The sequence below is a fragment of the Caballeronia sordidicola genome, assembly GCF_001544455.2.
Lineage (GTDB): Bacteria > Pseudomonadota > Gammaproteobacteria > Burkholderiales > Burkholderiaceae > Caballeronia > Caballeronia sordidicola.
The window spans coordinates 57,158-112,667 of sequence record NZ_FCOC02000019.1 but is presented as its reverse complement, the minus strand read 5'-3'; the positions used below and the strand labels follow the sequence as shown (position 1 = coordinate 112,667).

Annotated in this window: 45 protein-coding genes, 3 pseudogenes and 1 riboswitch (1 of these 49 only partly in view); of the genes and pseudogenes, 15 read left to right on the top strand and 33 right to left on the bottom strand. The window is 58.8% G+C overall.

Annotated elements, in window-relative coordinates; genetic code table 11:
• Positions 1-590: 590 nt before the first annotated feature.
• The 9 genes from AWB64_RS24195 to AWB64_RS24155 all read right to left on the bottom strand — a co-directional run bounded on the left by AWB64_RS24195 (position 591) and on the right by AWB64_RS24155 (position 9,907).
• Positions 591-1,385, bottom strand: a complete 795-nt coding sequence (locus AWB64_RS24195; RefSeq protein ID WP_208603312.1) for an SDR family oxidoreductase — start codon at positions 1,383-1,385, stop codon at positions 591-593.
• A gap of 26 nt (positions 1,386-1,411) precedes the next feature.
• On the bottom strand, positions 1,412-2,881 hold the full coding sequence (locus AWB64_RS24190) for an FGGY-family carbohydrate kinase (protein ID WP_060857960.1): 1,470 nt from the start codon (positions 2,879-2,881) through the stop codon (positions 1,412-1,414).
• Positions 2,882-2,901: 20 nt separating this feature from the next.
• Entirely contained in the window at positions 2,902-3,984 is a 1,083-nt protein-coding gene (locus AWB64_RS24185; protein ID WP_082850619.1) for an ABC transporter permease, read from the bottom strand.
• A gap of 19 nt (positions 3,985-4,003) precedes the next feature.
• Positions 4,004-5,530, bottom strand: coding sequence for a sugar ABC transporter ATP-binding protein (locus tag AWB64_RS24180; RefSeq protein ID WP_060857959.1), 1,527 nt, complete (start codon positions 5,528-5,530; stop codon positions 4,004-4,006).
• Positions 5,527-6,165, bottom strand: a complete 639-nt coding sequence (locus AWB64_RS24175; protein WP_060857958.1) for a DUF2291 family protein — start codon at positions 6,163-6,165, stop codon at positions 5,527-5,529. The genes AWB64_RS24180 and AWB64_RS24175 overlap by 4 nt, the downstream gene beginning before the upstream one ends.
• A 74-nt stretch (positions 6,166-6,239) precedes the next feature.
• Positions 6,240-7,187: a D-ribose ABC transporter substrate-binding protein gene (locus AWB64_RS24170; protein ID WP_062876908.1), complete on the bottom strand. Its 948-nt coding sequence runs from the start codon at positions 7,185-7,187 to the stop codon at positions 6,240-6,242.
• A 104-nt stretch (positions 7,188-7,291) separates the two neighbouring features.
• Positions 7,292-8,089 carry a GolD/DthD family dehydrogenase gene (locus tag AWB64_RS24165; protein WP_060857957.1) on the bottom strand — a complete coding sequence of 266 codons (798 nt, stop codon included), beginning with the start codon at positions 8,087-8,089 and terminating at the stop codon, positions 7,292-7,294.
• A 26-nt stretch (positions 8,090-8,115) separates the two neighbouring features.
• A complete protein-coding gene (locus AWB64_RS24160) occupies positions 8,116-9,060 on the bottom strand; it encodes a transketolase family protein (protein WP_060857956.1) in 945 nt (314 codons plus the stop codon).
• Positions 9,053-9,907: a transketolase gene (locus AWB64_RS24155; RefSeq protein WP_060857955.1), complete on the bottom strand. Its 855-nt coding sequence runs from the start codon at positions 9,905-9,907 to the stop codon at positions 9,053-9,055. The genes AWB64_RS24160 and AWB64_RS24155 overlap by 8 nt, the downstream gene beginning before the upstream one ends.
• A 180-nt stretch (positions 9,908-10,087) precedes the next feature.
• On the opposite strand from AWB64_RS24155, the gene AWB64_RS24150 reads away from it, so the two are divergent.
• On the top strand, positions 10,088-10,855 hold the full coding sequence (locus AWB64_RS24150) for a DeoR/GlpR family DNA-binding transcription regulator (protein ID WP_060857954.1): 768 nt from the start codon (positions 10,088-10,090) through the stop codon (positions 10,853-10,855).
• A 750-nt stretch (positions 10,856-11,605) separates the two neighbouring features.
• Here the strand turns inward: AWB64_RS24150 and AWB64_RS24145 are convergent.
• The 16 genes from AWB64_RS24145 to AWB64_RS24070 form a co-directional block, all read right to left on the bottom strand.
• A complete protein-coding gene (locus tag AWB64_RS24145; protein WP_341845249.1) occupies positions 11,606-12,820 on the bottom strand; it encodes an MFS transporter in 1,215 nt (404 codons plus the stop codon).
• A 203-nt stretch (positions 12,821-13,023) separates the two neighbouring features.
• Positions 13,024-13,962 carry a substrate-binding domain-containing protein gene (locus AWB64_RS24140; protein ID WP_060857953.1) on the bottom strand — a complete coding sequence of 313 codons (939 nt, stop codon included), beginning with the start codon at positions 13,960-13,962 and terminating at the stop codon, positions 13,024-13,026.
• A 27-nt stretch (positions 13,963-13,989) separates the two neighbouring features.
• Entirely contained in the window at positions 13,990-14,982 is a 993-nt protein-coding gene (locus AWB64_RS24135; RefSeq protein ID WP_208603311.1) for an ABC transporter permease, read from the bottom strand.
• 3 nt (positions 14,983-14,985) lie between these two features.
• The gene (locus tag AWB64_RS24130) at positions 14,986-16,473 is read right to left on the bottom strand and encodes a sugar ABC transporter ATP-binding protein (protein WP_060857951.1); all 1,488 of its coding nucleotides are present in this window, start codon (positions 16,471-16,473) and stop codon (positions 14,986-14,988) included.
• A 70-nt stretch (positions 16,474-16,543) separates the two neighbouring features.
• A complete protein-coding gene (locus AWB64_RS24125; protein ID WP_060857973.1) occupies positions 16,544-17,566 on the bottom strand; it encodes a zinc-dependent alcohol dehydrogenase in 1,023 nt (340 codons plus the stop codon).
• Between the two features lie 128 nt (positions 17,567-17,694).
• A complete protein-coding gene (locus tag AWB64_RS24120; RefSeq protein ID WP_060857950.1) occupies positions 17,695-18,711 on the bottom strand; it encodes an aldo/keto reductase in 1,017 nt (338 codons plus the stop codon).
• Between the two features lie 184 nt (positions 18,712-18,895).
• The gene (locus AWB64_RS24115) at positions 18,896-19,747 is read right to left on the bottom strand and encodes a shikimate dehydrogenase family protein (protein ID WP_060857949.1); all 852 of its coding nucleotides are present in this window, start codon (positions 19,745-19,747) and stop codon (positions 18,896-18,898) included.
• Complete coding sequence (locus AWB64_RS24110; protein ID WP_060857948.1) at positions 19,744-20,751, bottom strand: Gfo/Idh/MocA family protein; 1,008 nt, start codon at positions 20,749-20,751, stop codon at positions 19,744-19,746. The genes AWB64_RS24115 and AWB64_RS24110 overlap by 4 nt, the downstream gene beginning before the upstream one ends.
• A 24-nt stretch (positions 20,752-20,775) precedes the next feature.
• A complete protein-coding gene (locus tag AWB64_RS24105; RefSeq protein ID WP_060857947.1) occupies positions 20,776-21,708 on the bottom strand; it encodes an electron transfer flavoprotein subunit alpha/FixB family protein in 933 nt (310 codons plus the stop codon).
• Between the two features lie 11 nt (positions 21,709-21,719).
• Complete coding sequence (locus tag AWB64_RS24100; protein ID WP_060857946.1) at positions 21,720-22,469, bottom strand: electron transfer flavoprotein subunit beta/FixA family protein; 750 nt, start codon at positions 22,467-22,469, stop codon at positions 21,720-21,722.
• Between the two features lie 52 nt (positions 22,470-22,521).
• The gene (locus tag AWB64_RS24095; protein ID WP_060857945.1) at positions 22,522-23,481 is read right to left on the bottom strand and encodes an ABC transporter permease; all 960 of its coding nucleotides are present in this window, start codon (positions 23,479-23,481) and stop codon (positions 22,522-22,524) included.
• 7 nt (positions 23,482-23,488) lie between these two features.
• Complete coding sequence (locus AWB64_RS24090; RefSeq protein WP_060857944.1) at positions 23,489-24,988, bottom strand: sugar ABC transporter ATP-binding protein; 1,500 nt, start codon at positions 24,986-24,988, stop codon at positions 23,489-23,491.
• Positions 24,989-25,005: 17 nt separating this feature from the next.
• Positions 25,006-26,025, bottom strand: coding sequence for an ABC transporter permease (locus tag AWB64_RS24085; RefSeq protein ID WP_082850618.1), 1,020 nt, complete (start codon positions 26,023-26,025; stop codon positions 25,006-25,008).
• Complete coding sequence (locus AWB64_RS24080; protein WP_060857943.1) at positions 26,022-27,101, bottom strand: sugar ABC transporter substrate-binding protein; 1,080 nt, start codon at positions 27,099-27,101, stop codon at positions 26,022-26,024. The genes AWB64_RS24085 and AWB64_RS24080 overlap by 4 nt, the downstream gene beginning before the upstream one ends.
• 90 nt (positions 27,102-27,191) lie before the next feature.
• A complete protein-coding gene (locus AWB64_RS24075; RefSeq protein ID WP_060857942.1) occupies positions 27,192-28,865 on the bottom strand; it encodes a GMC family oxidoreductase in 1,674 nt (557 codons plus the stop codon).
• A 95-nt stretch (positions 28,866-28,960) separates the two neighbouring features.
• Complete coding sequence (locus AWB64_RS24070; RefSeq protein WP_060857941.1) at positions 28,961-30,469, bottom strand: aldehyde dehydrogenase family protein; 1,509 nt, start codon at positions 30,467-30,469, stop codon at positions 28,961-28,963.
• 212 nt (positions 30,470-30,681) lie between these two features.
• On the opposite strand from AWB64_RS24070, the gene AWB64_RS24065 reads away from it, so the two are divergent.
• The gene (locus AWB64_RS24065) at positions 30,682-31,365 is read left to right on the top strand and encodes a TetR/AcrR family transcriptional regulator (RefSeq protein ID WP_060857940.1); all 684 of its coding nucleotides are present in this window, start codon (positions 30,682-30,684) and stop codon (positions 31,363-31,365) included.
• A gap of 47 nt (positions 31,366-31,412) precedes the next feature.
• Here the strand turns inward: AWB64_RS24065 and AWB64_RS24060 are convergent, their stop codons facing one another.
• Positions 31,413-32,957, bottom strand: a complete 1,545-nt coding sequence (locus AWB64_RS24060) for an acyl CoA:acetate/3-ketoacid CoA transferase (RefSeq protein WP_060857939.1) — start codon at positions 32,955-32,957, stop codon at positions 31,413-31,415.
• Between the two features lie 202 nt (positions 32,958-33,159).
• Between AWB64_RS24060 and AWB64_RS24055 the strand changes: the two genes are divergently transcribed.
• From AWB64_RS24055 to AWB64_RS24025, 7 genes are read left to right on the top strand one after another with little or no spacing between them, the layout of a single operon-like run.
• Positions 33,160-34,305: an acyl-CoA dehydrogenase family protein gene (locus AWB64_RS24055; protein ID WP_060857938.1), complete on the top strand. Its 1,146-nt coding sequence runs from the start codon at positions 33,160-33,162 to the stop codon at positions 34,303-34,305.
• Entirely contained in the window at positions 34,302-35,081 is a 780-nt protein-coding gene (locus AWB64_RS24050; protein ID WP_060857937.1) for a 3-ketoacyl-ACP reductase, read from the top strand. Before AWB64_RS24055 ends, AWB64_RS24050 begins: the two co-directional genes overlap by 4 nt.
• A 7-nt stretch (positions 35,082-35,088) precedes the next feature.
• Complete coding sequence (locus AWB64_RS24045) at positions 35,089-36,258, top strand: dihydrodipicolinate synthase family protein (RefSeq protein ID WP_060857936.1); 1,170 nt, start codon at positions 35,089-35,091, stop codon at positions 36,256-36,258.
• A 2-nt stretch (positions 36,259-36,260) separates the two neighbouring features.
• The gene (locus AWB64_RS32765) at positions 36,261-36,680 is read left to right on the top strand and encodes a Dabb family protein (protein WP_075643341.1); all 420 of its coding nucleotides are present in this window, start codon (positions 36,261-36,263) and stop codon (positions 36,678-36,680) included.
• Positions 36,595-37,446: a sugar phosphate isomerase/epimerase family protein gene (locus tag AWB64_RS24035; protein ID WP_060857934.1), complete on the top strand. Its 852-nt coding sequence runs from the start codon at positions 36,595-36,597 to the stop codon at positions 37,444-37,446. Before AWB64_RS32765 ends, AWB64_RS24035 begins: the two co-directional genes overlap by 86 nt.
• 31 nt (positions 37,447-37,477) lie before the next feature.
• The gene (locus AWB64_RS24030; protein WP_060857933.1) at positions 37,478-38,458 is read left to right on the top strand and encodes a Gfo/Idh/MocA family protein; all 981 of its coding nucleotides are present in this window, start codon (positions 37,478-37,480) and stop codon (positions 38,456-38,458) included.
• A 9-nt stretch (positions 38,459-38,467) separates the two neighbouring features.
• The gene (locus AWB64_RS24025) at positions 38,468-38,722 is read left to right on the top strand and encodes a hypothetical protein (protein WP_244164190.1); all 255 of its coding nucleotides are present in this window, start codon (positions 38,468-38,470) and stop codon (positions 38,720-38,722) included.
• Between the two features lie 713 nt (positions 38,723-39,435).
• Here AWB64_RS24025 and AWB64_RS24020 read toward each other — a convergent pair.
• Positions 39,436-39,660: pseudogene (locus AWB64_RS24020) on the bottom strand (tyrosine-type recombinase/integrase); the annotation flags it as partial.
• Positions 39,661-40,077: 417 nt separating this feature from the next.
• On the opposite strand from AWB64_RS24020, the gene AWB64_RS24015 reads away from it, so the two are divergent.
• Together AWB64_RS24015 and AWB64_RS24010 are read left to right on the top strand one after the other, a co-directional pair.
• A complete protein-coding gene (locus AWB64_RS24015; RefSeq protein ID WP_060857932.1) occupies positions 40,078-40,578 on the top strand; it encodes a transposase in 501 nt (166 codons plus the stop codon).
• On the top strand, positions 40,575-41,402 hold the full coding sequence (locus AWB64_RS24010; RefSeq protein WP_060857931.1) for an IS110 family transposase: 828 nt from the start codon (positions 40,575-40,577) through the stop codon (positions 41,400-41,402). The genes AWB64_RS24015 and AWB64_RS24010 overlap by 4 nt, the downstream gene beginning before the upstream one ends.
• Before the next feature lie 340 nt (positions 41,403-41,742).
• On the opposite strand, the gene AWB64_RS24005 is transcribed toward AWB64_RS24010, so the two are convergent.
• Positions 41,743-42,222: a hypothetical protein gene (locus tag AWB64_RS24005; RefSeq protein ID WP_063493275.1), complete on the bottom strand. Its 480-nt coding sequence runs from the start codon at positions 42,220-42,222 to the stop codon at positions 41,743-41,745.
• A 267-nt stretch (positions 42,223-42,489) separates the two neighbouring features.
• On the opposite strand from AWB64_RS24005, the gene AWB64_RS24000 reads away from it, so the two are divergent.
• Positions 42,490-43,167: an MgtC/SapB family protein gene (locus AWB64_RS24000; protein ID WP_060857970.1), complete on the top strand. Its 678-nt coding sequence runs from the start codon at positions 42,490-42,492 to the stop codon at positions 43,165-43,167.
• Positions 43,101-43,595 carry an NUDIX hydrolase gene (locus tag AWB64_RS32760; RefSeq protein WP_082850617.1) on the top strand — a complete coding sequence of 165 codons (495 nt, stop codon included), beginning with the start codon at positions 43,101-43,103 and terminating at the stop codon, positions 43,593-43,595. Before AWB64_RS24000 ends, AWB64_RS32760 begins: the two co-directional genes overlap by 67 nt.
• A 34-nt stretch (positions 43,596-43,629) precedes the next feature.
• Here AWB64_RS32760 and AWB64_RS23990 read toward each other — a convergent pair whose 3' ends face one another.
• Entirely contained in the window at positions 43,630-44,985 is a 1,356-nt protein-coding gene (locus AWB64_RS23990; protein WP_060857928.1) for a phosphatase PAP2 family protein, read from the bottom strand.
• A 773-nt stretch (positions 44,986-45,758) separates the two neighbouring features.
• Here AWB64_RS23990 and AWB64_RS23985 point away from each other — a divergent pair.
• A pseudogene (locus AWB64_RS23985) lies at positions 45,759-46,775 on the top strand (NAD(P)/FAD-dependent oxidoreductase); the annotation flags it as partial.
• A gap of 939 nt (positions 46,776-47,714) precedes the next feature.
• On the opposite strand, the gene AWB64_RS23980 reads toward AWB64_RS23985, so the two are convergent.
• Together AWB64_RS23980 and AWB64_RS23975 are read right to left on the bottom strand one after the other, a co-directional pair.
• Positions 47,715-48,914 (bottom strand): D-amino acid dehydrogenase, encoded by a 1,200-nt coding sequence (locus tag AWB64_RS23980; RefSeq protein ID WP_060857927.1) that lies wholly within the window; start codon positions 48,912-48,914, stop codon positions 47,715-47,717.
• Positions 48,915-49,081: 167 nt separating this feature from the next.
• Positions 49,082-49,170, bottom strand: a riboswitch (glycine riboswitch).
• A 308-nt stretch (positions 49,171-49,478) separates the two neighbouring features.
• A complete protein-coding gene (locus AWB64_RS23975; RefSeq protein ID WP_060857926.1) occupies positions 49,479-50,399 on the bottom strand; it encodes a LysR family transcriptional regulator in 921 nt (306 codons plus the stop codon).
• Positions 50,400-50,653: 254 nt separating this feature from the next.
• On the opposite strand from AWB64_RS23975, the gene AWB64_RS23970 reads away from it, so the two are divergent.
• Positions 50,654-52,390, top strand: a complete 1,737-nt coding sequence (locus tag AWB64_RS23970) for a gamma-glutamyltransferase family protein (RefSeq protein ID WP_060857925.1) — start codon at positions 50,654-50,656, stop codon at positions 52,388-52,390.
• A gap of 77 nt (positions 52,391-52,467) precedes the next feature.
• Here AWB64_RS23970 and AWB64_RS23965 read toward each other — a convergent pair whose 3' ends face one another.
• The gene (locus tag AWB64_RS23965; protein WP_060857924.1) at positions 52,468-53,886 is read right to left on the bottom strand and encodes an aldehyde dehydrogenase family protein; all 1,419 of its coding nucleotides are present in this window, start codon (positions 53,884-53,886) and stop codon (positions 52,468-52,470) included.
• Positions 53,887-53,965: 79 nt separating this feature from the next.
• A pseudogene (locus tag AWB64_RS23960) lies at positions 53,966-55,510 on the bottom strand (gamma-glutamyltransferase family protein) (it continues 110 nt past the right edge of the window).

Below are 55,510 nucleotides of genomic sequence, written 5' to 3'. Positions count from 1 at the left end.
CAATTTGGACGCGACAACCTCGATTCCCTTACGTCCCATGATCTTCTCCAGCACACTATGAGTCGATGATAGAACATGTGGGATTTACGTAAAGTTACTTTTGGGACGGAACACTAGACGTCCAATCCTCGCTTTTCCCGCCAGCGTTTTCAACAACGCTTCGGCAATAGGTGCGATACCTCGGAGCGTATCTAAATCGGTCATCGCCGTAGTCGGATAGGTAATATTCCTCGGGGGACACCGCTAACATCGTCTTTTGCGGTGAGACTGCAAATCAATCGGACTCGGATTTATAGTTGGCTTGCGATCGGCGCCATGCCTGACGTTTCGTCCCGCCCCCTCAGGGGCAAGACGATGGCGCAACCGCGGATCCCGACTTATCTCCTCTCTCACGGGGCGGACGCGGCCGTGGCTTGAAACCTAACTTGGTACGATGTGCGACCAGATAGTGGCGTCGCTTCACGACGTGCGGCGAGAACCCGGTAACCCGGCGACGCTAATCCCGCCATAAGGCGAATTGAAGACAAAGGTGGTGCGGTCCGCCGCATTCCTTTTGAGCGTGCGCATGTATGCACCTTCCTTGGTCCGGTTTACGACATAAACATCCCTCCGTCCACGTTGATTGTTTGCCCCGTGATGTAGGACGCGTCGTCCGATGCAAGGAACGCGACCAGCCCGGCCACGTCCGCGCCTGTGCCGGCGCGTCCCATCGGTATGTTCCTGACCCACTCCCCCATCAACTCGCCCGGCTTGTAGTTGCCGAGGAGCTTGCCCCAGGCTTCGTCGTTGTAGGACCACATGTCGGTCGTGATGATCCCCGGGCAAAACGCGTTGACCGTGATGCCTGTCGGCGCGAGTTCCTTCGCCAGGCTTTGCGTGATGCCGAGCACGCCAAACTTGCTGGCGGCGTAATGGGGCGTATACACAAACCCCTGCCGGGCCTGACCCGAGGCCGTGTTGATCAGCCGCCCCGCTTTTCCCGCGCGCAACATCCGTCCTGCCGCTTCCTGGCAGCACAGGAAAACGCCCTTCGTGTTGACCGCCAGTACCTTGTCCCAATCGGCCTCAGTCAGGTCGGCCAGCTTGGCGATGGTGATGACGCCCGCGTTTTGTATCGATACATCGACTTCCCCCAGCTTTGCCGCGACCTCTTCGTACAGCGCTTTTACCTGGATTTTATCGGTGACGTCGGTTTCCACACCGATGGCATCGTGTCCTGCTTCGCGCAGTTTCGCGGCGGCATCGAGAACGCTTTTTTCATTCGCCGACAGACATATTTTCGCTCCTTCCTGCGCGAATCGCTCCGCAATCCCCAAGCCAATTCCGCGGCTGCCGCCTGTCACCACGACGACTTTGTTCTTAAAACGCTTCAAATTCTGGCCCACGTCTGCTCCTTGCTAAAAAGGGTTGTTCAAAGCCGCTCGATCCAGCGCAGCCATTGCGAATGATTAGCCGCCGCCTGATCCACGCCTGCGCCGGGCTCGACGCGCCGCAATACCGGACGCTCGGCGTGACTTGCATCGAAGTTCGTAATCAAACCCAGTTGCAACGACGCAAGCGCCGCCGCTCCTGCCGCCGAGATCTCGCTCATCGCAAGCGTACTCACGGGACGGTTGAGGGTATCCGCGAGATACTGCAAAAGGAACGGTCGCTGGACGAGACCGCCGTCAAGGAACAACTCGACCAGCGGCACGCGCGCCGCCTGCTCCATCACGGTAATGACGTCCTTGATCTGATAGACGATGGATTCATACGCCGCACGCGCCACGTGTTGCCACGACGTAGAAAAGTTGAGCCCGACGATTTGCGCGCCACCCGGGTATTTCCAGTGCGGACAGCCTATGCCCGAGAACGCGGGGATCAGGAAAACGCCGCCATTGTCGTAGTCGGTGAACGCTTGCTCGGCAGCGGCAAAATCGTCGAATAAACCGAGTTTGTCCTTTAGCCAGGCAGGCGTCGAGCCCGCGCTGATGATGATGCCTTCCATTGCATAGTCGGTGCGCTGCGGCGTTGCGAAGCACAATGTCGACACCAGTCCGTGCGCTGGCGCTTGCGGTTCTGCGCCTACGTTCATCATGAGCGACGAGCCGGTTCCCATGGTCGCCTTCGCCAACCCCGGCTTGAGACATCCTTCCCCGACAGCGGCCGCATGCGAGTCACCGATCATCGATACGACCGGCACCGGCTTCGCAAGCAGGCCTTCGAAATCGGTCGCACCAAAGTCGGACGCGGACGGGCGCAGTTCAGGCAGGCGCAAGCCATCAAGACCGAATCGCGTTATCAGTTCGCGATCCCATTCGAGCGTATGCAGGTTCATCAGCATGGTGCGCGACGCGTTTGTGTAATCCGTCAGGTACGCAGCGCCATGAGTGAGCCGATACAGCAACCAGCTGTCGACCGTGCCGAACAACGCGGTGCCCGCAGCAATATACCCGCTGACGCGTTGATCGTTTTCGTTCAGCCAGATAAGTTTTGTCCCTGAAAAATAAGGGTCGATGAGGAGCCCGGTTTTGTCGGCGATCTCTTCAGCCAGGCCTTCTTCGCGCAGACGCTCGCAGATGCCAAGCGACCGCTGGCACTGCCACGATACCGCCGGCACGACAGGCTGACCATCGCTGGTCCAGAGCACAACGGTCTCGCGCTGGCTGGAAATGGCAACGCCCGCAATGGCATTCTTGTCGCCATCGAAACGAGCGAGACATTGCGCCACTGCGTCCAGCACCGAGCGGTACAACGCGTTTGCATCCTGTTCGACGAATCCTGCGCGCGGATGCGTGCACAGCACGCCGATAAAGCCGCGCGCGTGCACGTCGCCGTGTGCATCGAAGAGAAGCGCCTTCGTGCCGCTCGTGCCCTGGTCGATCGCCAATATGTATTGCATAGCTATTCCGTGTCCTGGGTTCACGCCGTCAGCGAAACCATGCGTGACTGAAGCCGTTGCTGCAATTGGTCGATAACCACCGCAAAGATGATCACCAGTCCCTTGATGACCATCTGCCAAAAGTCGCTGATGCCGCACATCACCATGCCGTCGCCAAGAATACTGATCACGCAGGCGCCGACAACCGAGCCGAACACCGTGCCGCGGCCGCCCATTAGCGCAGTGCCTCCGAGCACTACCGCGGCGATCGCGTTCAGTTCGAATGTTTGTCCAGTCAGCGGATGCGCGGTCTGCAGTTGCGCGGTAATCACGAGGCCGACGATCGCCGCGCAAAACCCGGAGAACATGTACACGAACAACTTCACGCGATTCGTCCTGATGCCCGAGAAACGCGCCGCTTGCTCGTTGCCCCCGATCGCATAGATGCGCCGGCCAAGTGGCGTTTTACGGGCAACGAAAATGGTGATCGCGGCCAGCACGACGAGAATCCAGACCGGCATGGACAGGCCGAGAATGGTGCCGTTCCCTATGAACTCAAAGCCCGTATTGCCGAGCGCGGCATTGCCTTCGAGATCGGCATACGTGCTGCCGTTGTTGACGAGCAGCGCCGCGCCGCGAACCACGTACAACATGCCGAGCGTCGCAATGAACGGCGCCACGTTCAGCATGGTGATAAGGTATCCGTTGATGGCGCCAATCAGCGCGCCGAGCAGGCATGCAATCAACGCAACACCAAGCGGCGTAAAGAACACAACGTGATGTCCGATCTTCACGCCTTCCAGCAGCAGGTAACCTGCTGCCATGCCGCTGATCCCGACTATCGATCCAACCGACAGGTCGATGCCGCCCGTCAGAATCACGAGCGTCATGCCTATCGACAAGATCGCGACGACCGTCACATGCTTTGCCATGATCAGCATGTTGCCGGTCGACAGGAAGTTGTCGGTGGCAAGCGAAAACACGGTCACGATTGCAAACAGCGCAATAAAAATGCGCAACTTCAATATTCCGACGGTGATGCGCGACGCCCAATAGGCCGCTTCGCGATTCGGTTTGGCGGGCAATGATTGCACGGGGGAATTGGCGCTGTTAGGTGTATTCATGGGTTCAACCTCGGTCACATCAGACGACGGCCGTCGCGGGCGTCGACGCGCGCACGATCCGTTCGCTATCGAATTCGGCCCGTTCCATGACCGCCGTGAGCTTGCCACTCGCCATCACGAAAACACGGTTTGAAACGGCCATCGCTTCGTCGAGTTCCGACGTTGCGTAGACCACTGCAATGCCCGAGTGCGCGAGCAGGCTGATGGTCTTGTAGACGTCCTCTTTCGCGCCGACATCGATGCCGCGCGTGGGCTCGTCCATCAGCAGGACTTTCGGCGATGTCAGCAAAGCCTTGCCGATCACGACCTTCTGCATGTTGCCGCCGGACAAGGACGTAATGGGTGCATCGACTGAACTGGTCTTGATGGCAAGCCGTTTGATGACGTCGTTCGCCGCGTCGACCTGTTTGGTCCGGCCGAGCGCGCCGAAGGCAAACCGGCGCGTGAATTTGCCGAGGCTCGATAGCGTCATGTTCTCCAGGATGGTCATGAGCTGCACCATGCCCTGCTTCTGGCGATCCTCCGGCACGAGCGCGATGCCCGCTTCAATGCGCTGCGGAATATTGCGACGCTCGATGCGTTGTCCCGCCAGTTCGATCGCGCCTATCGCGAGCGGTTGCGCGCCGAGCAGCGCTTCAAGCAATTCCGTGCGTCCCGCGCCCATCAAACCGTAGATGCCGACCACTTCGCCCGCGCGCACGCTGAATGACACGTGATCGAGCGCATAGATGCCGTTGGAGCGCTTGAGCGCAAGGTCTGTCACCTTCAGCACTTCCTCGCCGAGTGCGTGCTGCGCGAAGGCGAAGCGTTTCTTCGACGAACCGACCATCGCTTCGATGATCCAGGGGATGTCCACATTCGCAATCTCATCTTCGGCGACAAGCCGGCCGTTGCGCAGCACCGTGATGCAGTCGCCGATCGCCATGATCTCCTCCAGCCGATGCGAAATGTAGATCACCGTCACGCCCTGCTCTTTCAACTGGCGGATGATCTTGAAGAGGATCTCCACTTCGGTCTTGGACAACGCTGACGTTGGCTCATCCATGATCAGCACCTTGATGTGCTTCGAAAGCGACTTTGCAATCTCGACCAGTTGTTGCTGACCCACATAGAGGTCGCCGAGCCGCGTGCGTGGATCGATTGGAATCTGCAGGCGTTCGAGCAGGATCTTTGCGTGATGGTTCTCGGACTTGCTGCGGATTACGCCGCCGCTCGTGATCTCGTTGCCCGCATAGATATTCTCGGCAACGGTCATCTCGGCAAAGAGGTTCAGTTCCTGGAAAATGATGCCAATGCCGTGATGCTCGGCGCTGCGTACGTCGGTGATATGCGCGAGTTTTTCATCGATCCAGATTTCACCCGCGCTTGCCGTCTCGGCGCCCGCGAGCAATTTCATCAGCGTTGATTTACCTGCACCGTTCTCGCCAATCAGCACGTTGACCTTGCCGCGCTGCACCGTGTAATTCACATCGACGAGCGCAGCGGTGCCCGGATAAGTCTTCGAAAGACCTTTCGTCTCGATCACGTTGCGAGTATTGACGCTCATTTCCATGCCACCGGAATGGCGCGGATCTCACCCGCCGGTTCGCTCCAGCTGCTGTAAACGGCGGCGACGTCTACTTGATCGCCGACCTTGAGATTCAGCGAACTTTGCACGCGGGTAACGACCAGCTTGTTGATTTCCTGACCAAACGCGGCGAAGCGCGTCTGGTCGTCGAAGTCGCTATATTTGATGCCCGGGAACCCGTCGCGTACACCCGTACCCACGATTACCGGTCCCATCTGCAACACGATATCTACCGGCTCGCCGCCCGCCGCTTGCGTCAGTTCCACATACGCCTTGCCAACCCGCGACGAGGTATCGATGCGCGTCACCTTGCCTTGCACGCGAATCCAGAAATTGCACGGGAATGCCGTGCTCTGGCGAAAGCCATATTCCTTGCATGCGGTATCGAAGTTTTGTGTCAACGCACCCACGACCTGCGCCGCCGGCTTTGCATTCTTGTCGGCGTACGGGAGCAGTTGGGTATTGAGCACTTGCGCCGCGTCGGGTCCGTGATGCTGGCCCTGGCTGCGAATTGCAGCCAGTTCCGTATCCGTCACCACATGGCAGCCCGCAAGCGCCAGCGTGACAGCGGTCGTGAGCTGCATCGCGCGCGCGGAGTTGATTCGATAAAACATGGCGTCCTCACTTCAAACCAGCTGCGTGCGGGCGCGCCGTCACGGCGCCACTCGCACGTTCGCAACCAACCGCTTTACTTGGTGTAGTAGAAGTCCTTGACCTTCGACGCGTTGTCCTTGGTGATCAGGATGCCGCGGAACAACTGGCGTTCCTGTTCGCCGGTCTTGCCCGACGCGATGTACTTGTCGAGCAGATCGACGCCGTGAATGGCGATGCCCTGCGCCTGAAGCATGACGGTCGCCTTGAGCTTGCCGGCAAGGATGGAATCGCGCTCGTCGTTGCTGCCGTCGATGCCCATAACGACTACGTCCTTATGCCCCGCCGATTCCAGCGACGCAATCGCACCCAGAGCCACCGGCCCGTTGCCTGCGATCACACCTTTTACGTTCGGATGTTCCTGCAAGATGGAGTCCATCGCCTGCTTGCCCGGCAGCAATGCGCCCTTCGCGTCCTGACGCGCGACCATTTTCAGGTCGGGGTATTGATCGAGCACTTGATGGAACGCTTGCGACCGCGTGACGCAATTTTTGTCCGCAAGATTACAAGTCAGCTCGACGTATTCGCCTTTCTCACCGATGGTCTCGACAAAGCGTTGCGCAACTTCGGTACCGGCTTGCAAGTTGTTATGGCTCAACTGCGCAATCGCGAGATCATCTTTCGGAATCTCACGGTTGATCAGCACCACTGGAACCTTTTTCTCTTTCGCCCCGCGCACCGTTGCGACGCTGCTGTTCGAGTCGGCGTTGTCGAGGACAATACCTTTTACGCCCTTGCCGATGACCAGGTTGACCAGTTCATTCTGCTTGTTCACGTCTTCGCCATGCGAAAGCACGATGGTGTCGTAGCCGAGTTTCTTGGCCTCGTTCTCAGCGCCCTTCGCTTCGGCCGCGTAATACGGATTGTCGAGTGCGTTGACCAGGATCGCGATAGTGCCCTTGCTCGCGGCCTGCGCGCCCAGTGGCAAGACGGCCATACCAAACGATGCAGCGACGGCTGCGGACAGTGCAAGTTTCTTCCACATTTTGTTGTCTCCTGATTTGACTTCTACTAGGGATGCGGTCTTTAGCCGCTTGCTTCCTTCTTGATTCTCTTTTGATTCCGCCACGCACGATCAACGCTTGCACGTCAGCAAATCGTGTAGCCGCCATCGATCATGATGTCCGCGCCCGTGATCATGTCCGACCCATTTGAAAGCAGAAACAGGATGGCTGCGGCGATTTCATCGGTGTAAGCAAAGCGGCCGACGGGTATCGTCTTTTTCATCGCCTCGCCTTTTTCGCCTTCCCAAGCCGCGGCGCCCATTGGCGTAAGGACGACAGTCGGCGATACGGTATTGACCGTGATCCCACGGCCGGCCCATTCTTTCGCCAGCACTTTGGTCATGCCGATCAAACCTGCCTTCGCCGATGTATAAGCGCAATGCTGGTCGATTGCCACCGTCGCCGCTTGCGAAGCGATGTTCACGATCTTGCCGCCGTGACCACTTGCCAGCACTTTCCTCGCGAAGTGCTTGGCGCAAAGAAATGGTCCCGTCAGGTTGACCGCGATCTGGCGCTGCCATTCTTCGAAGCCTATATCTTCTGCACGCGTAAGCGTGATGCACCCGGCCGCGTTCACGAGCAGATGAAGGTCACCGAAATGTTCGTGCGCAGCAGCGATCGCGGCCTCGACTTCAGCTTCCTGCGTGACGTCGCAAGCGAAAGCCACCGCGTTCGACTGACCCAGTTCCTCAATAGCCGCAGGCACGCGCGCTTCCTCGAATTTCGGATAGAGGATTGCCACGCGTGCGCCTTTGCCGATCAGCGCGGCGTTGGTCGCCATTGCAATGCCGCCGAGGCCGCCCGTCACCACCGCGACCTTGCGGTCGAGCCGGAAATCGAAATCCACGCCATGGCGCAGCGACATATCGTATTGAATGCTCATGCTTTGTCTCCGTCTTGTCCCTGGCGCTAGCGTGCGTAAATGGATCGCACGGTCTGCGCAATGCCCGCTGCATCGATCCGATAATGTTTGCGAATGCCTTTGCGCGTGCCGTAGTGCGCGAATTCGCCCTCGTTGATCCCAAGCATGGTGAGCGACTTTGACAGACGCCGGCGAGCCAGCAACACCGCCACCGTCGCGCCAATACCGCCGTGCAGCGAATGCTCTTCCACGGTCACCACCGCGTCGTGCCTTTCAATGATCGCCGCGAGCGAGTCGTGATCCAGCGGCCTGAGCGATGACAAATTGACGAGTGTCGGCTCGATCCCATCCTCGCTTTTGAGCGCCTCGCACGCATCGAGCGCTTCGCCGACGACCGAACCCAATGCAATGACCACGACGTCCTTCCCATCAATCAAAACGTCCGGCCGGCCAGCCTTGAACTGGTAATGCGCGTCATGAACAATCGGGAACTGCGCATTGTCGAGCCGGATATAGACCGGCCCGTCAATGGACGCTGCGTACTCGATTACCTGTCCCGTCTCCACGGCATCGCAGGGCGCGAAAATCTGCACGTTGCCAAAGCCGCTCATGACAGAGATATCGTCTATTGCGTGGTGCGTCGACGCCAGCGGCCCATAAGCCACGCCTGCGTTCAAGCCGAGCATCTTGACGTTGGTCGCGCTATAGCAGATATCGTTTTTGACCTGCTCGTTCGCGCGCCCCACGAGAAACGGCGCGGCGTTAGCCGTGAAAACCGTATGACCGCCGAGCGCCAGTCCCGCCGCCATGCCGACCATGTTCTGCTCCGCGATCCCCACATTTACCACGCGATCCGGATATGACTTCATGAACGCCCCTATCTTCGAAGTCGAAGTCGAGTCGGCCACCATGACGATGATGTCCTGCCCCGCGTCCGTCAGGCGACCGATCGCACCTACCGCGCCGTCGCGCAGATCACCGTACTCACGCATCTTCGAGCTCCCGCAACGCCTGCTTCAATTGATCTTCATCCGGAAACTTGTGATGCCAGGCCGGAACGTTTTCCATGAACGACACGCCGCGTCCTTTGATCGTGTTCGCGATGATTGCCTTTGGCTTTCCATTTTTCGTATCAAGACTTTCTATTAGTTTCCAAATTTGATCGACTTCGTTGCCGTTGACATCGTGCACTTCAAAACCGAAAGCCTTGAACTTATCGTCCAGCGGTTCGAGATCCATGATGTTGTGCGTAAAGTCGGCAAGCTGAAGGCGGTTCCGGTCAACGATCACCACAAGGTTCGACAACTCGAAATGCGCGGCCGACATGGCCGCTTCCCAATTGGAACCTTCCTCGAGTTCTCCGTCGCCGGTCAGCACGAAAACACGCCCGGTGGTGTTCCCGCTCCCGGCGCCATGACGCTGCTTCGCCATCGCAAGCCCGGCGGCGATAGGCAGTCCGTGACCAAGCCCACCCGTGTTGACCGTGACCCAGTTCGGCAGCTTCTGACGCACAGGGTGGCCTGGAAGACGAGAATCGTCTTTGAGGTAGGTGAGCAACTCGCGGTCTTCGAGCCAGCCGAGTTCCGCGAAACACGCATACAAGCCGCCAACGCCATGACCTTTGCTGAGGATGAACTGATCGAGCCATTCAACCGATTGATCTGCTTTTACTTCGTAACGCATCACGTGGAAATAGAGCGCCGCAAGGATGTCCGCCTCGGACATGTCGCCACCCGTGTGGCCACTCTTTGCGGCGGAGTTCATGACGCAAATCTTCTTGCGAATTTCCTGCGCTCTCCTGTGCAGCGTCTGCCCGGTCTGCTTGTACGGGTTTTCCATTTCCTACTCCTTGACCTTCTTTTTCACTTGGCTTTTAGTTTCTTTTACTTTCTATCGAAAGTCAAACAAAAAGACTGAGACGCGGGAAAACACCAACTCCGGCATTTCCTTCAAAGGGATGAGGCACAATATGGAGTCGACGCGGCACGCGTCTAGCCAAGGCTTTGCAGGGAAAGCGGAATGGATCAGAGGACCAGAACAGAAAAGATCTTTGAAATGGTGCAGGCCATGAAGCTCGTGAAACTTTCCGAGCTTTCCACCGAATTCGGTGTGTCCATGCCGACCATTCGCAAGGACGTCGATGAACTGCAGAAAGGCGGACGGGTGGAACGCGTCCACGGGAATGTGCGGCTCGCAATGCGTCAGCCCAAGGCGCAACTTGAGGCTTACGACGCAGGCATTCTTCCCACCAGCGAAGAGAAGGCGCGCATCGGGCGCAAGGCGGCAGGCTTCATAACGAACGGGGACTCGGTCATCCTCGATTGCGGCGCGACCACGACTGAACTGGCACGGGCGTTATCGGAGCGGCAGAATCTGCGCATCGTCACCAACGCGCTGAACATCGCCATAGTCCTGGGAAGCGAGCCGACGAACCGCGTGATGTTGACAGGCGGGATTTTCAAGGCGGAGACCATCGCGGTATCGGGCGAAAAAGCATCAGCGTTCTTCGAAGGAATGTTCGTCGATAAACTTTTTCTCGCAGCCGGCGGGGTGTCGATGGAAGCGGGAATTTCGTATCCGGACTTCATCGATCTGCATGTGAAGCACGCCATGATCGGTGCGGCGCGTTCGGTCTATCTGCTCGCGGACTCGAAAAAATTCGGCAAGCGCGAATTCGCGACGTTCGGGGCAATGGACAAGATCGATTACCTCATCACGGATACGGGACTCGACAAGCAGCATGCCGAATGGATCACCAGCAATGGCATCGAGATCATTTACGCCTAGTTATTTAGTTGTCACTGCACCTCGCTTCGACGGAAGTGGCCAAGGCTATCCCTATCGCTGAAGTGTTCAAGCGCTTCGGTCAGTGGAATAAGGATCGGCTACTCAGGCAGTAGAGGGTATCGCTTGCTCACTTGACACCGGGCCCGCTAATGGGTGTCGACGATTCTACTCGCTGCGTCGAATGACTGGATCTGACTGATTGGGTGAGGTCATCAACGTCCGCTTTACGGTGCTCCAGTCCGGAAAACGCTGATTCGGCTGACTGGCCGCTTTCGAGAGGATCGTATGACCGGAGTAAGTCGCGCTGCGGCAGTCCACTTCCTGAACTCATTGCTCGGAAGCGGTCACTGGAATTCTACGGCCCGTAAGCGGCCGGTCGGCAGTGCGTACTCCCGACCCACATCAGCGTTCGCTCTGCTGTAAAGCCAAAGGCCGCTTACGATGGCACGACGGACATTCGCAAACCAGCTACATGCCGACCGACGAACCTTCAATGGATTTACACGCAGATTGTGCAGCCGCTCTATTCCTGCCCGCGCAGTGCTCATTTGAGGAGAAAAGGACCACGCCTTCGGTGGAGAGACTGGCGATGTCAGCGTGGCCATCAATCCCCCCGCTACTCGACATTCGCGCGACGTGTCGAATGGCACGTCGCCCCAGATTTCTTCTTCTCGGTAGCGTTAGGCTGGCACATGAAGACTCCAATCAGTTCGATGTTTAAACGGCTCCGGCATTGACCTCAGACTGCAATCAAGTCACCGAATCGGCTGGCATGGACCCAAGGTCCGTTCGCGGATTCGAAGTCCGAATCAGGCGCATGATAGTCCATGCGATCACGTATGCCGACCCACATATAGCAAACAATATGTTGTAGCCCGCATTGACGTTTCCGAGAGCCTTGAAGTGATCAAGGAGCGCACCGACGAACAAGGGAAAGACAGTTCCACCAATTGCGCCAGCCATGCCTCCCATTCCGACAATCGATCCCACGAGCCTCTTCGGGAACATGTCCGACGCGGTCGTGAACAGATTCGCAGACCAGCCCTGGCGTGCTGCGGCGGCAAGGCTGAGAAGTCCAACGATTGCCCAAATGTTGTCGATCCAGGGCGAAAACGCTATGGGTACCACGAGGAACGCCAATCCAAGCATGGTGATCTGACGTGCGCGAGTGACATTCCATCCGCGAGCCATCAGGCGCGACGATAGCCACCCGCCCGAGATACTGCCAATCGAGGTCGCTACATAAACGACCACCAGCGGCAAGCCTAGATTCTTAAAATCAAGATGGTATCGGGAACAAAAATAAGAAGGGAGCCAGAACAGCATGAACCACCATATCGGGTCCGTTAGCAGCTTGCCCATGACAAACGCCCACGTATGACGGATCTTCAACAGCGAAATCCAGCTCACAGATTGTCCCTTCTCGTCATCCCTGGCTCGATTCTCGTTGATGTATTTCAACTCTTCCACTGAGATCGTCTTGTGCTTTTGTGGCGCGTAATACATCAAATACCAGAAGCCTAGCCAAACAAACCCTGTCAACCCCGTGACGAGAAATGCGGCTTGCCACCCGTAGGACGCAGCGAGCCAAGGCACCAGCGCTGGCGCGGCCACCGCACCGATGCTGGTGCCGGAAGTCAGGATGCCAACCGCCAGAGCCTGTTCTCTTCGCGGAAACCATTCGGAAACCGCCTTGACAGCTGCCGGAAAATTTCCCGACTCTGCCAGACCAAGCAACGCACGCATGAAGGAAAAGCCAAGCGTGTTGCGCACGAGGGAATGTCCGCAGGCGGGAATGCTCCAGACAAGCACGCATATCCCGTACCCCAGCTTCACGCCGTACTTGTCGACCAGTTTTCCGGAGAGGATCAAGCCGATCGCATAGCAGGCAATAAACACCACCACCATGTAGCTATATTCGGTTTCGGCCCAGTTGAAACGCATCGCGAGTTCGGGCTTCAACAAGCCGAGGACTTGCCGGTCAAGGTAATTGATCGTCGTTGCGAAAAAAAAGCAAGGCGCAAATACGCCACCGATATCTTGTTCGATCCATACGCTACCTCTTTAACGTTTGTAGATCCCGACGTTCGCGGGATCTAAAATGCGAGTTGCCGAATGCCAGAAGAGATCTGCGCGTTTCAGCGACTGACGTAATTTCGTCGGCCGTTTTAGAAGGCCGGCTTCACCGAGTCAATGTTTTCCTTTGTGACCCGGACAGTTGGCAACACAACCTTGGGCGGCACCTTCTCCCCTTTCAGGATCTTTATCGCGACTGCCATGCTTTCAGTTCCAGCGGGCGGATACAGCCACGTGGCCGCTTCGTCACCGGCCCGGATCGCTTCAAATTCTTCCTTCTGCCCGTCGAGGCCCAACACCTTGATCTCGCTCGACCGGCCACTCTCCTTGATCGCCTGGATCGCGCCGAGCGCCATCTCGCCGTTCGCGGCGAATACAAGGTCGACCGTGCCAGCCGGATGCGCCTGCAGGATGTTCTGCATCACAGCGTAGGCTTTCGGCCTGCGGTAATCGGCCGGTTGTTTCGCGATTACCTTGATGTCCGTGGATTTCCCGGTCACCGACGTGACGCCGCCTATCCGGTTCACGGATGTCTCGTCACCTGGAATGCCTTCGAGCAATACGATGTTGCCTTTGGGCTTGCCGTACTTTTTTGTCAGCGTTTCGACGATGTACTGACCGGCATCCACACCCAGTGCGCGGTTATCTCCCGATACCATTGTGATTGCGCCCGCGTTCTCGATCGGCTTGCCGACGAACATGTACTGCACGCCTCGCTCCTTTAGCGACGCCAGCTCCTGCCGCAAACCCTCTGCTTTCCCGGCCTGCACCAGAAGAAGCTTGATCCCCTTCGACTCCATGTCTTCGATGCCTGCGATCTGGCCCGCGACATTGCCCTGCCCGTCGGTGGCGAGCACGCGTACGCCGGCCGCTGCGGCAGCGTCGTTGATCTGCTTGCGCTGGGTCGCGAGCCACGGATGATCGAGACTCTCCTGCGAAAGGCCAATCGTGTCGGCAGCGAGCGCGCTCGCGACACATCCGAATGCGAGAGTCGTGGCTGCCGCTATCTGCATCAGCTTCGTGTTGAACATCGTTGTCTCCTGGGATTTACGACCGGTCTATCGGCCCTTTGAACGACTGAGTTGCGCGTGGATCAACACCGCGCCGACAATAATTGCGCCCTTGACGATCAACTGCGTATAGGCAGGGATGTTGAGCAGATTGAGAAGGTTGTTCAGCACGCCGATCAGCAAGACACCAACGATCGTGCCTCCGATTCCACCCGCGCCACCCGACAGACTCGTACCACCGACCACTACAGCGGCAATCGCATCGAGTTCAAGCCCCTTTCCGAGGTTCGCTTCACCGATGTTCAGTTGCGTCGACATCACGAGACCGCCGAGCCCCGCGAACAACCCGGAAAGGCAGTAGGCAATCACGCGAATCCTGTCGACAGGTACGCCCGACAGCCGCGCGGCTTCCGCATTGCCGCCCACGGCATACACGTGCCTTCCGTAGCGCGTCATTCTCAGAATTACCGCCGATGCCACCGCCATCACGATGAAAAGCAGCGCCTGAACGGGCAAGCCTGCGAGGCGTCCACGTCCAATCCATGCAAGCGACGCCGAAACACCAATGACCGGCTGACCATCGGAATAAGCGAGTCCGACGCCGACAAGCGCCGTCATCATGCCAAGCGTGACGATGAACGGCTGGATACGGCCTTTGGTCGTGATAGCGCCGTTGGCCCACCCGCAAATCAGCGCGATTGCGAGGCCGCCCGCGAGCGATGCCACCGGCCCATATGGCTTGAGACCCGCAATGGCGAGCGTCGTGAGCGCGAGAATCGATCCGACGGAAAGATCGATGCCCGCCGTCAATATCACGAACGTCATGCCTAGCGATGTCAGTCCCACCACCGACACCTGGCGTACGACATTCAACAGGTTTTCGGCCGTGAGAAAGTAAGGCGATGACACTGCCGCCGTCACGCACAGGAGCATGAAGATGGCAAGAATGCCAAAGCGCTGGATGAGCTCAATGCGCCGATACGCGCTGCCTGAAAATCTTCCGCTCGAAGCGGTGCCCGACATAGGCTCTGCGAATGCCATGATTTACCTCGCTATCATTTGAAGGACCGACTCTTCTGTTGCGCCATGAGCGGAAGCTTCCCCCGTCACTACGCCGTCACGCAGCGCGACGATGCGGTCCGCCATGCCCAGGAGTTCAGGCATTTCCGAGGAGATCAACAGAACCGCCTTGCCCGAGCGGGCAATCTCGTCAATCAACCTGTAGAACTCGACCTTCGCGCCGACATCAACGCCCCGCGTCGGTTCGTCGAGAATCAGAAGTGTGTAGTCGTGGGCAATCCATTTGCCGAACACGACCTTCTGCTGATTGCCACCCGACAAAGTTCCGACGGGCACTTCCGCGCTCGATGCCGACACCGCGAGTTGCCGGCACACGGACGCCACTCGTGACTGTTCGCGGCGGCGGTTAACGAAGCCGAAGCGACAAATGCTCTTAAGTGTGGGAAGCATCGCGTTCTCGCGGATGCTGAGGCCGAGCACCAGCCCTTGAGCCTTGCGATCCTCCGGCACCAATGCGACGCCTGATTCGATCGCCTCGGCGGGCGTCTTCGGGCGATGTGCGCGCCCTCGCAGCGATATCTCGCCTGACGCGATGTCGTCGAGTCCGAAGATCGCACGGGCCACTTCCGTGCGTCCCGCGCCCACGAGTCCCGCGAGACCAACGATCTCACCGGCACGTATGCTAAAAGTGACGTCCTTTACGCGTTCCGCGAGTCGCAGCGCCTTTACATCGAGCACGATCTGCGCAGCAGGTTCGTCGCCGTTGTCGCGCCGATCAGGAAAGCGTGTATCGACTTCGCGGCCCACCATGAGTCGTATCAGAGACGCGCGATCGAGGTCCGCCACCCTACGCGTACAGACCGAGCGACCGTCTTTCATGATCGTGCAGGTGTCGCAAAGGTCGAAAATCTCATCCATCCGGTGCGACACATAGAGAATCGTCACTCCATCGCGCGACAGGGTTCGCACGACGTTATAGAGCAGGGTCATCTCACGATCGGAAAGCGTCGCGGACGGTTCATCCATGATCAGCACGCGCGCTGAGACGGCGAGCGCCTTGGCAATCTCGACGAGTTGCTGCTCAGCTACCGAGAGCGTGCCGACACGCCGACGCACGTCGATCGGTGCACCGATGCGCGCGAGCAGCGCCTTCGCTTCGCTGCGCATGGACGCGGCATCGAGGAAGCCCCCACTGATCCGTTCACGGCCCAGAAAAATATTCTCGGCAACACTCAAGCCGGGGATCAGGTTGAACTCCTGATAAATCGTCGATACGCCCACCGTCGCTGCTTCGCTCGGCGATGCCGGTGAGTAGGATTTGCCGTCGAGTAACAGTTCGCCCTCATCGGGAGCAGTGGCGCCGCTCAGAATCTTGATTAGGGTTGATTTGCCCGCACCGTTTTCTCCAACCAGCGCATGCACGGATCCACGGCTGCATGAAAACTCGATGCGATCCAGCGCTCGTACACCGGGGTAGGACTTGCTGATTCCCTTCACTTCAAGAGCTTTCATGGACTGCCTCTGCTGAGAGAAACGACACCGCGTTGACACGACTTCGAACCGCTGCGGCGGCCCGGGCAATTCATGCGACCTGCAACTGGATCTTCAATACGTTCCTGTCTTCGGCAAGGCGCTTGAACGCCGCCTGAACGTCATCGAGTCGATAGATCGTGGTGAGAAACGGCGTAACGTTCACACGCCTGTAGCCGAGCAGGGTCGCGGCCTCGTGCATGTCGTCGCCCATACCGGCGACACTGCCTTGCACGCCCTGCTCGCGCAGCACGAAGTCGAGCGCGGAAATCCTGAACGTATGACCCGGCTTGGCGAGTCCGAACGCAATCACGCGGCCGCCAGGACGGATCAGCGTGAATGCCTTTTCGTATAGTTCGGTGGAACCGACGCTTTCAATCGCGACATCGACGCCGCGTCCATTGGTTGCGCCGCGCACCGTGGCCTCGAGCTGGGCGGGGTCGGTCACGACCATATCCGCGCCCAGTTCTTTTGCGAGTCGCGCCCGCTGCTCATTCGGCTCGACGACAATGACAGGCGCCGCGCCCGCACGGACGGCGAGCTGCATATGCATCTGGCCGATCGGTCCCGCGCCGATGACCAGCACACTCTCGGCAAGCCGCAGATGGCCCTTGCGAAACGCGCGCACGATGCACGAAAGCGGCTCGACCATCGCGCCTTCTTCAACGGGCATCGCCGCGGGCAACGGGACGACCGCATAGGCCGGCACGCGCACGTACTCGGCCATGCCGCCATTCACATGGATGCCGAGCTGAACCATCTGCGTGCAGTTGAGAATCTCGTTCTTGCGGCAATAGAAGCAGCTACGGCAACCGAGATTGATGTCTGCGGTGACCGCCTGACCGACCTTTAGCCCTTTAACGGCTGAGCCAACTTCGGCGATCGTCCCGGAGAACTCGTGTCCCGGAATCAACGGCAGACGGTCGCTTGAGTAGTTGCCGTGATAGATGTGCAAATCGGTTCCGCAAATCCCGCAGCGCTCGACCTTTATGAGCACATCGGACGCGCCGCATTCGGGAACAGGCACGTCGCGCAGCTCGAACTGCATCGGAGCAACAAGTACAGCAGCTTTCATGACTTCTCCCTGACATTGAAACGCGGGCACGACCTGTCCCATCCGCCACGCAATCGCGCGGTGGAGGAGGCGGGCGCGGAACCCGTGAGACGTTCTTTGCTACCCGATTGCGGGTTGGCGACGAACCGCTATTGAGGAGTGGGCGCATCCTGCCGGATCAGCTCACGACGCTTCAGTTCGGCCCAGAAAGCTGACGGGATCTGTGCCCGGAACGTTTGCAGGTTGTCTTCCAGTTGGGCGACCGTGCGCACGCCGGGAATGTTGGTGGGTATTGCCGGGTGGGCGAGGACGAACTGCAGCGCCGCCGCTTTCAAAGGCACCGAGTATTCCCGACACACTTCCTCGATCTTGCGTACCCGTTCGAGAACCGTATCGGGCGCGGCCGAATAGTTGTATTTCGCGCTGGGAACCGCGCCCGTCGCGAGGATGCCGCTGTTGTAGCCGCCACCCAGGATGACCGACACCTGCCGCTCCTCACACAGAGGCAGGAAGCCATCGAGCGCGTCCTGCTCGAGCAGCGTGTAACGTCCGGCGAGCAGCAGACAGTCGAAGTCGTTGCATTTGATGGCCTCATGCGCAACCTGCCATTCGTTCACGCCCACGCCTACCGCCTTCACGACGCCTTCGTCGCGCAACTTCAGCAGCGCCTTCGCCGCGCCCGACATGGCCGCCTCGAACATTTCCGGCTGCCTGTCTTCGTGCGTATAGCTGTCGATGTCGTGGATCAGTGCGATGTCGATGTGCTCCAACGCCAGTCGCTGCAGGCTGTCCTCGATCGACCGCATGACACCGTCGTAGCTGTAGTCGAACTTCATTTCGAACGGCAGGCCGTCGACCCACGGCGTAAAGTCAATTTCCGCGCGCTTGCGAGGCTTGAGAAGCCGTCCCACCTTCGTCGACAGCACATATTGGTCGCGCGGATACCAGCGCAACCCCTGCCCACAGCGAGCTTCGCTCAAACCATGGCCGTACATGGGAGCCGTGTCGAAATACCGCACGCCGGCGCCCCAGGCGGCCTTGATCAGGGCCGCGGAATCCTCCTCCGTGATCGGCCGGAAGATGTTGCCGATCGGCGCGGCGCCGAAGCCCATTAGCGTTGTTTCGAGTCCCGAGCGCGGCCATGTGCGCTTTTCTGCTGGATTCATCGTTGTCTCCTGTCGACCAGAGTCGGCGCTTTCGCGCGTGGTCTGGTCCGATGCAACTCGTTGCGAAGGAAAGTCGGCTATCTCCGGACTTATTTCATAACCCACCGGATAGTTACTTACGACTCATACTATGTCCCGATCCTGGAGCAATCAAAGGGGGTTTTCCCGAAGCCTTTTCGCCGCCTTACTGAGATTCGATCTCTGCCTTGCAGGCGGCTGTTGAACATTCTTGCGATTGCGCAAGCAGACCTAGAAACGCCACCATCTCTTCGACCGAGCTTTCGAGCAGATGCCGCCCCGGATGAGTGGCTAAACCTCGGGCTTCCGCTTCTTCCAGCAGGCGCGTTTGTGCCGGCTTCATGATCAGGTCGGCGATGACGGCATGCGGACCAGCATCGCCGAGGTCGATCGGAAGTGGATCGCCAGCGCGCATGCCACATGGCGTCGCGTTGACGACGAAATCGTGACCGGCCCGAGCGCGCGCCGCACTCTCTCCGACGACCACGCCGCTCCCGCGCCCCTGTAATGCCTGCGTGAGCCGCTGCAACGACGTTGCATTGCTGTCGAAGAGATCGAGCGATGCGATACCCGCGTCGATCAGCGCATGCGCGACTGCCACACCCGCGCCGCCTGTACCGACAATCAGCGCCGATTTGCCGCGAACCACATGCGCACGACCAAGCAGGCCTTTCACGAAGCCGGCACCGTCGAACATCGCGCCCGTCCAGGAACCGTCGGCTTCGCGCCGTAGACAGTTGACCGCGCCAGTTTGCTGCGCCGCTTCCGACAATCGCGCCGCGTAAGCGGTCGCCTGGAGCTTGTGCGGCACCGTCACGACCACACCGGCCAGGTTGGCGATGCCATGCAGCCCATCGAGCACAAGGCCAAGGTTCGCAGCGGGCACGTGAAACGGTACGAGGGCCGCATTCACGCCGTGCCGTTCGAAGAAAGCATTGAAGAGTTGCGGCGACTTTGCCTGCGCGATGGGGTCGCCCAGAATGGCAACGATCCGTGTTTCTCCATCGATGTGCGTCACGGGCGGCGTCCTGTCTGTGCGGTAATGCGTTCGATCAGACGCTGCACGCGCAGCGCATCGTCGCCGGTTACCAAAGGGGTGCGGTCCTCGCGAATCGCGCGTAGAAAATCCTTCAGCAAATCGCGATGGGCCGTATGGGAAAAGTCCATCGGCTTTGCGCCAAATCCCGACGACGAAGGATCATGAAATTCATCGACACGACCATCGTGGAAAAACGCGCGCAGATGTCCCCCTTCGAGAACCGCTGTCCCATTGGTGCCGATCAGCTCAATTCGCTCAGGAAAACCTGGATACGCCGCCGTCGTCGCAAGCACGTGACCGGCGGCGCCGCTTTCGAACGTGAGTGTGGCGCTCGCGAAGTCTTCTGCTTCCATCGAATGCAAAGCTGTTGTTGCCGTTGCACCGACTACCGTTGATACGTCTCCCGCCAGCCACATCAGAATGTCGAGCGAATGAATGGCCTGCGTCAGCAGCACGCCGCCCCCATCGCGGGCATACGTCCCGCGACCGGGCTCGTCGTAGTAGGACTGGGGCCGCCACCAGCGCAGATCGACCCCGGCATAGGCGATGGCGCCCAGTGCGCCGCTCTTCGCGAGCGTTGCAAGCCGCCCAATAGCGGGACGAAAGCGATTCTGGAAGACCACACCGAGTTGAACACCGGCCTTGCGACAGACCTCGACCGCGCGTTCTGCGCGAGGCATCGATATGTCGAGCGGCTTTTCAAGCAGTACATGCTTGCGCGCGGCAGCGGCCTGCTCGACGAGTTCGAGATGCGTGTGCGGCGGCGTCAGCACCAGAACGGCATCGACACGTGCATCATCCAATACGGCGTTGAACGAGCTGGCAATCGGGAAGCCATACGTGTTGGCGAAGCGCTCCAGCCGTTCGGCCGACCGGCCGACTACGCCCACCACCTCCACTTCGTCGTTCAGCTCGTTTAGTGCAAGCGCGTGAGGTGTTGCGGCCAGACCGGTGCCAACGATCGCAATTCGACTTTTACGCATCGGTACGTCCTCTACGAAGCTACTTCAGATAAGCGCCGTCAACTCTGGCACGGCTTCGAACAGATCCTGAGCCAGACCATAGTCGGCGACGCTGAAGATCGGCGCTTCTGGATCCTTGTTGATGGCGACGATGACCTTGCTGTCTTTCATGCCGGCCAGATGCTGGATCGCGCCGGAAATGCCGACGGCCACGTACAACTGCGGCGCGACGATCTTGCCCGTCTGGCCGACCTGATAGTCATTCGGAACGAAGCCCGCATCTACGGCGGCACGCGACGCGCCCAACGCCGCACCGAGTTTGTCCGCCAGGGGTTCGAGCACCTTCGTGTAGTTCTCGCCGTTCCCCAGTCCACGGCCACCCGACACGATGACGGAAGCCGATGTCAGTTCCGGCCGGTCGAGCTTGGTCAATTCGCGGTTCACGAACGCGGACATTCCAGCGTCCGCAGCGGCTTGGATTTTCTCGATCGACGCGCTGCCGCCTTCGGTCGCCACGGGATCGAAGCCCGTCGTACGCACGGTGATGACCTTGACGGGATCGCCCGATTGCACTGTCGCGATCGCGTTGCCAGCGTAGATGGGGCGCTCGAATGTATCGGCGCTATCCACAGCCGTGATGTCGCTGACTTGCGCGACGTCGAGATGCGCCGCAATGCGCGGCGCGATATTCTTGCCGTAAGCGGTAGCGGGCGCCAAGATATGCGAATAGTCCCTCGCGATATTCAGCACCGTGCCTTCGATGTTCTCAGCCAGTCCGTCGGCGAGTTGCGGCGCGTCGGCGAGCAGCACTTTGGAAACGCCCGCGATCTTCGCGGCGACGTCGGCTGCGCCCTGCGCATTCCAACCCGCAACCAGCACGTGAATATCACCGCCGATCTTCGACGCAGCGGCAACCGTGTTCAGCGTTGCGGCCTTGATCGATGCGTTGTCGTGTTCTGCAATTACCAGAATCGTCATTTCAACCGTCCTTAGAGTACTTTGGCTTCGTTCCTGAGCTTCTCGACCAGCGCCTTCACGTCCGGCACCATCACGCCGGCGGAGCGCTTCGGCGGCTCGGCGACTTTCACCGTCTTCAGGCGCGGTGCGACATCGACGCCGAGATCGGCAGGTTTCAGCGTCTCCAATGGCTTCTTCTTCGCCTTCATGATGTTCGGCAGCGTAACGTAGCGCGGCTCATTCAGACGCAGATCAGTGGTGACGACTGCAGGCAGCTTGAGCGAGAGCGTTTCCGCGCCGCCATCGACTTCACGCGACACCGTAGCTTTGCCGTCCGCAACCACGACCTTCGATGCAAACGTCGCCTGCGGCAAGCCAGCCAACGCGGCCAGCATTTGACCCGTCTGATTCGAATCGTTGTCGATGGCCTGCTTGCCGAGAATCACCAGTTGCGGCTGTTCCTTGTCGACAAGCGCCTTGAGAATCTTCGCGACCGCGAGTGGCTGCAATTCTTCCGTCGACTCAACGAGAATCCCGCGATCCGCTCCAATGGCTAGCGCCGTGCGCAGCGTCTCCTGACACTGCGTCGCGCCGCACGACACCGCAACGACTTCCGTCGCCACGCCCGCTTCCTTCAGGCGAACCGCTTCTTCAACGGCGATCTCGTCGAACGGATTCATCGACATCTTCACGTTCGCGATATCGACGCCGCTTCCATCCGACTTCACGCGAACCTTGACGTTGTAATCGACCACTCTTTTGACCGTGACCAGAATTTTCATGTGCAACCTCTTCCTTCAACAAGAGCCGGCGCGCAACGGGCCGGGTCGAATCTCACTTGATAACCAGCACCTTCGAACGATCGAACGCCACCGTCACCGCGACGATCAGGATCAGTCCGAACACGATCTGCTGCGCGAACACGCTAATGCCAACGAATGTCATGCCCACGCGCGCGACCGACACGAGGAGCGCACCCACCAGGGTCCTGCCGATTCCGCCCGCGCCACCCGTCAGCGCCGTCCCGCCGACGATCACTGCGGCGATGGCGGGAAGCAGGAACTGATCTGCCAGCGTTGGCGAACCGCTGCCCAGCCGGCCTGCCATGACGACACCCGCAAGCCCGGCAAAGAAAGACGACGTGCCGAACACCAGGCATTTGGTCACCCAGACGCGCACACCCGAAGCGATCGCCGCAGGCTCGCCGGCACCGATCGCGTCAGCGTGGCGGCCGAATACCGTCGATCGATGCAGAAACAGACAGAACGCAAACACTGCGACGCCAAGCAGGATTTCATGCGGCACACCGAACGAAGTGCCCGTGGTCCAGCCGAGCGAAGCGTTGCGCATCTCGTCGCTGATAGCGATGGAGCGCGTACCGGAGAGCGTCAACGCAGCCGCCGACGCAATCCCGCCCACCGCAAGCGTCGCGATGAAGGACGGAATGCGCAGCATGGTCTGGATCAAGCCGCTAAGCAGGCCAATGCCAAACGACGCAGCGAGTGCGACGACAGCAGCCATCGCTCCGTAACGTGGCAGCAGCATCGCCACGATCACGCTCGCAAGTGACGCCACGGATTGCAGCGACAGGTCGATGCTACCGAGCAACACGACAAAGGTCGTGCCGGCCGCCATGATGAACAGCGTCGAACTGTCGGCGAGCAAGCCGAGTTGCGTCGAAGGTGCCAGAAAGCTCGGCTGCGCGATTTCAATCAACACGTACAGCACGATGAGTGCGAAAAAGGGCGCGTTGTCGCGCAGCTTCGCCGCGAGTAGTGCGTTCAGTTGTGGCATGTTGACCTCAGACCATGTGTTCGACAATTTCGACCTGCGAGGGCTTATGCCCGACCTCGCACGGCAGGACCTTTTCGGCATGGCCGTCTCGCATGACCATCACGCGATGGCTGAGCCCTAGAATCTCTTCGAGCGTATCGCCCGTCAGCACGACGGCGACACCCTCCGCTGTCAGTTCGCGGATGAGTTGATAGACCTCTTCCTTTGCACCGACATCGAGGCCGCGCGTCGGATGATCGAGCACGAGAATCCGGCTGCCTGCGAAACGCCATTTCGCGAGCACCACCTTCTGCTGGTTGCCGCCCGACAGGTTACGGCAGGATGCATCAGGTCCTGGCGTCTTGATGTGTAGCCGCTGGATCCATTCGTTGGCAAGCGCGCGTTCGCTCGCCTTGCGCACGACGCCGCCACGACTGACGGCGCTCAGGCGAGGCAGCGTGAGGTTTTGCGCGACGCTCATCTGGGTGACGAGCCCTTCGACCTTCCGCTCACGCGGAACGTACCCAATGCCAAGCGCGACGGCATGATTGGCCTGCGGCTTCAGACGGGTCGTACCCACCATCACTTCCCCCGCGTCGAGCTTTTCCAGCCCCGCAATGATCCGGCACAGCTCCTCGCGCCCGGACCCGACCACGCCCGCGACGCCGAACACTTCGCCGCAATGGACATCGAAGGAAACGTCGTTGAGCACCTGCCCCAGCGACGCGTGGCGCACCGACAGTGCGACCTCCGCGCGGCAAGGCTTTTGCAGGTTCTCGCGGTAGTACTCGCTGTGCAGGGACCGGCCGACCATCAGTTCGTGGAGCTTCGTCACCGACGCATTGCCCGACGACATCTCCGACACCACCTTCCCATCTTTCATCACATACACGCGGTCGCTGAGCGACAGCAGTTCATCGAGCCGGTGCGATACGAACACGAACGACGCGCGCGACTTGAGTTCACGCACCAGTCCGAACAGGATGTCGATCTCCCCGGCCTCGAGCACAGAGGTCGGCTCGTCGAGCAGGATGATCGGCGTGCCGCCCGTGCGGCTCGCAAGCGACAAGGCTCGCGCGAGTTCCACCATCTGTCGCTGACCGAACGACAGGTCCTCGCACAGCGTCAGCGGATCGACGTCCAGATGAACCGTGGCGAGTTCCTTCTTCGCGGCCCGCTTGAGCTTTGCCCAGTTCATCCGGCCGAAGGTGACGAAGTCTTCTTCGCGACCGAGGAACAGGTTCTCGGCGACGGTCAGATTCGGCAGGATCGATTGCTCCTGATAGACCATCGCGATGCCCTTGGACGTCGCGTCGCGCGGATTGCGGATCACGAGCGGCTTGCCGCCAAGCTCGATCTCGCCCGTGTCCTGGCGGTATGCGCCCGTCAGGAGCTTCATCATCGTGGATTTTCCCGCGCCGTTTTCGCCAATCAGACCGACGATTTCATTCGGCCTGACTTCAATCGATACGTCGTCCAGGGCGAGCACACCAGGAAAGCGCTTGGTGACGTTCTTCAGTGAAAGCATGTCTGTTCTCCTCACGCTCATTTGACGATGCGCCGGCGCGAGCGATTGAGCGCGAGGGTCACGGCCGCGATGATCAATACACCCTGGATGCCCTGTTGCACGTAGGGAGGCACACCGAGCAGCACCATGCCGTTGCCGAGCACAATTACGATCAGCGTGCCGATCAATGTGTTCATCGGGCTGCCATTGCCGCCTGCGAGCGAAGTACCGCCCACTACGATTGCGGTAATCGCAACGAACAACTGACCATCGGCAATGCGTGCGTGTCCCTGCCCGTATTGCGCAACAGCGAGGATGCCCGCCACGCCATAGAAAGCGCCTGCCAGCGCGAACACCGCGATGCGCACGCGCGATACCCGCACCCCACTTAGCCGCGCGAGATCCTCCCCGCCACCGATTGCGAGCGTGTGTCGGCCGAGCAGTGTGTGTTTGTAGACAAACCACGCAATCCCGAGCATCGATATCGCGATCCAGACCGACAGAGGCAGACCCAGATAGCGCGTAATCGAGATGGCGCGCAGCGAAGGGTCGCTCACACGGATCGTGTTCCCCGACAGCCACGCCGTACCGATCCCCGTTGCGACGAAGCCGATCGCCAGTGTCGTGATGAACGACGGAATGCGCAGAAACACGTGCAGCACGCCGTTGGCAAGACCCAGCGCGGTACCTGCGGCAATCGCCACGGCCAGCACCCACAGCCCGAAGTGGTTGTCGTTGTACGAGTTCTCGACCAGCATCGATACCGCAATCGCTGCGACCGCGACGATGCCTTCGGCCGACAGGTCGATGCTGCCGAGCTGAATCACGAACGCGGCACCGAGTGCGATGGTGAGAGGAATCGCTGCACCTATCGCAATCCGCGACAAATTCATCGGATCGAAGAAGTCGCGGTTCAACGCGCCGATGCAAAGACCGAGCGCCACCAGCACGAGGAGCGGTGCAAATCGTCGCACTAATGCCTGCTTCGATACGATCAGGGTCCCGGTTGTTTTTGTAGGCATGGCCTGCCGGGTGGGCGCTACGGTCAGTTTGTTCATCGATACACCACTGGACCCGCGACGCGGGCATAGAGATTGTTCCAATCACCGCCAGGCGCAGCCGCGCGCTTCAGCACGTCCTGGACATTCGCCTTGGTCACGAACGTTGCCTTGCAATAGGACTCGCGCCGGTCTTTAGGCAGCGCTGCCACGGCGATCTTTTTCTCCTTCGCCTGGAGACCCATTGCGAGACCGATGCCACCCAGCCAGTACGGATCCCAGTCGACGGAAGCGACCAGCTCACCGGCCTTGATCGCGCTCAGACCGGGTGGCGTGCCGTCCATGCCCGTCACGGGCATCTGGCCTGCGAGACCTTCGGCGCGCAGTGCCTCGATCGCGCCAAGCGCCATGTCGTCGTTCGCGGCCCACACGCCTTTGATCTTCGAGTTGAATCGCGTCATCCACGCCTGCATGATCGGAAACGCCTTTTGCGAGTTCCAGTCCGCGACCTGGAAATCGAGCAGCTGGATGCCAGGAAACTTCTTCAGCGCTGCGTCGAGCCCGGCCTTACGCTCGATCGCCGGCACGTTGCTGAAAATGCCGCCAAGCGCGACGACGCCTCCCTTGCCGCCCATCTGCTTGAACAGCTGCGTGGCGGTTTCTTCACCGTACGCGACGCCGTCATAGGAAAGATGGGCTACATAGTTCGGGTTCACGTCCCACGGATGCAGATCCTTCGGCTTGTTCCAGATAGTCGTGACGAACGCGCCCGCTTTCGAGCAGGCCTCGACGATCACGCGCGCATCGGCGGAATCATTCGGATCGACGTTGAGCACGAGATTGCCGCCCGTTCGTTGCAGCAGTGCGCGAATATCCGCGATGCCTTTCTCGGAGCTTCCTTCAGTGGTGAGCGGCACATATGGCAAGCCGACGCTTGCCGCGAAGCTTTGCGCGCCCTTGTTGAAGGCCGCGTGATACGGGTTCGTTAGCGACCGGAACGAGCAGGCCAGGGTGGTCTGGCCCGCACCGAGCGATAAACCCGAAACACTGCTGCCAACCATGGCAAAAGCCGCCCCTGCACCGAGCTTGATGAAGTCACGGCGTGAAAGAGCCGAGTGTTGATCGTGTTTGGACATGATGTCTCCTTCCAATAAATATATAGATAGTTACTCATTGTTATGGAGTTCGATACCAGAACTCTCCCTCTCAGGCCGTGCGGCCCAACCCTACGCCAGCGTCGCGGCGGCAACGGGCACTGCCCGGCCGGAATAGCTGGCCAACTGGCCTGCCGCCGGCGCCTGCGCCACTACGCGCCCGCGAATCAGGTCCGACGCTTTCTCCGCGATCATCAGTGTCGGCGCATTGGTGTTCGAACTGACGATGCGTGGCATGACGGATGAATCCGCGACGCGCAGACCTTCGATGCCGTGTACCCGCAACTGCGGATCGACCACGGACATGTCGTCCACACCCATCTTGCAGGTACCAACCGGGTGATACCCGGTGCGCCCGTATTGCTGCGCGTACTCTTCGTATTGCGTCTGCGTGCGCACAGTGCCGCCAGGGAAGTGTTCGCTTTTGATGAACTTGCGCAGCGCGTTCTGCGTCATGATTTCGCGGCTTTGACGAATGCCTTCCACAGCGACCTTCAGGTCATAGGGATCGCGGATATAAGCGGGGTCGATGACGGGCGCATCGGCGGGGTCCGCGCTGTGCAGCATTACGCTGCCACGGCTTCTCGGGCGCAGGAAATATGAATTGAGCGTGCAACCCGAACCTGACGGAACAGGCGGCACGCCGGCCTCGACGCCGGCTCCAGGCAGGAAGTGGAACTGCAGATCGGGCGTCGGCACGCTGCTATCGGAATACCAGAACGCCCCGCCCTCGGCGATGTTCGACGTGACCGGACCCTTGTTGAAGATTTTGTATTCGAGGCCGGCGAGCAGCATCATGTGCTTCTTCGCGTACTTGTCGAGGCTATAGTGGCCGTTGAGCTCGTACACGATATCAATGTCGAAATGATCCTGCAGGTTCTCACCGACGCCATTGAGCGAATGCAACGGCTTGACGCCCGCGCGCTCCAAGGCCGCGGGTCGGCCAATGCCGGAGAGCATCAGTAACTTGGGAGAACCGATCGCACCCGCCGTCACGATCACTTCGCGCTCGGCCCGCGCAACGACAACGTTCGTCCGCGAGTGCTGGTCGGCGAACTCGACACCCACCGCGCGCCCCTTCTCGATCACGATGCGTGACACCAGGCAATTCGTCTTCACCGTCAGGTTGCTGCGAGCGCGCGCGTCCCGAAGATAGCCCACTGCGGCACTGCAACGCCGCCCATTGCGCTGCGTGACCTGATACACGCCGACGCCTTCCTGTTGCGCGCCGTTGAAGTCGCTGTTGTACGGCAGGCCGGCTTCCTGACCCGCGCGGACGAAAGCCTTGGTGAGTTCATTGACGGTGATGAGGTCGGACACGCCGAGCGGACCGCCGACGCCGTGATACTCGTTGCACAGGCGCTCGTTGTCTTCCATCCGACGCAGATAGGGCAGCACGCCGTCGCGAAAGCCCCAGCCTGTGCAACCGTCGCGCTCCCAGGCGTCGTAATCGGACGGCTGGCCGCGCGTATAAACCATCGCATTGATCGAACTGCCGCCACCGAGCACACGGCCCTGCGCGAACGGAATCTGGCGGCGTTGTGTCTCGGCTGCCGCCGCGGTGCGATAGCCCCATGTCAACGGGCCACCCGTCATCTTGAAGAAGCCGACGGGCATATGGATGTAGGGATTCGTATCAGCGGGACCGGCCTCGAGCAACAGTACCCGGTTGCTTGCGTCTTCACTCAGACGTGCTGCCAACGCGCAGCCTGCCGGGCCACCACCCACGATCACATAGTCATACATTGCTGTCTCCGATTCTGCGTTCCGCGGCCGCGCATTTCCGTGTGGCCCAACCGTTGCGCGCGGTTCTCAGCGACCGCTTTCGTTGAAAAATGGCCTTACGCGATCCAGCGTGGCCGGTTGCCGAGTTGAACATGCACGGACTTGAGTTCCGTGTACTCCTCGACGCCATAGCGCCCCGTCTCGCGACCGATGCCCGATTGCTTGACACCGCCGATCGGCAGTTCGGGACCGCCCGTGATCGTGCAGTTGATCCAGATGCGCCCGGCCTGCACCTCGAGCAAGCTCTTGAATGCGCCTTGCAGGTCGCGAGTCCAGATGCTTGCCGCGAGGCCGTACGGCACGCCATTCGCCAACTGGATGGCCTGCTCGAAGGTATCGAAGGCGGTGACCGAGAGCACCGGCCCAAAAATTTCTTCCTGGGCGAGTGTGCTGCACGGATGCACGTTGCGGAACACCGTCGGCTGAATAAAGAAGCGCTCGCCTTCATTGCTGGAAGTGCCGCCGCAGACGAGTTGCGCACCATCGCGCGTGCCGGCGTCGATGAAGCCGCGAATCTTGTCGAACTGCCGCGCTTCGACGATGGCGCCGACGTGGTTGGACGCGTCGAGCGGATCGCCGACACGCACCTTTCCAAGTACCGCCTTCACGCGTTCGACCAGTTCTTCTTCGACCGAGCGGTGAACGACGAGGCGGCTACCCGACACGCAGCACTGCCCCGCGTTGAAAGCGATGCCGAAGGCGATGGCATCGGCGGCATCGTCGAGATCGGCATCGGCGAAGACGATCTGCGGATTCTTGCCGCCCAGTTCCAGCCCGACCTTTTTCATGTTGCCGCCAGCGGCCGCGAGCACCGAGCGGCCCACGGGCGTCGAGCCGGTGAATGAAATCATGTCGACGTCCATGTGTTCGGCGAGTGCCTGGCCGACCACCGAACCGAGCCCCGTCACCACGTTGACCACGCCATCGGGCAGGCCTGCCTCGGTGAGCAACGCGGCGAGCTTGAGCGTCGTGGTCGACGTCAGTTCCGCGGGCTTGACGACCACCGTGCATCCCGCAGCCAAGGCAAACGGCAAACGTTCCGAAAGAATGAAGAACGGGAAATTCCACGGTGTAACGATGCCCACCACGCCGACCGGTTGCCGCACGACCAGACCGAACATGTCGGGGCCGAGCGTGTCGTGCGAGTCGCCATGCACGACGCGGGCAAGCCCCGCCGCATATTCCCAGATCCCTGCCGCCGCAGTGACTTCGCCGCGCGACTGGCCGATGGGCTTGCCGCTTTCGAGGGTCTCGAGATACGCCAGCGTCTCCACGTTGTCGCGAATCAGTTGCGCCGTTTTCAGCAGCACCGCTGCACGCGCCTCGCCCGACAGCCGCGACCAGCGGCCGTCGTCGAATGCACGCCGCGCGGCGGCGACGGCGACATCCAGGTCACGCTTCGATGCCCGCGTCGTGGCCGTCACCGGCACGCCATGCCCCGGACTCTTGCGCGTTACCCATTCGCTATCTGAGCCCGAATAGTCCTTGCCGTCAATGAACATCGGCGTACGCACCGGTTCGGACGGTAAGCGCAGCGAGGCTGCCAGTTCACCCAGATCTTTCATTCCTGCCTCCAATATGTGCAATTCTTTACGGCGTCGCTCGCAACAATTTCTCGGCGAGGGCAGTGTCGTCGCCCTGTCCCTGGCCTGAAGCGCGATGTTGTTGGCCCAATTCTGCACCATCCAGTTACTTCCTGACAACCGGTCTTTTGGTTTATAGTCACCGTCATTAGGCCCCTGTACCGGCGTATCAACCCTACTTCTCTACGACCCATATGACCGTTGCAACCACGCCCCAACAACGCGCATCGAAGTCCGCAGAAGCGGTTGTCACGCGGCAGCCCCGGCAGCGTGACCCGGAGGTCACCAAGGCCAACATCCTCGAAGCTGCGAAAAAAGAATTCGCGAAACTCGGCCTGGCCGGCGCGCGTGTCGAAGCGATTGCGACGCGCTCCAAAGCCAACAAGCGGATGATCTATCACTACTTCGGCAGCAAGGAGGAGCTCTTTGTCGCCGTTCTTGAAGATGCTTACGCCGACATCCGTTCTGCCGAGCAGAAGCTCAATCTCGACCATCTCTCGCCGGACGACGCGCTCGTTGCGCTGACCACGCATACCTGGAACTACTACCTTCGAAACCCGGAGTTCATGACGCTCGTGAACAGCGAAAATCTTCATAAGGCACGCCATGTCAAGAAGTCTCAGCGGTTCCACGATCTGCACCAGGGCTTTATCTCCATGTTGCAGCGCATCCTCGATCGCGGCGTCGAAGCGGGCGTGTTTCGTTCGGGTGTCGACGCACGGCAACTGCACATCACGATGGCCGCTATCGGCTACTACTACCTGACGAACCGTTTCACGAGCGGTGTCATCTTCGACATCGACTTCATGGACAAGGCAGCGCTGAAAAGCCGTCTTGAGTTCAACATCGAGACCATCCTGCGAATCGTGCGCCCCTGACAACCCGGGCGCGCGGAGTACGCAACCGCCCTTCGCGCGCCCTGGCATCACGCCACCTTTTCCTGCGTCGCAGGCACGCTCTGCTTCGAGCGCGCGAGCAACGCTTCATCGACGAGCGGCCTGAATGCCATGCGTGCCAGCACTTCGCGTTCGACATCGACTCCTTCCGCGACCTCGATCAGACGCACGCCGTCTGCCTCGAGGCGAAACACCGCGCGCTCGGTCACATACAGCACTTCCTGATTGCTAAGGCGCGCCTGCTCGCCGCTAAAGGTGATGTGCTGCACGCGATCGACGAGCTTGGGCACGCTGCCCGGCGACACGATGTTCAGACGTGCGCCCGCCTGTTCGACCGCTAGACCCTTTGCTTCGAAGCTCCCGCAAAACACGATCTTTCGCGCGCCCTGCGTGATATCGATAAAGCCGCCAGGACCCACGACCGTCGAGCCCAGCTTCGACACATTGATGTTGCCCTCGGCGTCCATTTCGCCCATGCCAAGGAAAGAGACGTCGACACCGCCGCCGCTATAGAAATCGAACTGGTCGACGCTCGACAGGATCGCGTCCGCATTGCGTGCCGTGCCGAACATCGGACCGTCGAGCATCGCACCGTTGTGGATGCCCTGTTCGACCGATCCCCAGAACGTGCCGAGCCGCCCCTGTTCCGCCAGCAAGGCGGGGATGCCGCCTGGAATGCCGAAGCCGAAATTGGCGGACTGCCCGGCACGCAACTCGCTCGCCGCCCGCGCGGCGATGATGCGGCGGATGCCTGTTGGCACTTCGTAGAAGCCGTCGCCGATCGGGCACAGCGCTTCGCCGCTGAGCGCTGGATCGTAATCCGACACTGCGCATTGCACCTGTTCGGGCGTTTCGACGAGCGCGTCGACCAGGATGCCGGGAATACGAACCAGGCGCGCGGGCACATATCCTTCGGGCTCGCGTTCCTTCACCTGCACGATGACGCGGCCGCCGCAGTTATGGGCCGCGAGCGCGGCGGCATAGACGTCCAGATCGGCCGGCTCGCGGCGCAGCGTGACGTTGCCGCTTCCGTCCGCCGACGAGCCGCGCACGATTGCGAAATCGACCGTGAATGGCTTGTAACGCAGGTATTCGCGTCCATCGAGCGTAACCAGTTCGACCATGTCTTCGGTCGCGCGCTCGTTGATTTTGCCGCCGTCGATGCGCGGATCGACGAAAGTGCGCAAGCCCACATGCGTGACGAGGCCGGGCCGCCCGGCGCCGATTTCCCGCAACAGCGTGGAGATCGCGCCAGCTGGAAAGCTGTAGGCCTCGAAGGCGTTTTCCTTCGCGAGTTTCTGCATCGATGGCGCCCAACTCCAGTGCCCGCCGATCACGCGCTTGACCATGCCGGCATGTGCAAAGCGTCCCAGCCCACTGCCCTGCGCGTCGCCAATACCCAGCGCATGCACGACCGTCAGATCGCGCGGATGCCCGGTCTCGAGGAAACGCTGCTCGAGCTTCGCAAGCACGGCGTCCGCTTCGAGCAGACCGCCTCCCGAACCTGCCAGCGCGATCGTCGCGCCGTCGAAAATCTGCTCGACCGCGTCAGCAGCCTCCTTCCACTTGCTCACTGCTCTCTCCTTTCAGATCGGCCGCAAAACCCGTTGACAGCGGCGTTTCGTTGGTCTTAAATAACCCACCAGATGGTTACTTGTTGCCAATGTTGGCACACGAAACCTCTGATTTCAAGGGATATTGCGCAGCGCTCGGGTTTACCTGCACCGACACGCTGCACCGCAACAATCAGGTATGACGAGCAAGGATGGAGACGACATGAAGCTCTCAGAAACGCATGAGCAGATCCGCGACATGACACGGCGCTTTTCGCAGGAAGTGATTCGCCCTCTAGCCGAGGAACTGGACCGCGAGGAGCGATTCCCCGCGGAGATTTACAAGCAGATGGGTGAACTAGGCCTATTCGGCATTACCGTGCCCGAGGAATTTGGCGGCGCCGGGCTCGACGTCACCGCTTACGCGCTTGTGATGGAAGAGCTGTCGCGCGGTTATGCGTCGGTTGCTGACCAGTGCGGCCTGCTCGAACTGGTCGGCACGCTACTGAGTGTTCACGGCACCGACGGGCAGCGCTCGAAGTACATGGAGCCCTTGTTGCGCGCAGCCCTCCGGCCGGCTTACTGCATTACCGAATCGGACGCCGGTACCGACGTGTCCGGCATTCGCACCACCGCGACGCGCACTGCTGACGGGTGGGAACTCAGCGGCGCCAAGCTCTGGATCCACAACGCACCGGTTGCAGATCTGGCGTTCGTGCTTGCACGCACCGATCCGGCGGCCGGCAAGCGCGGCATGAGCATCTTCATCGTTGATTGCCATCTGGCGGGCGTATCGAAAGGTCCGAAAGAACACAAGATGGGCCAGCGTGCATCGCAAGTCGGAGAACTGCATTTCGACCGCGTCAAACTCCCGCACGACGCCCTGCTCGGACAGGAAGGGCGTGGCTTTCACATCATGATGAGCGTGCTCGACAAGGGCCGCGTGGGCATCGCCGCGCTGGCTGTAGGCATCGCGCAGGCCGGTCTCGAAGCGGCGCTGGAGTATGCGCAGACGCGCAAACAGTTCGGCAGTCACATCGCCGATTTTCAGGGCGTCCAGTGGATGCTCGCCGATATGGCGAAAGACATTCGGGCCGCACGGCTGCTCGTGCATGACGCGGCTGAACGCCTTGAAACCGGCGACCGTGCAAGCATTGCCTGCTCGATGGCCAAGTGCTTCGCGGGCGACACGGCCGTCAAGCACAGCGCCAACGCAGTGCAGATCTTTGGCGGCAGTGGCTACATTCGCGGCTATGAAGTCGAACGACTCTATCGCGACGCGAAGATCACGCAGATTTACGAAGGCACGAACCAGATCCAGCGCACGATCATCGCTCGCGATCTGATTGCCAATGGAGCGTCGGTATGAGCCACCGTCCTATCGCACTCGTCACGGGCAGTCGACGCGGCATCGGGCGAGCGATTGCAATCGAGCTCGGCCGCGCAGGGTTCGATGTTGCGCTCACTGACGCTGTGGCATCGGAGGAACTGGATCAGGCGGTTGCCGAAGTCGAACAGACAGGCGCCGGCGCGATCGCCGTCGTATCCGATCTCGCCGACATCGACTCGCATCCTTCCACGCTGCTCGATATCGAAGCACGGCTCGGTGGTTCGATCGATTGCCTCGTGAACAACGCGGGCGTCTCGGTGATGTCGCGAGGCGACCTACTCGATGTATCGCCTGAGAGCTTCGACCGCTGCATCGCTGTGAACACGCGCGGCACGTTCTTCCTGACCCAGGCGTTCGCGAAGCACTTCCTCGCGCGCTCCCGGCCCAGTGTTGCGCCGCATCCGAGCGTCATCACGATCACATCGTCGAATGCGGTCGCGGCCTCGCCGTTGCGCAGCGAGTACTGCGTATCGAAGGCGGGTCTGTCGATGGCGACCACGCTGTTTTCATTGCGGCTCGCCGAGCACGGCGTGAGCGTCTACGAAGTGCAGCCCGGTCTGATCGAAACGGAAATGACGGCGCCGTCCCGCGCACGCTACGACGCCCAGATAGAACAAGGCCTCACAGCCATCAAGCGATGGGGCGTGCCCCAGGAAGTCGCGACCACTGTGCGCACGCTGGCGACAGGCGGACTGCCCTATAGCGTTGGCCAGGCTATCCGTATCGACGGCGGCCTGCTTGTGACCAAATACTGACACGCATATGAACCTGACACTCAAACTTCCGACCGCGCTCGGCACGATGGATAGCTATCGCCTGCAAGGCACGCCGCTCGACGTCCGCGCACCTGCCCGGCCGTTCAACCGTATTGCCTATTCGGCCGCGCATGTGGTGGCCGATCCACTACGCGCCAGCGAACTCAATGAAGCGCCCGCAATCGATTGGCAACGTACGCTCGAATATCGCCGCTACCTGCTCAGGCAAGGGCTCGGCATTGCCGAAGCGATGGATACCGCACAACGAGGCATGGGTCTGTCCTGGCACAGCGCGCTCGAGTTGATCACCCGCACGATCGAAGGCACGCGCGATATCCCCGGCGCGTTGATCGCGTCCGGCTGCGGCACTGATCACGTTGCACCGAATTCGATTACAAACTGCGACCAGGTGATCCGCGCATACGCGGAACAGCTCGAAGCCATTCAACGCATCGACGGACGCGTCATCCTGATGGCGAGCCGCGCACTGGCCCGCGTGGCCCGCTCGCCGGAGGACTATCGGCGTGTCTATCGCGAAGTGTTGGCCATGTGCGATGAGCCGGTGATTCTTCATTGGCTCGGCGAGATGTTCGATCCTGAACTTGCTGGTTACTGGGGAGCGTCGGATTACGAGAGCGCGGCGCAAGTCTGCCTCGGTGTGATCGGCGACAGCGGCGATCGCGTCGACGGCATCAAGATATCGTTGCTCGACGACGCCAAGGAAATCTCCTTTCGCCGGCAATTGCCGCCCGCAGTCAAGATGTACACGGGCGACGATTTCAATTACCCCGGCCTGATCGCAGGCGACGCCGCGGGATACTCGCACGCGCTCCTCGGCATCTTCGACGCGATCGCCCCCGCCGCATCGCAGGCCCTGGACGCGCTCGCGGGCAACGATCTCGACACGTTCAACGCGCTGCTCGCACCGACAGTACCGCTGTCGCGCCATATCTTCCGGGCGCCGACGCAGTACTACAAAACAGGCGTCGTGTTCCTCGCATACCTGAATGGGTCCCAGGATCACTTCTTCATGCTCGGCGGTCACCATGGCATGCGCCCGCCCGCCTATCTCGCGGACGTATTCCGCCTCGCGGATCAGGCTGGCCTTCTCCGCGATCCTGAAGACGCCATCGTGCGCGTGCGCGCGGTCATGGCATCGCTCGGCTGTAGAGACTGACCATGATCCCCTCAAAAGGACCTGTGCGACACATCGTGCTGTGTCGATTCCGCAGTGAAGTGGCGGCGCCGAGTCGCCTCGCCTTCTTCGAGCAAATCAGGCGGCTTGCGGAGATACCTGAGATCGCATTCACGAACTTCCAGTGCGGTCCAAACATCTCGCCAGAGGGATACGGTCTGGATCTCGCCGATGGCTTCATGATGGATTTCGACAGCCGCGACGAGTGTTTTGTCTATCTCGCGCATCCGACTCATCGCGCGATCGTTGCGCGGCTTATCGAAGCACTGGAAGGCGGCGTTCACGGACTGCTCGTCTTCGATATCACTCTGGACAGCCATGAGAAACCTGAAAGGAAGACTCGACCTGTGCTCCATCAACACGGCAACGCTCGGTCATCGCGAACCGCTCAGCCGCACGATTGACCGGATCGCCAGCGCAGGATTCGGCGGCATTGCGCCCTGGCGTCATGAAGTGGAGAAAGTGAACGTTGCGGAGGTCGCGAAGCAGATCAAGGCGCTCGATTTAACCGTCACCGGCTATTGCCGTTCGACATACTTGCCGGCTGCGACCCGAGCGCAGTTCGACGCGAATATCGACGACAACAAGGCCGCCTTGCGCGACGCCGCAACGCTGGGCGCACGGTGCTTCGTGATGGTGGTCGGTGGCTTGCCTGAAGGGAGCCGCGATTTGCGCGGAGCCCGCGCGCAGGTCTCCGATGGCATCGCGGAGTTGCTGGAGACGGCGCGTGAGTTCGGTGTCCCGCTCGCGCTCGAGCCGCTGCATCCGATGTATGCAGCAGACCGGGCCGTGATCAACACGCTGGCGCAAGCACTGGACATCTGTGACGCGCTCGATCCTGAGCGCTCCGGCTTTCTCGGGGCGGCTGTCGACGCATATCACTGCTGGTGGGATCCCACGTTGCAGGCGCCGATCGCGGCGGCTGGCCGCAACGAGCGGATTCTCGCCTTTCATGTATGCGACTGGCTGCGCGAAACGCGCGACCTGTTGCTTGACCGCGGCATGATGGGCGATGGTGTCGTCGACCTGTCCGCATTGCGTGAACGCGTCGAACGCAATGGATACGACGGGTTGGTCGAGGTGGAGATATTTTCGAAAGAGAACTGGTGGCGCCGGGATCCGGATGACGTGCTTCGCGTCTGCGCGGAGCGGCTTCAGACGGTGTGTTAATGAACCTAACCAATTACGCGAGGAGACAGCCATGAGGGACATGATCCGCTGGGGTGTGCTCGGTGCCGCCAGAATCGCCGACAACTTCGTCGTGCCCGCAATCCAGCGATCGAGCAACGGCCGCGCGGTCTGCGTAGCTGCGCGCGATGGCGAGCGTGCCGCAGCGTTCGCGGCAAAGCACGGCATAGCCGCCTCGTGCGCGAACTACGATGAAGTAATTGCGAGCAAAGAAGTCGATGCCGTGTATATCCCGTTGCCGACGGCCAGTCACTTCGAGTGGTGCAAAAAGGCACTTCTCGCGGGCAAGCACGTGTTGTGCGAGAAGCCAATCGCGATGAACGCCGCTCAGGTTCAGGAACTCATCGCGCTTCGCGATGCGACCGGACTCGTATGCGCCGAAGCATTCATGGTGGCGCATCATCCGCAATGGGCGTTCGTGCGCGATCGGATCGCGAACGGTTCGCTAGGCAATCTCGAACTCGTGGAAGGCTCTTTCACGTATTTCAATGACGACCCCACCGCCCTCAAGAACGACCTCGTGCTTGGAGGCGGTGGCGTGCGGGATATCGGTGTCTACCCGGTGGTGACGACGCGGATCGCGACCGGCCTTGAACCTTTCTCAGTGCGCGCCGACATTACGATCGACCCACGCTATGGCACCGACAAACTTGCAATCTGCGCGCTGGACTTCCCGGGTTTTCGCCTGAACTTCTACTGCGGAACGCAGCTTGCGCGGCGGCAACATATGGTCTTCCATGGTTCCAAAGGCTGGCTTTCCCTGGACGCGCCATTCAATGCAGGCGTGTATGCCGACGCGAAAATCAGACTTCGTTCCGATGCTAGCGGCGTTGTCGAAACGTTCGATTTCGGCGGTGTAGATCAGTATCAGTCGATGGTCGAGAATTTCGGCTCTGTCCTGCTTGAACGCAGTGATTCGATCGCATTCACTCTGGAAAACTCGCTTGGCAACCAGCTTGTCATCGACCAGATCCTGTCGCATGCGACCCGCTAGGCACCCGCAATGAAACTCGCTTCACAAACAATCGATACGCATCGCCTTCGCGAGGCTCGCTCACTGGCCGCCGCATGCGCCAACGCCGAGGACGCCTCTGTATGGCGATGGTTCTCCGCGTTGATGGAGAGTGGAAAAATCCGCTGGTGCCTGCGGGACAACAAATGGCTTGTCACGGTGAACCATCACCATGTGGCAACCGCCTCTTCTTTCGACGAAGCGATTCGAACGGCCAAAGCGCGATCGGGTTTTACGCACATGTAACACAACACGTCGCGCGACTCACGGCGACGCTCTTGATCGTTGCGTATCACAGAGGTTCATGACATGACAAAAAGCTGGGAATTTCATTGCGACGAGATCGTGCGCTCTCAGCACTGCGATCCCGCCGGAATCGTGTTCTATCCAATACTTTGTCCTGTTTCATGAAGTGATCGAGGACTGGTTCAACGACAGTCTGGGTGTCGACTACGCCGAGTTCATCGGATAGGAGAAACTTGGCATTCCGACTGTGAGCATTCAGGCCGAGTTTGTTTCTCCTAGCGAACATGGCGAGTCCCTGCGGTTTGCCTTGCACGTACGAGAAATCGGTAGAAGCTCGATCAAGCTACGCTTGACGGCATGCGCGGGAACAGAGCTGCGCGCGAGGATCGATCAGACCGTTGTACGGTTTTCGCTGGATCTTCGATCCGCAGTCGCGGTTCCGATCGACTCAAGGAGCGGATGTTAATATTCTCGGGCAACGAAAACCCTCCCCGGGTTGCTCATCGGCGCGGCCGGGTGTTACACGCGCACCTGTCGAACGCCAGAGCCTCGACGCGTCGTCGAATGATCCGAAACAACCCTCCCCGGAATGATTTTGAATGACAGCTCAATGACGAGTATTGGTTACGGAACGGACATCTGAGGGTCTCCAACTCCAGTGTGGCGAATGACACCTCATGGCCAGCAAGCGAACGCTCGTCCGCAGCCGGCTATCAAACTTCAGTCTGCTCGGCCATCTCGAGGGCATCGTCTACTTCGATCCCAAGGTATCGCCCGGTGCTTTCAATTTTTGTATGACCCAACAGCAGTTGCACAGCGCGCAGGTTCTTGGTGCGTCGATAGATCAATGACGCTTTCATGCGTCGCATGGTGTGCGTACCATACGCGCCGTCATCAAGTCCGATCGACGCAATCCAACGATGAACGATGCGCGCATATCCGAGATGGAATGGACACCGCCCTCCCTTCGGGGAGGTGGTCATGATTGAGGGCCTCCAGAACCGAACGGCATCAATGTGCCAAATGTATGGTCCACCCCATTTTTGCAACCCTGATCTTCGATGGCGAGTTGGCTTGCTTAAATCTATTCGGCGTCGTTGTGGGGATTACTCCCCGCGCCACGATGAGATTCGCGCCTGACGATCCTTAACAGTGGATCGGCTCCGAAAAGCCTCTTTGGCACTCAGGTTTTTCGTCGGGCCGGTGTGCCGTTCACGTCATCAATTTTCAGTCGTCGCAAAACCATTTGGATGATTGGTAAATAATGATAAAGCTGTGCTTGTTCAGAGTGCCCCCTGCGTCACACTAGTTGTCGCCTCTGAATTTTCTTAATTTAAAGAAGTCAGAGGTGTAGGTTGAAGGCGAAACAAACGTATTCTGCCGAATTCAAAGAGCAAGCGCTGTCGAAGGTTTTGCGGCGCGGAAGCCAAACTGTTGGATCCGTGGCTGATGAACTCAACGTGAACTCATTTACTTTAAGGAACTGGATGAAAGGCACGATGTCCGCAGCTCGGGGCCCCGGTTCTGAACATGCAAAGCGCCCGGAAGACTGGTCGCTGGAGGACCGGCTACTGGCCTTGCAGCAAAGTCACGGGCTGGTGGACGAGGCGCTGAATGCATGGTGCCGTGAGCGGGGCCTGTTTGTTCATCATCTCGCGCAGTGGCGCTCGGACTTCTGTGCCGCCAGCGGGACTGGCAGTCGGCGCGAGAACGCGCAGGAAGTACGCGAATTGAAGCAAGTGAACGTTCAGCTCCAGCGGGAGTTGAACCGTAAAGAGAAGGCGTTGGCCGAAGCGGCAGCGTTGCTGGTGCTGCAAAAAAAGTATCGTGCGTTGTTCGAGGGCGAGGCCGAATGACGGCCCTTGAAGAGCGCAACACGATGATTGGTTCGATCGGCGAGGCGACTCTGGCCGGTGCCCGCCAGGCGCCTGCGTGTAAGGTCCTGGGGCTGAGCGCGCGTACGGTGCAGCGCTGGCAAAGCGCAGAATCTGACGCGGTCGATGGGCGCTCGTTACGACAATACGAACCTCCTCACAAGCTTTCCGCCGACGAGCGCGCTGAACTGTTGGCGGTGGCAAACTCCGCCGAATTCGGTCACTTACCTCCAAGCCAGATTATCCCCCGTTTGGCCGATCAGCAACGCTATATTGCCTCGGAATCGACGTTCTACCGGGTACTGAAAGCCGAGAAGCAACTCGCCCATCGGCGCAGTGAGCGCCCAACCCACGCTCGCAGTAAGCCGCGCGCCGTCTGTGCCGATGCGCCCAATCAGCTTTTTAGTTGGGACATTACGTACTTGCCGGCGACCATACGTGGGGGTGTTGGACCCATGATCGCGACGGCGGTCATCGCCGCAGCGGTCAGCGCGACTGAGTTCGCAAACGGCCGACAGTTTGCTGCCTGGCTCGGTCTCACCCCGAGGCAACACTCTTCGGGCGGCAGGCAGCGTCTGTTCGAAATCGCGAAGCGCGGCAACGGATATCTCCGAATGCTTCTGGTGCACGGCGCGAGGTCTGTCTTCCAGCAGGCGGCAAAACGCAGCGACGCGCTCTCGCGATGGATACTTGATGTTCAGGAAAGGCGAGGAACTAACATTGCCGTGGTTGCACTCGCCAACAAGATAGCTCGAACAATCTGGTTGCTGCTCGCCCGCGAGCGCGAATACCAGCCGCCAGTCTAACTGGATCGCGACGTTTGGTTGCACAAATCTTAACCCTTCAACGATTGCACAAATGATTTGATTCAATGGCAAGCAGGTCGGACCGTCGGTGACAAAACCTGCGCAGCATCGCCCCTGTTTGTCAACTCCTATGCCTGCATATCGGGTTGAAGGGGGAACTACTTAAACGGAAATGCCATGCTAATGCACTTATCGCGGCAAAGATTCCCTGACTGACGGCTTAAGCGAGGTGGGAATCATCCTCGGACTGCACGATCCAATGTAAGCCTTCCAGGACGTGCGGCGGATCTCGAAAGGAAACGGTTTCCCGAATTACCTGAACCTTTCGGTGCGGGCCCCTTCAGGTTTTTTTACGCCGTGAGTTGATCAAGTCGCTTGGCGATGTGGCCATTTCAAGGCGTCTTTCGAGCTGCTCCGAAGCTTCGACCAAGATTTGAAGGCGGATCTCTCGCAACTGTCGATCGTGTTCATTAATGACGAGCGTGAGGTTTGAGATGAGATCCTCTTCGAACTTCGACGCCCTTTTCTCCGGATTGGCGCTGATCACACGCAAGAGCCCTTCCTCGCAGGCGGTGATGATCGCTGTATCAAGACGCCCGTAGCCCGCATCGGTGATCAAGCCCGTGAGCAGAGTGACTTGCGACATGCATTGCACCGCAGACGCATCCCCGTGACCTTGGCGAATCATTTCCAGCGCCATTCGAAAGCGTAAAGAAATTTGATCGGCTGACGCCCGGTCCATGGGCAGGAAAAGCGTCTTCTTGTGGCGAGACCGCACCGCCAAACCAAATTTCTTCTTTCGTTTTGGGGATGTGGGCATCAGAGGATTATTGGCGATTCAAAGAGGTTTGCTTTCATCAACTAAGAGCGCATGCTGTAGCGGACGGCGTTTAGTGTATCGCGCCGGACCACAAGGTTTAAGTACCGTCAATTTGATTGAGTTCAATCACTTACCGTCAGATAGCGGTGATCCCTCGCCTTTATTTCGCGCTGCACCCCAATTCGTTACACTTCCTCGTTTGAACGCGTGCGCATGCGCGGGGCTAACGCTGATATTACGCTTGGCGCCACGCAACCGGAGGAAAGCATGGCAAGTGAATTGGAATTGGTCGGAAGGTTGATGATCTCGGCGGCTTTGGGGAGCGTGATCGGTATTGAACGCGAACGCATGTCCTGGGCTGCCGGGCTTAGAACGCACATGCTGGTATGCGTTGGTGCAACCTTGATCATGATTGTGTCCGCATATGGCTTCAGCGACGTACTGCGATCCGGCGTAGTACTTGACCCATCGCGTATGGCGGCGCAGGTCGTTTCAGGCATCGGCTTTCTGGGTGCGGGCGCAATCCTGGCGCGAGGGGAAGTGATCCGGGGCTTGACGACTGCCGCGAGCGTCTGGGCGGTCGCGGGCGTGGGCCTTGCTGTGGGTGGTGGCCTTTATACCGCGTCGATTGCGGCGACGATCATCATTCTGATCATCCTGGCCGGTATCAAGCCGCTCGAAAAACGGTTTATCGGCTACCGGCAGCGTCGGGAACTCGTTGTCCATACAAACAGGGATGCACTTTCCTTAGCGACGCTGCATGACACGTTGGGGGCGGGGACGGCGCGCGTTAAGCAGTTCGTCATGCAACAAAAAGACGATTCGGATGAGATAGGCATTACGTTGTCGAGAGTGACACCTGTCCAATTTGAAGCGATATGCAAGCGTATTCGAGCGGTCCCAGGTGTTCGCGAAGTCAAGGAAAGCGCAGACGAATCCGCTTGAATTGCGGCGATCGCTCAAGTCATATCTCGAAGGAATTGTGTAGCATGAAGGATAGAGCAACGGCCGTCTGCTGGAAAGGCAATCAGATCCTGTTAGTCGCCAAAGTGCGCTCTAAATGGTCGTTGCCCGGCGGCAAGCCGGAGCGGGGCGAACAGATGGTAGATGCGGCAATCAGAGAGGTGCAGGAAGAAACGCGCCTCGTGATCAAGCGTCCACGGCTGGCGTGTCTTTTCGTCGATCCACGGGCTGCGCATCATGTCTTCGAAGTCGATGTCCATCTCAACGCAGTGGCAAAACCCAGCAATGAAATCAAGCATTGTCTCTGGGTCATGCCGGACCAGATATCCACACTGCGAACATCCAGCGGAACCCGAGAAATCATCGAACTCGTTGCTCGAATGAGGCGCTCGAGCCCGCCAGCGAGTTGACTGCACCCATCTATATAGTTCAGCCAAGCTGAAATCACTTGCGTGAACTGACCTGCGCCGCCTTGGCCGCCGCTGCGTAGAGATTCAACCTTGAATAAACGCCGAAGGCGGACCCATCGTCGAGAAAGCCGCCGCCGGGCCCTTCGGTCTCGGTGAGGATCTGATCGGCCCGGTCCAGCGTCAGCGACGGAAACGCAGTCGTCAGCAAGTAACCGGCTTCGGGAGCGAGCTTCGCTACATCTTCCAGACGGTTTGCGTTTTCAGGGTACACGACGGGCAGGTTGTAGGTCTGCGTGACTGCATAGAACGCTTCGTTCGTTGCGGGATCGCTGAAGCGGCCGATGTCTTCACCGGCACAGACTGCAATCGTGTTGCCACACCCTCCCTGCAACGCGGAGGTCAGCTCTGAGCGAGCTCTTGAAAGCGCTGCCCGATAGTCGCTTATCACGGGAGCATGTTTCAACGTGCGGCCGACGTAGGCGGGATCATTTGCCAGGAGATGTGCAAGATCGTAGGTGGCCAGGGTTCGTCCGCCGAGAACGTCCATGGCGTAATGAGCACCCATCAGGATACGGTCGTTCCCATACTCAGCCGCACGCGCAATCATCTGCTGGAATCGCTCGGGCACCAGTTCAGCCAGAATCAATGACCCCATGTAGCCATAGGTCGTGTGGCCGCTTGGGAAGGACGGGCTGTCGATGAGGTTCATGACCGGCCCCTGGTTGTAGACGGTGTTGTCAGCGGGGACATGGAAGTAATCGAATCCAACGATGTGCTGTTGACTGTGCTCGGTCTGGAACGGCCCAGAGTTGCCATAAGCGTCGGCATTGGCGCCTCCGGCGGGACGCCCGTAATTCGTGCCGAACGGATCCGGTGTGCCACCGATGCTTTTCAGGAAGTTCCTGGCGTCTGCGGATACCGGTGTCTTTCCATCCGTCGTCGCGTTGGCGAAGAAGTATTTTCCCGAATTCGAGTCGTCGCCAGTGGTGGCGTTGGTGTACTTGATAAGATCAGCAATTCCTTGCGACACGTTCGTATAGGTCTTGCGATCGTTGTAGTGGGCCCGAGCCTGATAGGCCGCACCCAGCGTCGTACCAAGACCGTCTGCGAGTTCGGCAAGGTTCCCGTCGGTGATGAACGCGTCCCGAAGGGCCTGCTGCTGCTGATCACTGAACGGAAGCAGCGTAGGCTGCCGAATCGAGCCTGTCTGGATGCCGCCGGTAACCATGTAATTGGCACCAAGCGCCGCCTTGCCAGCCGACGTATTCTCCAACACAGTAACAGGCGCCAATCCCTTCAGCACCGCCATATTCGTCTCGGTTTGCGATTCGACGCGTAAAGGAAACAAAGCGCACACTACTATTAAACCGCAACCCGTCTTCTCGAACATGGTAATTCCTCCAATCACCGCAAGTTATGCGAAACCCCTCGGCTTTCTATTGCCGCAAGTGATGGGGATTGTAGCCAATAGCCGTAATGCGGGTTCCGGCATGCCGCAGGGCGTTTCCCCCGGGCACCCTTTTCATCAACCTGCGTATGCAAAGCTGAAATCGATAGAGCGTTCTCCCCGGCCCGCGACTACATTGTCACGCCGTGAGGCAATTTTCTGCGAGGGCTTGGATTTATCGGTCTGGGGTAGTTCCCGCGGTTCTTCCTCCCCGCCTGCACACAGACCTGCCTTTGAGCAGGTCTTTTCATCGGCATCTGCGAGCCTCCGTTTAAGCGTTGCCCTGCCTTGCTCTCCGGACCGGCGGTCACAAGAGGTGGCCCTGGAAATCTGGACAGGCGGTTAGGTGGAATCGCTGAGTTTTGAGATAGGTATAACGCCTACAAAGGTAATCCAGACGATGACGAAAAGAGCCCAGCGCACGCACTCAGCGGCGTTCAAGGCAAAGGTGGCACCGAAAGCACTACATCAAACGTATTCACTGTTCCGCCTTCCTTGATTTGCAGGTCACGATGGAATGTTGCCCGGACAAAATCGGCGCCCCGGCTATAAAAGCGGCTGCAAACTTTAGTAAAAGGCGTGGTAAATCAACCCGACCAGGTGGGCGTCATTCGTCCTCCCGTTAAGCATGCGCGTGGCTTGAATGTTGCATAAGCGCCGATAACTGCGCAAGCTCGTTCGGATCCGGTCATTGCGTTCAACTCACTTTGACCACCATGAATTCTTCCCATGCAGCCGGTCTCGTCGCGCAATTCGGTCCCCGCGAGTCGATGGAATACGACGTGGTGATCGTCGGCGGCGGCCCGGCTGGCCTGTCCGCGGCGCTCCGCTTGAAACAGCTGGCGACAGAGAAAGGCGTCGAGCTTGGCGTGTGCGTACTGGAAAAAGGCTCGGAGATCGGGGCGCATATCCTCTCGGGCGCGGTGATGGATCCGCGTGCAATCAATGAACTGATCCCGGACTGGAAGGAAAAGGGCGCGCCGCTCACGGTGGACGTGACCGAAGACAAGTTCCTGTTCCTGACGGAAAACGGTTCGAGAAGCGTGCCAACATGGGCACTGCCCGACAATTTCAAGAATCACGGTAATTACGTGATCAGCCTTGCAAACGTCACGCGCTGGCTCGGTCAGCAGGCCGAGGCGCTGGGCGTCGACATTTTTCCGGGCTTTCCGGCCGCTGAAATCCTCTATAACGACGATGGTTCGGTAAAAGGCGTCGCCACGTGCAACCTAGGTATCGGCAAGGATGGCGAGCCGACCGAAAACTTCCAGCTCGGTATGGAACTGCACGCAAAGTACACGCTGTTCTGCGAAGGAGCGCGTGACCACCTCGGCCGTCAGCTAAACGATACATTCAAGCTGCGCGATGGCGTCGATCCGCAGGTCTACGGGATCGGCATCAAGGAACTATGGGAAATCGATCCGTCCAAGCACAAGCCAGATCTGGTGATGCACACCGCCGGTTGGCCGCTGGAGAAGGACACGTACGGCGGCTCGTTCCTGTATCACATGGATAACGATCAGGTGGTGGTCGGTTTCGTGGTCGGTCTGGGCTATTCGAACCCGTACCTTTCGCCTTTCGACGAGTTTCAGCGCTACAAGACGCATCCGGCGATTCGCGCTGCACTCGAAGGCGGCAAGCGCGTGTCGTACGGCGCGCGGGCGATTACCGCCGGTGGCAAATTTGCCGTAGAGGGTCTCAGCGGAGCGATGGCCAAAGAAGTCGCAACTTTTGGCATCCATGTGACCTTAGTGGAACCCGGTTCTTTTAGGACGAATTTTCTAGACGTCATCTCTCTCAAGATGGCGAAGAAAACCATCAATGACTACGCGCATACATCTGGAGCGACGCGCGCCTACGCGGTACGAGCAAACTTCCAACAGCCCGGTAACCCCGAAAAACTAGCTGAAGCTTTGACGAAAATTGTAAATCCCGAAAAGCCGCCTTTCCGCATAGCGCTTGGCAGCGACGCCGTTCGCAATATCGAAACGAAGAATGCGGAAGTCTGCGCCAAATTGAATGCCTGGAGCGAAGTGTCCCCTGTCGACTAACTATCCGCTATGACACTGAAGCCCAGCTTTTGAAGCCGTGAATCTTCCGAACCAACGGCACATATTTGAGCTGACGGAATGGATCTGGCTAGCACTTGTACCAAATGGGTTACGCGGCATCAGACCTGTGACGTGCTTGGCACTCGGAAAAGACGGCAATCAAAACCTTGATGAAGGATAGAAGAAATGTCGCTGTTACCGAGATATTATCCTGCTCGTAATTGAATTCGTGAGAATGCGGTAAGGATGCTCGATGCCGACTGAACGGCATCGAGGCAAGCCTCAAGCGAAAAACCGGAATGAAATCGACCGCTAAATAGCCGGCCTCGGTAGGCCGGTCCATGCCGGCGGTAGTAGGAGGCGCGGCATGGTTGCGAGACTAGTTGAGGTCATCTGAGTCGATGGATACCGCGGGCAATCAAATCTCTAGAAATGCGCGTGCGTTTCATTACGCCAAAAGCTCAGGTTCCTGTCAAAATCGCCGGACCTCCACGCGTCCGAGTCGATCTAGTTGAGTGACACCCAGATCGACTCGGCAGGTTGAGAGCAAATCGTAACCAAAGGCCACTTTGTGCCTTGCAACTTACAAGGATATGTAGCCAACATCCAATGCTGGAGCAATTATGCTATTGCATTAGCGACGCATTCAGCAGTCGCTGCTGATAATGTCCAACCGAGATGGCCATGCCCAGTGTTATAGAAAACGCCAGGAAGTTTCCCTCGACCCACCCGCGGCATCATGCTCGGTAACATTGGGCGCAGCCCTGCCCACGGAATAGCGCGCGAGGTTGAGACGCGCGGAAAATAGCGACGAGTCCAGTCAATCAGAGGCACAATACGATCTGCGCGGATGTCCCGATTGACGCCGTTAAATTCCGCTGTTCCCGCTACGCGAAATCGGTCTTCACCCAGCCGGCTCGTGACGATCTTTGCGCGATCGTCAAGTAGGCTGACCCATGGCGCGCCTGCTCGACTTTCTATGTCATCGAGACATACTGTGATTGAGTAACCCTTTACGGGGTAGACGTTCACGTGGTCACCGACCATTGATGCAAATGCACGGCTGCCTATGCCTGCGCAGATCACCACGCTGTCGAATGTTTCACGATCATTCCCACTCGCAATGGCTATCCGTCCGGATTCGCAGGGACTAATCGACTGTACGGGCTTGTCGTAGAAAAACACAACGCCGCTTCGTTGGCATGCGATGGATAGTCCACGAGTAAATTTGTGGATGTCCCCGGTCGAATCTGAATCAGTGAAAAATCCGCCGTAGAAATCGCCAGAGAGTGCCGGTTCAATTGCTCGCATCTCTTCTGGGGTAACGGCGCGACGATCGAGGCCGCCTTCCCGTAATAAGGCGTTTACCCGACAAGCTGCATCGTGCTCCTTGCGAGTTGCATAGAAATGCAGAATGCCGCGAGCCTGGTGATCAAACGCTATATGCTCTCGTTCCGCGATCTCAAACAAATGCCCCCGCGCCGCGATAGCCAAGCGCACTGTCTCAATCGTGTTCGATTCATATTTAGGTATCTGACGTAAGAACTCAGCGATCCAGCCATACTTGTGCAAGCTTGGTCGCGGATTAAATAACAGGGGAGCGTCGCGTCTGAACATCCAACGCAAGCCTTTCAGAACAGTCGCCTGACTGTTCCAGCTTTCCGCGTTGCTCGCGGAAAGCTGGCCTCCGTTCGCGAACGAACATTCCATCGCTGCATATCGATGTCGTTCATATACGGTGACTTGGTGACCCCTCTGGGCGAGGGCGTAGGCTGTAGTAACGCCGGTAACTCCAGCTCCAATAATGGTGATTCTTGGCATCTCAAAGTCCAGATTTGATTGAGCATCGCCGACTGTAGGGCCAATAATCTTAGTCGGCGTCGATGCCCCATCTGTACCTGTACCTGAGAGTTTCGTCTCAACGAGTGCGTCGCACGATGCAAGAGACTCCCCTACGGTGTACGCACGAAGCGTCGCTCTCCAGATGTTCCTGCAACGCGGTCCTTTTGCCTGAGAGTTTCCGGGGCGGTTGCTCCGTCGGCGTCGCCTCAAGGGCGAACTCTCCCGTGCTGCACACATTGAACATCATTGACCTTACACGATGCTGCAAAACGTGGCAAGGAGATCAATAACAATGGATCGCTGCAATCAACTTTACCGCAACTTACATACATAGTACTACAGAATATTTTTCATCTATCATAAGAGTTTTCAATCGATAAGAAGAATTGCGAAAAGAAGACTAAGGAAAGCTAGCCAAATTTGATAGCGTGGAACTTAACGAGAATAACCATCCGCACGGCACAACGTTGCCGCGCTGTCTTGCTGAAATGGAAATAAGGAGCATAGATCTCTCCATTCGGAGGCTCTGTCGTCCCTCTGAGATTAGCTGACCACGGTGTCCGACGCAAACAACCCCTTTTCGATCGCTTCGCAACGCGTGACCAACGCATCCAGAAAGGTCTTAGCTTCTTTCGATAAGACGAGCTTTTCCGAGCGCAGTATCGAAAACTGGAACTTCATTTGTGGCTCAAGTGGCTTGATGACAAGGCCAGAAAGCGGCAGCGACATCGCGGTGATCGGATCGATCACCGCAATTCCAGCACCGAGCGAAACGAACCGACACGCTGTACTCGCCAGATTCACGAAAAGTGAACCTCTACTATCGGGCGCACAGCGCCCGAGATCTCGAACCAGTGTTGATTGAGCATTGGCAACCGACGCCATCCAAACTATCCGTCCCGCCGAATAGGAATTTAGATCCAGCACCTGCTTCTGCGCTAAAGGATCATCCGCTCGCATCACGCCCACGCGTGGAATGCTGAAAGACTTCAGGAGGTCCACACCGATCAGATTCGGAGTTCCTTCCACCACTGCTATATCAGAAGCTCCGACCGCTATCGACTCCCCAACCGACGATGATGTGGCCACGGTCAATTCAATACTGGTTCTTGGGTGCATCGTGTAAAAGCCCACGATGATCTCTGGCATGAAGGTAAGCCCGAGTGCCGGTAGACAGCCCACTCGTAGTCGCACACCAACACTATTTCGTATTTCTTCGGCAACACGTCGAAGATAGTTCGCACCGAGAAATACCTTCTCCACGCTCTCATAAAACGCGAGGGCTTCTGAGCGAACACTGATCTTTCCCTGGCGTCGATCGAACAGCTTAAGTCCGATGGACTTTTCGAGTTCACTTAACAACCGACTCATAGTTGGCTGCGACACATGAAGTTGCTGCGATGCAGTGGTCAAACTCCCGGTCTTGATAACCAACCTGAACGCTTCAAGTTGCTTTTGATTCAATCCCTTTGCCTCCCGACATCGATTCGTAGCACCAGCACCGTATGTAGGATGCCCACACCATGCGTATCTCGGCGGCGGCCCTCAGAAGCTTACAGTGTCAAAAAAATATGGGATAAACCTAGTGAAAATAAAAATTATGAATATGTTTGATTCAAATCTGAATAGGATTCGGAAATCTTCGTCGCTTAACATAGCACTCGGATATCAGTCAGACTGATGCTCGCGGTTTGCGTGGGCCTAACCTGGAGATCAACATGGCAACTTTCGTTACTCCAACCTATCGTCCAATGATAGCGTCGGTGAAATGTTCTGTTTCGGCCGGTCATTACCTCGCCGCCGAAGCCGGTATGCGCATTCTGCGCAAAGGCGGAAATGCGGTTGACGCAGGAGTTGCCGCAGGTGTCTGTATCAATATTGTGCAACCAGACCTCACCAATCTCGGGGGAGTCGCACCAATCATCATTTACTTGGCGAAATCAAAGCAAGTTCTTACGATCTCTGGTCTCGGACGCTGGCCTCAAACTGCCACCCTTGAACACTTCAGGGACGAACTGAATGGTGAAATTCCGTTGGGCGTCAAAAACGCGATCACTCCGTCCGCGTGTGACGCGTGGTTAACCGCGCTCGCACGATTCGGAACACTGCCGCTCGCTGAAGTTCTCCAGCCTGCATTGGAACTTGCCGTCGACGGGTTCCCCGCGAGCCGCCTCATGACACACATGCTGACGGGGATTCATGACAACCTGCGACTTTGGCCGTCATCTTCAGACTATCTTCGTCCCGATGGAACGCCGCTTCAGCCAGGCGATATTGTGCGTCAGCCAATGCTGGCGAAAACATTAAAAGTACTTGTGGATACCGAGCGATCGGCAGTTGGAAAGGGGCGAGCCGAAGCTATCATGGAGGCACGCGATGTCTTTTATAAAGGAGATATCGCGGAGAAAATGGCTCGTTTCTCGAAGGAACAGGGAGGTTTCCTAGACTACGACGATCTTGCCAGTTTTTCGGTCGGCATTGAGCCAGCAGTCAGTAGCACATATCGAGGATACGAGGTATTTACCTGTGGTCCATGGTGCCAAGGTCCGGTACTGGCTCAAACGCTGAACATTCTTGAGCATTTCGATCTAGCATCGTATGGACATAACTCTCCGCGGGCCTTGCACGCAATCATCGAATCCCTAAAAGGATCCTTTGCCGACAGACACGCTTACTATGGCGATCCCGAGTTTGTTGACGTTCCCATCAAGGGACTGCTCAACAAGCAATATGCCCGCCAATGGTTTGAGCGGATACGCCCCGACTCTGCGTGGAACGATATGCCTGAGCCCGGGAACCCCTGGCTTTACGAAGGGCGCGAATCTCCCACAAAATATTCGGCGCCGGCTCCTCAACCCGGGCCACTCGGGTCGGATACAAGTTACCTATGCGTAGTCGATTCCGAAGGGAACGGGTTTTCTGCAACGCCCAGCGATGGTGTGCGATATACCCCCGTCGTTCCTGACGTTGGCGTGGTGCTTTCACCTCGCGGTTTTCAGAGCTGGCTTGACCCGAATCACCCGTCGTCGCTCGCTCCGCGCAAGCGTCCACGTCTTACGCCAAGCCCGGCGCTGATGCTCAAAGATGGGAAGCTGGCCATGACTTTTGGTACGCCGGGGCTGGATGTACAACCACAGGCAATGACCCAATTGGTAACCAATCTTGTTGATTTCGGTCTCGACCCACAGTCGGCTATCGAACAGCCCCGTGTGGCGACCTTCAACTTCCCAGCGTCGCAACATCCGCACAACTACACACCGGGTAAGCTATGCGCGGAAGGAAGGATCCCTGAGGCTACGTTAGTGGAACTGGCGGCAAAAGGACATCGGATTGAGAAATGGCCCGATTTCATTGCCCAGGCTGGTGCTTTGTGCGCAATATGTTGCGACACAGAGTATGGCCCACGAGTCGCTGGAGCAGATCCCCGACGCACCGCCTACGCAATCGGCTGGTAATTATCGATGACCCGCATCGCGGGTCATCGTCTTGTGCATGTTCGGGGAGGTATGTAATCTGCCCGGAACGACCGGCGCTACAGCCGCCTGTTCCTGCGGATGCACACCACCTTCGGCTGTGTCATCTCTTCAAAAGCGAAGCGCACCCCCTCGCGCCCCATGCTGCCGTACTTAAAGCCTCCAAACGGCATTGCATCGAAGCGGTAATCTGACGAGTCATTAATCATGACGCCACTAGCGTCTAAGGCGGCTGCTGCGCCGAGTGCGGTTTCCAAATCGCTCGTAAAAATTCCAGCTTGCAAACTGAAGTCTGGCTGATTAGCCAATTCGACAGCCTCATCAAGTGACTTGATACGGTGAAGGAGAACGACGGGCGCGAAAATCTCGCGGGTCCAGATGTCGCTGCCGGTGTCAATATTCTCAAGGACAGTTGGCGTATAGACCCCGCCCTTGCGAACATTTCCGCACAGCAGAGTGGCGCCGGCGGTCACAGCGTCGCGGACAGCTGCCTCCGCGCGTATGGCGGCTTCTTCAGTGATCATAGGTCCGATATCCGTCTCCGGTAGCGAGGGATCTCCTGCCTTCAGGTCCTGCGTACGCGCAACCAGAGCCTCCTTAAACCTACCGTAGATATCTTCATGAACCAGGAGTCTCTGGGCACTTATGCAATTCTGACCGGCACCAGAAAAAGCGCCAGATATGCAGTATTCAACTGCCCGGCTGAGATCGCAATCCGGCATGACGATGACAGCGGCATTACCGCCCAACTCCATTACGAGGCGCTTCAAACCAGCTGCCCGAGCAATTTTCTCACCAGTTTCAAATCCGCCTGTAAACGAGATCATTCGTATTTCTTTCCTGCGAACTAACGCCTCAGAAAGCGCCACTCCACCGGTAGCAACCGTGATGATGTCATTTTCCAATCCAACGTCTTTAAAACACTTTACCAGCCGAAGCCCGGAAAGAGGGGCCAGCTCTGACGGTTTGAACACAACAGCGTTTCCACCTGCTATTGCAGGGCCCAACTTGTGGGCCACCAGGTTCAACGGTGCATTGAACGGTGTAATGGCGAGAATGATGCCGAGTGGCTCGCGTGTGAACCATCCTTGACGATTTTCTGATCCTGAATAAGCATCAAACGGAAGAACCTCCCCGATATTGCGGCGAGCTTCATCGGCACACAGCTTCAGGGTGTTAACGCAACGAGCCACTTCCTTCGTTGCTTGTATCCTCGTTTTACCAGTCTCGGCCGAGATTAGATCCGCAAACTCTTCACTAGCATCCTCGACGGACGACGCACATCGGTTGAGGATGCTCGCGCGTATATGCCGGGGAACTCGACGACTCCTGCAGGCTCCTCTTTTTGCGTCTTCGACGAGGCGCGGAACTTCTTCCGCAGGCACATCTGGAATAGTTCCGATTTGTGCTCCGGTGAAGGGGTTTGTGACAGCAATCCAATTTGAAATACCTTTCGTATGACAGCTCTCAGCATCCATTTATAAATATCCCAAATTGATTGTGTAGATCTCGGCTTTTCAGTGCGACGTCTCGTGCGAAACACAGAAAATTTCGAAATTAAAAGCCTTCGAACCCAGCGGCCAGGCCACCGCGGCGTGAATCGCTTGCCGCCACATAGCCGCGATCCGGGTTCTCGTGATCCAACTTCCAAATATACTGACCCGAGCCGAAATCCATATACGGATCGTTGATACTCTTGATCTCGTGCCCAAGCCCTTCGAGTGCATCCGACACCCCCGGATCGAAGGTTGATTCGATATCGAGGGAGAAATCGCGGTTGACCTTCCAGCGCGACGCATCGCACGCGACCTGAAGCTGCTGGCCGTAGTCAAGCATTCGCACCACCGATTGCAGATGCCCCTGTGGCTGCATGTCGCCGCCCATCACGCCAAAGCTCATTACCGCTTCGCGCTGACCGTTGACTTGCCGGGTCAGAAACGCCGGAATGATAGTGTGGAAGGGACGCTTGCCCCCATTGAGCACGTTCGGCGACTTCGTATTCATTGAGAAACCGCAGCCGCGGTTCTGCAACGCGATGCCCATCCCCGGCACCACAACGCCCGAACCGAAGCCCATGTAGTTCGACTGTATGAAGCTGATCATCATGCCGTTCTCGTCCGCCGCCGACATTTAAATTGTGCCGCCCGACCGTGGCATGCCGAAATCGAACTTGGTCGCGCCCGTCGGGTCCATCAGCTTCGCGCGCTCCTTCAGATAGCTGTCGTCGAGCATTTGCTCGGAAGTCACCTCCATCGTCCGAGGGTCTGAAACGTAACGATACGTATCCGCGAACGCCAGCTTCATTGCCTCGATCTGCAGATGCTGAGACTCGACGGCGTCGCGCTGCACCGACGCCATATCGAACTGGTTGAGCAAACCGAGCGCGATGAGCGCGGCGATGCCCTGCCCATTCGGCGGAATCTCGTGCACGGTGTAGCCGCGATAATCCTTGCTGATGGGTTCGACCCAGTCCGGACGTAATTTGCGCAGATCGTCGACGGTCATCGCAGCACCGCACTCCCTTGAACAGGCCGCGATCCGCTCGGCGATCTCGCCTTCGTAGTAAGCACGCGGGCCGTATTCGGCAAGCAGACGCAACGTCTTTGCGTGACCCGGCAGACGCATCAACTCGCTCACGTCGGGCGCGCGGCCGTGCGGCCGTGCGGCACGAAGGTATCGGCGAAACCCGGCTGGTTCCTGAGCTCAGGGACGGCCGCGGCCCATTTGCGCTGCACTATGGTAGCGACCGCGTGACCGCGCTCTGCGATCTCGATGGCAGGCGCCATAAGATCTGCGAACGGCAGCTTTCCGAATTTCGCGTGTAGCTCTTCCCAGCCGGCAACCGCGCCTGGCACCGCAACGGTATCCCAAGCACGCTTGGGCTGAATGGCGAGGCCGTTGTTTTCGCCATACTTGCGCTTGAAGTAGTCAAGATTCCACGCAACGGGCGCAACGCCCGACGAATTCAGACCGTGTAGCTTCTTGCCGTCCCACACAAGCGCGAAGCAGTCGCTGCCCAACCCGTTCGAGACGGGCTCGACCACCGTGATCGCAGCGGCTGCGGCAATGGCGGCATCGATCGCGTTACCCCTCTTCCACAGC

Bases quoted from the DNA above. Each gene is read 5' to 3' on its own strand.
- AWB64_RS24190 (WP_060857960.1), bottom strand. From the start codon at position 2,881: ATGCAATACATATTGGCGATCGACCAGGGCACGAGCGGCACGAAGGCG.
- AWB64_RS24185 (WP_082850619.1), bottom strand. From the start codon at position 3,984: ATGAATACACCTAACAGCGCCAATTCCCCCGTGCAATCATTGCCCGCC.
- AWB64_RS24180 (WP_060857959.1), bottom strand. From the start codon at position 5,530: ATGAGCGTCAATACTCGCAACGTGATCGAGACGAAAGGTCTTTCGAAG.
- AWB64_RS24175 (WP_060857958.1), bottom strand. From the start codon at position 6,165: ATGTTTTATCGAATCAACTCCGCGCGCGCGATGCAGCTCACGACCGCT.
- AWB64_RS24170 (WP_062876908.1), bottom strand. From the start codon at position 7,187: ATGTGGAAGAAACTTGCACTGTCCGCAGCCGTCGCTGCATCGTTTGGT.
- AWB64_RS24165 (WP_060857957.1), bottom strand. From the start codon at position 8,089: ATGAGCATTCAATACGATATGTCGCTGCGCCATGGCGTGGATTTCGAT.
- AWB64_RS24160 (WP_060857956.1), bottom strand. From the start codon at position 9,060: ATGCGTGAGTACGGTGATCTGCGCGACGGCGCGGTAGGTGCGATCGGT.
- AWB64_RS24155 (WP_060857955.1), bottom strand. From the start codon at position 9,907: ATGGAAAACCCGTACAAGCAGACCGGGCAGACGCTGCACAGGAGAGCG.
- AWB64_RS24150 (WP_060857954.1), top strand. From the start codon at position 10,088: ATGGATCAGAGGACCAGAACAGAAAAGATCTTTGAAATGGTGCAGGCC.
- AWB64_RS24140 (WP_060857953.1), bottom strand. From the start codon at position 13,962: ATGTTCAACACGAAGCTGATGCAGATAGCGGCAGCCACGACTCTCGCA.
- AWB64_RS24135 (WP_208603311.1), bottom strand. From the start codon at position 14,982: ATGGCATTCGCAGAGCCTATGTCGGGCACCGCTTCGAGCGGAAGATTT.
- AWB64_RS24130 (WP_060857951.1), bottom strand. From the start codon at position 16,473: ATGAAAGCTCTTGAAGTGAAGGGAATCAGCAAGTCCTACCCCGGTGTA.
- AWB64_RS24125 (WP_060857973.1), bottom strand. From the start codon at position 17,566: ATGAAAGCTGCTGTACTTGTTGCTCCGATGCAGTTCGAGCTGCGCGAC.
- AWB64_RS24120 (WP_060857950.1), bottom strand. From the start codon at position 18,711: ATGAATCCAGCAGAAAAGCGCACATGGCCGCGCTCGGGACTCGAAACA.
- AWB64_RS24110 (WP_060857948.1), bottom strand. From the start codon at position 20,751: ATGCGTAAAAGTCGAATTGCGATCGTTGGCACCGGTCTGGCCGCAACA.
- AWB64_RS24105 (WP_060857947.1), bottom strand. From the start codon at position 21,708: ATGACGATTCTGGTAATTGCAGAACACGACAACGCATCGATCAAGGCC.
- AWB64_RS24100 (WP_060857946.1), bottom strand. From the start codon at position 22,469: ATGAAAATTCTGGTCACGGTCAAAAGAGTGGTCGATTACAACGTCAAG.
- AWB64_RS24095 (WP_060857945.1), bottom strand. From the start codon at position 23,481: ATGCCACAACTGAACGCACTACTCGCGGCGAAGCTGCGCGACAACGCG.
- AWB64_RS24090 (WP_060857944.1), bottom strand. From the start codon at position 24,988: ATGCTTTCACTGAAGAACGTCACCAAGCGCTTTCCTGGTGTGCTCGCC.
- AWB64_RS24085 (WP_082850618.1), bottom strand. From the start codon at position 26,025: ATGAACAAACTGACCGTAGCGCCCACCCGGCAGGCCATGCCTACAAAA.
- AWB64_RS24080 (WP_060857943.1), bottom strand. From the start codon at position 27,101: ATGTCCAAACACGATCAACACTCGGCTCTTTCACGCCGTGACTTCATC.
- AWB64_RS24075 (WP_060857942.1), bottom strand. From the start codon at position 28,865: ATGTATGACTATGTGATCGTGGGTGGTGGCCCGGCAGGCTGCGCGTTG.
- AWB64_RS24070 (WP_060857941.1), bottom strand. From the start codon at position 30,469: ATGAAAGATCTGGGTGAACTGGCAGCCTCGCTGCGCTTACCGTCCGAA.
- AWB64_RS24065 (WP_060857940.1), top strand. From the start codon at position 30,682: ATGACCGTTGCAACCACGCCCCAACAACGCGCATCGAAGTCCGCAGAA.
- AWB64_RS24055 (WP_060857938.1), top strand. From the start codon at position 33,160: ATGAAGCTCTCAGAAACGCATGAGCAGATCCGCGACATGACACGGCGC.
- AWB64_RS24050 (WP_060857937.1), top strand. From the start codon at position 34,302: ATGAGCCACCGTCCTATCGCACTCGTCACGGGCAGTCGACGCGGCATC.
- AWB64_RS24045 (WP_060857936.1), top strand. From the start codon at position 35,089: ATGAACCTGACACTCAAACTTCCGACCGCGCTCGGCACGATGGATAGC.
- AWB64_RS32765 (WP_075643341.1), top strand. From the start codon at position 36,261: ATGATCCCCTCAAAAGGACCTGTGCGACACATCGTGCTGTGTCGATTC.
- AWB64_RS24035 (WP_060857934.1), top strand. From the start codon at position 36,595: ATGAGAAACCTGAAAGGAAGACTCGACCTGTGCTCCATCAACACGGCA.
- AWB64_RS24030 (WP_060857933.1), top strand. From the start codon at position 37,478: ATGAGGGACATGATCCGCTGGGGTGTGCTCGGTGCCGCCAGAATCGCC.
- AWB64_RS24025 (WP_244164190.1), top strand. From the start codon at position 38,468: ATGAAACTCGCTTCACAAACAATCGATACGCATCGCCTTCGCGAGGCT.
- AWB64_RS24010 (WP_060857931.1), top strand. From the start codon at position 40,575: ATGACGGCCCTTGAAGAGCGCAACACGATGATTGGTTCGATCGGCGAG.
- AWB64_RS24005 (WP_063493275.1), bottom strand. From the start codon at position 42,222: ATGCCCACATCCCCAAAACGAAAGAAGAAATTTGGTTTGGCGGTGCGG.
- AWB64_RS24000 (WP_060857970.1), top strand. From the start codon at position 42,490: ATGGCAAGTGAATTGGAATTGGTCGGAAGGTTGATGATCTCGGCGGCT.
- AWB64_RS32760 (WP_082850617.1), top strand. From the start codon at position 43,101: ATGCAAGCGTATTCGAGCGGTCCCAGGTGTTCGCGAAGTCAAGGAAAG.
- AWB64_RS23990 (WP_060857928.1), bottom strand. From the start codon at position 44,985: ATGTTCGAGAAGACGGGTTGCGGTTTAATAGTAGTGTGCGCTTTGTTT.
- AWB64_RS23980 (WP_060857927.1), bottom strand. From the start codon at position 48,914: ATGCCAAGAATCACCATTATTGGAGCTGGAGTTACCGGCGTTACTACA.
- AWB64_RS23970 (WP_060857925.1), top strand. From the start codon at position 50,654: ATGGCAACTTTCGTTACTCCAACCTATCGTCCAATGATAGCGTCGGTG.
- AWB64_RS23965 (WP_060857924.1), bottom strand. From the start codon at position 53,886: ATGGATGCTGAGAGCTGTCATACGAAAGGTATTTCAAATTGGATTGCT.